Annotated in this window: 37 protein-coding genes and 1 pseudogene; 9 read left to right on the top strand and 29 right to left on the bottom strand. The window is 55.6% G+C overall.

What is annotated here, in order from left to right:
* Positions 1 to 132: 132 nt before the first annotated feature.
* From JK213_RS13570 to JK213_RS13580, 3 genes and pseudogenes are all read right to left on the bottom strand, one after another.
* Entirely contained in the window at positions 133 to 792 is a 660-nt protein-coding gene (locus JK213_RS13570) for a methionine ABC transporter permease (RefSeq protein WP_194263232.1), read from the bottom strand.
* A gap of 109 nt (positions 793 to 901) precedes the next feature.
* A pseudogene (locus JK213_RS13575) lies at positions 902 to 1,549 on the bottom strand (methionine ABC transporter ATP-binding protein); the annotation flags it as partial.
* 44 nt (positions 1,550 to 1,593) lie between these two features.
* The gene (locus JK213_RS13580; protein ID WP_322783064.1) at positions 1,594 to 3,885 is read right to left on the bottom strand and encodes a TonB-dependent receptor domain-containing protein; all 2,292 of its coding nucleotides are present in this window, start codon (positions 3,883 to 3,885) and stop codon (positions 1,594 to 1,596) included.
* Positions 3,886 to 4,250: 365 nt separating this feature from the next.
* Between JK213_RS13580 and JK213_RS13585 the strand changes: the two genes are divergently transcribed.
* A complete protein-coding gene (locus JK213_RS13585; protein WP_194263230.1) occupies positions 4,251 to 5,294 on the top strand; it encodes an isopenicillin N synthase family oxygenase in 1,044 nt (347 codons plus the stop codon).
* Positions 5,287 to 6,129 (top strand): MetQ/NlpA family ABC transporter substrate-binding protein, encoded by an 843-nt coding sequence (locus tag JK213_RS13590; protein WP_194263229.1) that lies wholly within the window; start codon positions 5,287 to 5,289, stop codon positions 6,127 to 6,129. The genes JK213_RS13585 and JK213_RS13590 overlap by 8 nt, the downstream gene beginning before the upstream one ends.
* A gap of 140 nt (positions 6,130 to 6,269) precedes the next feature.
* On the opposite strand, the gene JK213_RS13595 is transcribed toward JK213_RS13590, so the two are convergent.
* The 15 genes from JK213_RS13595 to JK213_RS13665 all read right to left on the bottom strand — a co-directional run bounded on the left by JK213_RS13595 (position 6,270) and on the right by JK213_RS13665 (position 21,493).
* Positions 6,270 to 6,998 (bottom strand): SDR family oxidoreductase, encoded by a 729-nt coding sequence (locus tag JK213_RS13595; RefSeq protein ID WP_194263228.1) that lies wholly within the window; start codon positions 6,996 to 6,998, stop codon positions 6,270 to 6,272.
* 23 nt (positions 6,999 to 7,021) lie between these two features.
* Positions 7,022 to 7,987, bottom strand: coding sequence for an ABC transporter permease (locus JK213_RS13600; RefSeq protein WP_194263227.1), 966 nt, complete (start codon positions 7,985 to 7,987; stop codon positions 7,022 to 7,024).
* Positions 7,971 to 9,518 (bottom strand): sugar ABC transporter ATP-binding protein, encoded by a 1,548-nt coding sequence (locus JK213_RS13605; RefSeq protein WP_194263226.1) that lies wholly within the window; start codon positions 9,516 to 9,518, stop codon positions 7,971 to 7,973. The genes JK213_RS13600 and JK213_RS13605 overlap by 17 nt, the downstream gene beginning before the upstream one ends.
* Before the next feature lie 35 nt (positions 9,519 to 9,553).
* Positions 9,554 to 10,474: a substrate-binding domain-containing protein gene (locus JK213_RS13610; RefSeq protein ID WP_194263225.1), complete on the bottom strand. Its 921-nt coding sequence runs from the start codon at positions 10,472 to 10,474 to the stop codon at positions 9,554 to 9,556.
* Between the two features lie 99 nt (positions 10,475 to 10,573).
* Positions 10,574 to 11,344 (bottom strand): SDR family NAD(P)-dependent oxidoreductase, encoded by a 771-nt coding sequence (locus JK213_RS13615; protein ID WP_194263224.1) that lies wholly within the window; start codon positions 11,342 to 11,344, stop codon positions 10,574 to 10,576.
* 20 nt (positions 11,345 to 11,364) lie between these two features.
* Positions 11,365 to 12,378, bottom strand: coding sequence for an AraC family transcriptional regulator (locus JK213_RS13620; protein WP_194263223.1), 1,014 nt, complete (start codon positions 12,376 to 12,378; stop codon positions 11,365 to 11,367).
* A gap of 14 nt (positions 12,379 to 12,392) precedes the next feature.
* Positions 12,393 to 13,430, bottom strand: coding sequence for an NAD(P)-dependent alcohol dehydrogenase (locus tag JK213_RS13625; protein ID WP_194263222.1), 1,038 nt, complete (start codon positions 13,428 to 13,430; stop codon positions 12,393 to 12,395).
* A gap of 344 nt (positions 13,431 to 13,774) precedes the next feature.
* A complete protein-coding gene (locus tag JK213_RS13630) occupies positions 13,775 to 14,722 on the bottom strand; it encodes an SMP-30/gluconolactonase/LRE family protein (RefSeq protein ID WP_194263221.1) in 948 nt (315 codons plus the stop codon).
* On the bottom strand, positions 14,719 to 15,996 hold the full coding sequence (locus tag JK213_RS13635) for an MFS transporter (protein WP_322783063.1): 1,278 nt from the start codon (positions 15,994 to 15,996) through the stop codon (positions 14,719 to 14,721). Before JK213_RS13635 ends, JK213_RS13630 begins: the two co-directional genes overlap by 4 nt.
* 86 nt (positions 15,997 to 16,082) lie before the next feature.
* Positions 16,083 to 16,856 carry an SDR family NAD(P)-dependent oxidoreductase gene (locus JK213_RS13640; RefSeq protein ID WP_211571746.1) on the bottom strand — a complete coding sequence of 258 codons (774 nt, stop codon included), beginning with the start codon at positions 16,854 to 16,856 and terminating at the stop codon, positions 16,083 to 16,085.
* Between the two features lie 25 nt (positions 16,857 to 16,881).
* On the bottom strand, positions 16,882 to 18,030 hold the full coding sequence (gene dgoD / locus JK213_RS13645; protein WP_194263219.1) for a galactonate dehydratase: 1,149 nt from the start codon (positions 18,028 to 18,030) through the stop codon (positions 16,882 to 16,884).
* A gap of 35 nt (positions 18,031 to 18,065) precedes the next feature.
* Positions 18,066 to 18,698: a 2-dehydro-3-deoxy-6-phosphogalactonate aldolase gene (locus tag JK213_RS13650; protein ID WP_211571747.1), complete on the bottom strand. Its 633-nt coding sequence runs from the start codon at positions 18,696 to 18,698 to the stop codon at positions 18,066 to 18,068.
* The gene (locus JK213_RS13655) at positions 18,695 to 19,672 is read right to left on the bottom strand and encodes a 2-dehydro-3-deoxygalactonokinase (protein ID WP_194263218.1); all 978 of its coding nucleotides are present in this window, start codon (positions 19,670 to 19,672) and stop codon (positions 18,695 to 18,697) included. Before JK213_RS13655 ends, JK213_RS13650 begins: the two co-directional genes overlap by 4 nt.
* Positions 19,669 to 20,436 (bottom strand): IclR family transcriptional regulator, encoded by a 768-nt coding sequence (locus JK213_RS13660; protein ID WP_211571748.1) that lies wholly within the window; start codon positions 20,434 to 20,436, stop codon positions 19,669 to 19,671. Before JK213_RS13660 ends, JK213_RS13655 begins: the two co-directional genes overlap by 4 nt.
* A gap of 130 nt (positions 20,437 to 20,566) precedes the next feature.
* Positions 20,567 to 21,493 carry a LysR family transcriptional regulator gene (locus tag JK213_RS13665; RefSeq protein ID WP_194263216.1) on the bottom strand — a complete coding sequence of 309 codons (927 nt, stop codon included), beginning with the start codon at positions 21,491 to 21,493 and terminating at the stop codon, positions 20,567 to 20,569.
* A gap of 115 nt (positions 21,494 to 21,608) precedes the next feature.
* Between JK213_RS13665 and JK213_RS13670 the strand changes: the two genes are divergently transcribed.
* Entirely contained in the window at positions 21,609 to 22,937 is a 1,329-nt protein-coding gene (locus tag JK213_RS13670; RefSeq protein ID WP_211571750.1) for an MFS transporter, read from the top strand.
* A gap of 36 nt (positions 22,938 to 22,973) precedes the next feature.
* Positions 22,974 to 23,660 (top strand): D-lyxose/D-mannose family sugar isomerase, encoded by a 687-nt coding sequence (locus tag JK213_RS13675; protein ID WP_194263215.1) that lies wholly within the window; start codon positions 22,974 to 22,976, stop codon positions 23,658 to 23,660.
* A gap of 81 nt (positions 23,661 to 23,741) precedes the next feature.
* Here the strand turns inward: JK213_RS13675 and JK213_RS13680 are convergent, their stop codons facing one another.
* The 6 genes from JK213_RS13680 to JK213_RS13705 all read right to left on the bottom strand — a co-directional run bounded on the left by JK213_RS13680 (position 23,742) and on the right by JK213_RS13705 (position 32,072).
* On the bottom strand, positions 23,742 to 24,701 hold the full coding sequence (locus tag JK213_RS13680; protein ID WP_194263214.1) for a GTP-binding protein: 960 nt from the start codon (positions 24,699 to 24,701) through the stop codon (positions 23,742 to 23,744).
* Positions 24,698 to 26,188, bottom strand: coding sequence for an amidohydrolase family protein (locus JK213_RS13685; RefSeq protein ID WP_194263213.1), 1,491 nt, complete (start codon positions 26,186 to 26,188; stop codon positions 24,698 to 24,700). The genes JK213_RS13680 and JK213_RS13685 overlap by 4 nt, the downstream gene beginning before the upstream one ends.
* A gap of 31 nt (positions 26,189 to 26,219) precedes the next feature.
* Positions 26,220 to 27,674 carry a M20/M25/M40 family metallo-hydrolase gene (locus JK213_RS13690; protein ID WP_194263212.1) on the bottom strand — a complete coding sequence of 485 codons (1,455 nt, stop codon included), beginning with the start codon at positions 27,672 to 27,674 and terminating at the stop codon, positions 26,220 to 26,222.
* A 78-nt stretch (positions 27,675 to 27,752) separates the two neighbouring features.
* On the bottom strand, positions 27,753 to 28,286 hold the full coding sequence (locus JK213_RS13695; protein WP_194263233.1) for a Rid family hydrolase: 534 nt from the start codon (positions 28,284 to 28,286) through the stop codon (positions 27,753 to 27,755).
* Positions 28,261 to 29,664, bottom strand: coding sequence for a cytosine permease (locus tag JK213_RS13700; protein WP_194263211.1), 1,404 nt, complete (start codon positions 29,662 to 29,664; stop codon positions 28,261 to 28,263). The genes JK213_RS13695 and JK213_RS13700 overlap by 26 nt, the downstream gene beginning before the upstream one ends.
* Entirely contained in the window at positions 29,664 to 32,072 is a 2,409-nt protein-coding gene (locus JK213_RS13705) for a TonB-dependent receptor domain-containing protein (protein WP_322783062.1), read from the bottom strand. Before JK213_RS13705 ends, JK213_RS13700 begins: the two co-directional genes overlap by 1 nt.
* Positions 32,073 to 32,597: 525 nt before the next feature.
* Between JK213_RS13705 and JK213_RS13710 the strand changes: the two genes are divergently transcribed.
* Genes JK213_RS13710 through JK213_RS13720 form a run of 3 tightly spaced genes read left to right on the top strand, consistent with a single transcriptional unit; the run spans position 32,598 to position 35,702 of the window.
* The gene (locus JK213_RS13710) at positions 32,598 to 33,752 is read left to right on the top strand and encodes a histidinol-phosphate transaminase (RefSeq protein ID WP_194263209.1); all 1,155 of its coding nucleotides are present in this window, start codon (positions 32,598 to 32,600) and stop codon (positions 33,750 to 33,752) included.
* Positions 33,753 to 33,765: 13 nt separating this feature from the next.
* On the top strand, positions 33,766 to 35,172 hold the full coding sequence (locus tag JK213_RS13715; RefSeq protein ID WP_194263208.1) for an FAD-binding oxidoreductase: 1,407 nt from the start codon (positions 33,766 to 33,768) through the stop codon (positions 35,170 to 35,172).
* A complete protein-coding gene (locus JK213_RS13720; protein WP_194263207.1) occupies positions 35,169 to 35,702 on the top strand; it encodes a HutD family protein in 534 nt (177 codons plus the stop codon). The genes JK213_RS13715 and JK213_RS13720 overlap by 4 nt, the downstream gene beginning before the upstream one ends.
* On the opposite strand, the gene JK213_RS13725 is transcribed toward JK213_RS13720, so the two are convergent.
* The 5 genes from JK213_RS13725 to JK213_RS13745 all read right to left on the bottom strand — a co-directional run bounded on the left by JK213_RS13725 (position 35,695) and on the right by JK213_RS13745 (position 42,388).
* Entirely contained in the window at positions 35,695 to 36,840 is a 1,146-nt protein-coding gene (locus tag JK213_RS13725) for an alpha-hydroxy acid oxidase (RefSeq protein WP_194263206.1), read from the bottom strand. The two genes, JK213_RS13720 and JK213_RS13725, sit on opposite strands and share 8 nt — an antisense overlap.
* 22 nt (positions 36,841 to 36,862) lie before the next feature.
* Entirely contained in the window at positions 36,863 to 38,410 is a 1,548-nt protein-coding gene (hutH, locus tag JK213_RS13730) for a histidine ammonia-lyase (RefSeq protein WP_194268948.1), read from the bottom strand.
* 7 nt (positions 38,411 to 38,417) lie between these two features.
* Entirely contained in the window at positions 38,418 to 40,103 is a 1,686-nt protein-coding gene (gene hutU, locus JK213_RS13735) for a urocanate hydratase (RefSeq protein WP_194263204.1), read from the bottom strand.
* A gap of 86 nt (positions 40,104 to 40,189) precedes the next feature.
* Entirely contained in the window at positions 40,190 to 41,005 is an 816-nt protein-coding gene (hutG, locus tag JK213_RS13740) for an N-formylglutamate deformylase (RefSeq protein WP_194263203.1), read from the bottom strand.
* Positions 41,006 to 41,026: 21 nt separating this feature from the next.
* Positions 41,027 to 42,388: a formimidoylglutamate deiminase gene (locus JK213_RS13745; RefSeq protein ID WP_194263202.1), complete on the bottom strand. Its 1,362-nt coding sequence runs from the start codon at positions 42,386 to 42,388 to the stop codon at positions 41,027 to 41,029.
* A gap of 128 nt (positions 42,389 to 42,516) precedes the next feature.
* Here JK213_RS13745 and hutI point away from each other — a divergent pair, with 128 nt between their 5' ends.
* Entirely contained in the window at positions 42,517 to 43,755 is a 1,239-nt protein-coding gene (gene hutI, locus JK213_RS13750; protein ID WP_194263201.1) for an imidazolonepropionase, read from the top strand.
* A 98-nt stretch (positions 43,756 to 43,853) separates the two neighbouring features.
* The coding region (locus JK213_RS13755; protein ID WP_249200648.1) for a GntR family transcriptional regulator at positions 43,854 to 44,376 on the top strand (523 nt) is incomplete at its 3' end.

Below are 44,376 nucleotides of genomic sequence, written 5' to 3' on the forward strand. Positions count from 1 at the left end.
CGCTCATACATTCATGTCCGCAATCCACATCGCAGCAAGCGTCATCTTCTACCTCAAAGAATGAGTCCTGAGCCTAGATTATCCATCATCCGGGCGAAGATTGCGGGTGCGTTTCAGAACCTGTGGGTCATTCTATATGAAATTCTTCCTCAGCCGGGCGGAAATCGCATTCCCAACAATCTGAACAAGAATTGTCAGCACAACAAGAATACTCACCACCCATAACATCATGACTGTATTAAATCGTTGATATCCATAGCGAATTGCAAGATCACCCAGTCCGCCCGCGCCCACGACGCCCGCCATGGCAGAGGCGCTGATGAGTGTGACCAGCGTGACGGTCAGACCAGAGACCAACCCCGGCAGAGCCTCGGGAATAAGAACCGAGCGCACGACTTTCGCCCGTGTCGCACCCATCGCGCGAACCGCGTCAATCAGTTCCGGAGACACCTCTCTCAATGAAACTTCCGCAATCCGCGCGAAATATGGGATCGCGGTAATGGACAGTGGGACGATGGCCGCAGCAGTCCCAAGAGCCGTTCCCATGACAAAGCGCGTAAAAGGGATCAGGACAACAAGAAGAATAATGAACGGCACTGCTCTTGTCAGATCAACCACAACTCCAAGGAGCCGACCGATGAGGCGAACGGGCCATAGTCCTCCCGGCCTCGTGATGGTGAGCAGAACAGCAAGAGGCAGTCCAACGAGAACGGCAATTGCAGCAGACGCAAAAACCATTTCGAGTGTCGCCAGCGTGGCTTTGAAAAACAGATCAAAAACCTGATGATGCATATTCGGCGGCCTCCATTTCCTCTGCATTATCCGACACACGACTGATGAAGGACCGTGTTAAGGCGTGTTTCGCCTCCCCTCTATTCAGTAATTCATTTGAAATATCTTCAACAATACGCCCCTGATCGAGAACAAGCACTCGGTGAGCCAAACGGCGGATAACATCCATTTCATGCGTAATAAGAATAATCGTGACGCCAAGCTCTTGATTAATGGTTTCAAGAAGGGCGAGAATTGACGTCGTCGCTTCAGGGTCTAGCGCCGACGTTGCTTCGTCACACAACAAAATAGCTGGATGACCCGCCAGCGCCCTTGCAATCCCAACCCTCTGCTTTTGCCCGCCAGAAAGCTGCGAAGGGTGCTTTGTCTCATGCCCTTCAAGGCCGACCAGATGGATCAGCTCCTGAATACGATGTTGCCGCTCTTTTTTGGGAACTCCCAAAATTTCCAGACCAAGAGAAATATTGCCGGCCACAGTCCGGGACTGGAGAAGATTGAACCCCTGAAAAACAAGGCCGATCCGTTGTCGAAGAGCAAGCAGTTCACGTTCTTTAAGAACGCTAAGATTTTTTCCTTCAACGAGAACGTGGCCTGAATCCAGGGTTTCTGCGCCATTCAGGCAGCGAAGCAAGGTCGTCTTCCCTGCTCCCGAACGCCCGATGAGCCCCACAATTTCACCGCGATGAACAGAAAAGCTGATATTTTCCAGCGCATAATGGCCGTTGAAGGCCTTGGACAGACCTTCAACTTTCAACATTTCATTCGCTTCAGCCACACCCGTATTCTGCATTACCATCATATTCAAAGAGAAAGATCGGCTCGAAGATAGTAAAAACCACCCTCTTCGGACAACTGCTGACTGAGTGTGTCGTAGAGATTGTTGTTATAATCCGCCGTAAAGGACGGCACACGGCTGGGATGGGCATTTCCGACATTGTTGCCGCCCAGCGCCAGATGAAGTTGGGGAAGAACCTGATAGCCGACTTCAAGATTGGTCACAAAGCGGGGACGGTTGATCTGATGGTAAAAATCCGTTGTCGAAAAAGCATTGCTTCCCGAAACGAATGTCAGGTTGGACGTTGTATGCCCATAACGGATTTCGTGAACAGCGACCGTCCATTTTCCCTGACGCCAGGTTCCTCCAAAAATCAGCTTGTTGGACGGGTTTTCCGTTGACATCAAACTGATCTGCTGAGCGTTCAGAACCGGAGCCCCCTCCCCGGTTCGGGCAATGTTTCTGACATTGGTATGGTTGAAATTGACGGCTGCATCCCAGTCCACTTTGCCATAACGCCCAAAGTCCGAAGAATAATGCGCCGTAATATCAAGGCCGGTTGTCCGGGTACTGGCGCCATTCGTGAAGTAATTTGTGCTGACCGCAGATTCATCGCCAGAAAATCCGGACGTATCCACGCCCGCTGCGGCATAGGCTTCTACAGCCCGGGCACCTGAAGCATACCCTCCGTCAACGATCCGATGCTTGATGTAGATTGTATAACCGTCAACATTGATGTGAAGGCGCGGCAACGGATTCAGGATCATGCCCACACTGAAATTGGTGGATGTTTCCGGTCTGAGGCCAGGCGAGCCCAAAGCGCGCGCAGCGGGTGAGTTGGCCGCAATCTGTCCGGTTGCGTAGTTCGGGCTGGAGATGAAAGCCGCAAAATTCTGTTCCGCAAGGGTCGGAGCACGAAAGCCGGTGCTGGCGGTACCGCGAAATCCAATGAAGCGGTTGATATCATATCGCGTGGAGATTTTTCCCGTCCGCGCATTTCCGACATCGTCATAGTGCTCAAACCGTCCGGCAAGATCCACCCGCCAGCGTTTGACGATCTGCGTCGAGAAATCAACATAGGCGGCTGCGACGTGTCTGGCTGCGTTAACGGCATCCTGAGGCGTTTCGCCCTGATATCCCTGCGCACCGCTCAGATAATACGACAACGGCTCTCCTGAACCGATGGAATAGGTATCACGGCGATATTCACCACCAAAGGCGATATTCAAGGGGCTGTACAGAAACGGAAGATCTACGCCGCGCCGAATATCGAGATTGTTCGTCCATTGCTGGTTGGAATAACTTCCAAGATAGAAACGCGATGGGGAATATCCTGTCTCTTTATAAGCGTCCGCGTTCGCGGAATTATAATCTCCCAGCGTATCGTGATCTCCACCGATCGTGGAACTCAGATCCCAGTCAAAACCGTAAAGTCGTTTTCCTCGAAAACCGAGCGTGAAGCCATAATCATTCTCAGGCATTGTTTCGACGGGTTCAAACCCGTTCGGATACATCCCCAAAAGCCCGTCAGCCGCAGTAGTGCTCGGAGCACGCAGAAAAGCCCAGCGCTCGGCATCGCGGTGCGTGAATGTTCCAAAACCATAAAGCTCTATGGCATCCGTTAAATGATAGCCGAAATTCGTTTCGATGGACTCACGCGTCACCTGAGGCTGACCCGTTGCCAGATCGTTATTTTTGCCCGTCCGGGGGTCAATTCCAGTTCTCTGTGTGCGGTCCTGATGCTTGAATTCTGCACTGAGGTTCAGGAAACCCCGATTGCCCAGCTTGAAACCTGCATTCAGGTTTTCACCAGTCGTAAAGCCATCTCCCGCAGCATAGCCGCCATTGACAGCCTGAAGATGGATACCGTGATTGTTGGATTTCAGAATGACGTTGATTACGCCTGCGATGGCATCCGATCCATACTGCGCAGCCGCACCATCCTGCAGTATCTCGATGTGATCGACCGCAGAAATCGGGATCATATCCAGATCGACTGGTGTGGTTCCCTGCTGTGACGAGGCATCTACCGCGATGGCGGCTGTCGTATGCCGTCTTTTACCATTCACCAGCACCAGAGTCTGATCGGCATTCAATCCCCGCAGGCTCAGCGCATCAATAACCGATCCCTGATCCGAACCGTTGACCTCACGGCTGATGGAAGGAGAAAGCTGGACCAGCGCCTCCCGGATGTCCGTCATGCCCGTTGCCCGAAGCTGGTTGCCCCCGATGATCGTAATGGGGCTGATGCTGCGGGCCGCCGTCTGAGAGGGGTCTCGGGTGCCTGTCACGATGACCTGCTCCGGTTCATCAGCCACAGCCTGTTCTGTCCTGACGGCAGGCACGGTTTTTTTGACAACAGTCTCTTTTCTGGACTGTTTTTTCACGCCGGAACTATCCTGAGCCGATGTGTTTTCGGCCGCAACGGCCCCCGAAAAGGTCCCGGAAAATGAGAGGCCAACAAGAAGTGGCGCCAGGACATAACCACTACGCATAAGAGTTCTTTCAAGGAGATTTGTCTTTTGTTGATTATTTCATAGTGTTTTTTGAGTCAAACAACATATTGATGTGGATTTAATATATATCGCGTTTTATGGAGGACTATATGAGGACACATGCTCCTGAAACCTGTCGCAAAACAGGTCCCAGAGGCAAAAATTCAGAGCCGAAAGTGGTTACGTGTATGACGCAGAGCACTCTTTCTCTCCCGACCATCGACCTGTCCCTGTGGCAGGATCAGCAGACGCCAGACGAGTTTTTCCTTGAATCTCTGCGTAACGCCGCCCACGAATACGGCTTCTTCTACCTGAAAGGACATGGGATTTCGGCGGATCTGAATGCCGACCTCATGACGCAGGCACAGGAATTTTTCTCTCTGCCAATGGAGCATAAAGAACAGATTTCTATGGTGAATTCTCCACATTTCAGAGGGTATAATCACGCCGGTAGAGAAATCACACGCGGCAAGGCGGACTGGCGCGAACAACTCGATATCGGTCCCGAACGAGCCATTGTGGAAGATCTGAGGGGCAAACCGGCTTATATGCGTTTGCAGGGCCCCAACCAGTGGCCAGCAACACTCCCAGAGCTCAAGGCGACTGTTCTGTCATGGCAGGAGCAGGTTCTGGATGTTCTCAGGCGCCTGCTCGAAGCGCTTGCGCTCTCTCTGGGGCAGGCGGCAAATGCCTTTCATCCCGTCGTCAGCAAAACGCCTTACCAGCTTTTGAAACTCATCCATTATCCCGGCCAGCATGGCGGCGGAGAAAGGCAGGGCGTGGGCGCTCATAAAGACAGCGACCTCCTCTCGCTCATCCTTCAGGACAATGAAGGCGGGCTGGAAGTGGAACTGGCAAACGGTGAGTGGCTTCAGGCCCCCCCACAGCCGGAGACGTTCATCGTCAACATCGGCGAATTGCTGGAAGTCGCCACAAGCGGATATTTCAAGGCTGCGATCCATCGTGTCATCAGCCCAAGCTCAGGACGGGACAGGTTGTCCGCAGCCTTTTTCCTCGGCGCACAACTCGACGCCACGATGCCAGTCCTCCCGCTGCCGGACGCCTTGGCAAACTCCAGCGCCGGGATCACGCAGGATCCCGACAACCCCCTCTTTTCCCAGATCGGACAGAACACACTCAAAGGGCGGCTACGCTCTCATCCCGATGTTGCGGCCCGACATCACAGTGATCTTTTCTCTGCCGTTCCCTCGAAAGTCCTGCACCATGCGTAATCGCCCTGTCAGCCAGACACAGCCCATATCCGGTATTTCTCTGGGGCGTCGCAAACTGCTCACGCTCCTCGCTGCCACATCTCTCATTGGAGCATCCGCAAAAGCGCAGTCGAAGCCTGTACGGGTCGGGATCCTGTCCGGTGAAGACGAGGATATCTGGCGTATTGTTCAGGAAAATGCCCGCGCGACGGGCCTGACCATCGAAGTCGTCACTTTTTCTGAAGGCAATCCGATCAACGCGGCCCTTGCGGCAGGAGATCTGGACGCCAACGCATTTCAACACGGTCCGTACCTTCAGGCTCAGAATACTGCACTGGGCTCTCATATCGTGCCTGTTGGAAACACCTACTTCGCACCGATCGGCTTTTATTCGAAAAAATGGAAAACACTTTCCACAATCCCTGATGATGCAACGATTGGCGTTCCCGCCGACCCTACGAACGAAGGACGTGCGCTTAAACTCCTGCAATCTCTTGGGTTACTGAAGATTTCACCTGACGCGGGCGAGATGCCAACCGCACTCGATATCTCCGATAATCCGAAAAACCTGACGATCAAGGAACTGGATGATCCTGTTCTGGCTCGGTCTCTGCCAGATCTGGATGCGGGCGTCGTGATTACGGAATGGGCCTACAAAGCCGGGATCGACCTTAAATCGGAGCGTCTGGCGCGCGAGAGTATGGACAACAATCCCTATATCAATTTTATCGCCGTAAACGAGCCCTACGCCCATGCCACTTGGGTTCAGCCACTGGTGAGCGCTTTTCAAAAACCCAATGTCCGCGCCAAGCTGCTTGAAGCCTATCACGGGGCCATCATTCCTGCGTGGACGTAATGTCCTTCATCCCGTCCTGACTTTAGATGCACACGCTGGCCGACCTGCCCCTTCATCTGACTGGCGATAGAGAACCGTTGATCAGAGCCGTCGTACAAACAGCTCTGGTCAACGGTTTCTTCACTCACCCCTCCTCTATTTCAGGCATCAAAGTTATGTGGCAGGACGACCAGATCCCGCACCATGACACCCTTTGAACGGGTCAGAATAAAAATCAGCGCTTCGGCAACTTCCTTGGCTTCCATTAAGGCCCCAGCCTTGATGTTGGCTTCAAGCCGTGCCTGATCCCAGTCTTTCAGCAAAGGCGTGACAACCGGGCCAGGTTGGATGGCTCCTACACGAATCCCATACTTCGCAACCTGACGGCGCACTGTGTGGACAAAGGCCTGCACAGCATGTTTCGAGGCGGTGTAGATGGGTTCAGCCATAATAGGGATTATGCCCGCAATCGAACTGGTCATGACGATATCGCCACTTTCCTGCTTCATCATCTGCGGCAGAACGGCGCGGACCGAGCGGAAGGCTGCATTAATGTTCAGGTGGAGCATGGGGTCCCAGCTGTCAGGATCGCCTTCCCAGACATTGCCGCCCACATAAGCGCCAGCATTGGCGTGGAAAATATCAATCCTGCCCTGCTCCTGAACGATCTGTGCAATCGCAGCATCTACGGTTTTGTAGTCGAAGAGATCGACGATAATTGCATGAGCCTGGCTGCCGAGTTCTGCCGTTTTATCTTCGAGTGCTGTGGCGTCACGGTCCAGAAGATAGACCACTGCCCCCGCTTCGATGAGATAGCGGGCACATTCGAGACCAATGCCCGAAGCTGCGCCGGTGATGGCGGCAATTTTACCCTGAAGAGACTGTGTCATATGCCCTATCCTGTGATGCTGTCTCAGTGTGCGGACGCTGTGCCGCGCTGACGACTGATGAAAATTGCGAGGAGGATGATGGCGCCTTTGATGACGTTCTGAACGTAAGGGGAGACTTCAAGCAGGTTCAGACCGTTGTTCAGAACACCCAGCAACATGGCGCCAATCAGGGTTCCGATGATGGAACCGCGGCCGCCGGAAATTGAGGTGCCACCCAGCACCACGGCTGCGATGGCATCGAGTTCAAAGCCGACGCCTGCGTTCGGCTGACCGCTCATGAGGCGGGAGGAGAGAACAACACCAGCCAGAGCGGCGGTGAAGCCTCCGATCAGATAAACGATGATTTTATATTTACGGGAATCAATGCCTGAGAGGCGCACAGCCTCTTCATTGCCGCCTATGGCATAAATATAGCGACCGATCGGCATGCGCTGGAGCAACAGATAGGCCAGCGCATAAACCACGAGCATGATGAGAATGGGCGTCTGGATTCCCAAAACCTTCCCGCGCCCGATAAATGCAAACCAGTCCGGAAGGCCCGAGATGGGATAGCCGTTGGTGTAGATCAGCCCCAACCCACGGGCGATGCTCATTGATGCCAGAGTGACGATGATCGGCGGCATTCCAAGACGGGCGATGCAGACTCCGTTTCCTGCCCCGAAAAGCGCCCCCACACCCAGCCCAGCGAGAATGGCCAGCCCGGCGTTCAGGCCAGAAACCAACAGGCCAGCCGTGATGGTTCCCGCCAGCGCCATGACCGCTCCTACGGAGAGGTCAATGCCACCTGTGAGAATGGCAAAAGTCATGCCCACAGAAATGATGGCGTTGATCGAGACCTGTCTGGCAACGTTTTCGAGATTGCCGAAGGACAGGAAGCGGCTGTTGAGCGCGATCATGCAGGCCACGACCACGAACAGCCCAACCGCCGGGAGAAACGCCGTTGACCGTGCGAATTTCGATGCTCTGTAGCGCTCAAGCAGAGAGTGCATCGACTGCGAACTTTTTAACGCTTGCTGTTGCATGACGCATTACCTCTTCCGAACTGATGGCATCCCCTTCTAGAACCGTCGTGATGACGCCATGGCTGAAAACGGCCACGCGGTCACACATGCCGACGATCTCCGGAAGCTCGGATGAGATCATGATGATGGCGTAGCCCTCTGCCGTGAGGTTCCGCATAAGTGTATAGATTTCTGCCTTGGCCCCGACATCGATGCCACGCGTGGGTTCATCGAAGATCAGGATCTTGCTCCGGCGGTTCAGCCAGCGCGCGATTACAACCTTCTGTTGATTGCCACCACTAAGGCTCACCACAGTTGTCTCGTCCGAAGGCGCTTTGATGCGGACGGCAGACATCAGTTCCTGTGTCTTGCGCTTCTCCCGCACAGTGTCGATCGTGCCGATCGGGCGGGTATATTGCGCCAGGTTGTTGATAGAGATGTTGTCCCGGATGCTGAAGCCGAGGATCAGACCCTCGGTTTTTCGGCTTTCGGGCAGAATTCCGATACCGTGACGCAGAGCCTGTGCAGGATTCCCCATGGACACTTCCCTGCCCTCAATCCGCACCGTTTTTCCGGGACATGGCAGTGCGCCGATCAACGCCAGAGCCGTCTCCGTTCGGCCCGAACCGACGAGCCCGGCAAAACCGAGGATTTCACCTTCTCGCAGATAGAAACTGTTGGGGTGTCCGTTACTGACGAAGCGGATATTTTCAGCTTCCAGAATTCGCTCGGCAATATGCAGTGCGGGCTTGGGCGGAAACGTATTTTCAATTTTCCGACCGACCATCCGCTCAACCAGATGGTCCATCGTGCACTCGGACGTTTTCAAAACACCCACACGCGCACCATCGCGCAGCACCGTAATGCGGTCACAGATTTCAAAAATCTCTTCGAGATGATGCGACACGAAGAAAATGCCGATGCCCTGATCCCGAAGCTGCCGCATGACGTTGAAGAGCAGTTCGGCTTCTGTCGGCGTCAGGGTCGCGGTTGGTTCGTCGAGGATGAGAACCTGTACATCCAGTGACAGAGCTTTCGCGATTTCCACAAACTGCTGTTCAGCCACGCTGAGACGCGCGACGGGAACGTCAAACCGTGTTCTGACCCCGAGCCGTTCGAAAATTCCCTGCGCGATGCGTGTCATTTCGTTTTTGCGGGAAAATCCGAGAGCGTTCCGCATTTCGCGTCCGAGGAAAATATTATCCACGGCATCAAGTTCAGGAATCAGGCTGAATTCCTGAAAAACAATCCCGATGCCTGCGCTGATGGCATCCTTGTAGCTGGAGAAATGGCATTCTTTTCCGTTGAGAAAGATTTGCCCTTCATCCTGAGACTGAATCCCGCCCATGATCTTGATGATCGTGGACTTTCCAGCGCCGTTCTCCCCCAGAAGAGCATGGATTTCTCCCTGCTCAAGACTGAGGCTGACATTCCGCAATGCCCTGACTCCCGGAAAGCTCTTGGAGATCCCTTCAAGGGCCAGAAGAGGCTCTGACGCTATCTGACTGGTCTGTGTCATGATGTTCTCTCCGAAATCCAGCGCGCCCCTGGAATTTACCAGCTGAACGTTTTGGCTTTCGTCGCGTCGATCAGTTCGACATCGACTGGCAGAACCTTCGGCACTTCCGCACCCCATTTCTTTGCGAGCGCGAGCGCGAGTGCCAGACGGATTTCCTGCCGGGGGAACTGCGCCGCCGTGGCAATGAAATGGGAACCGGGCTTGCTGATGGCCTTCATGGCTTCCGGATTGCCATCAACGCTAACCAGCTTCACGTCCGATCCATTGGATTCGATGGCTGACAGCACGCCGAGGGACCCATTGTCATTGACGCTGAAAATTCCCTTCAGATCCGGGTTGGCCTGAAGCATGTTCTCCGCCACCGTCAGGGCCTGATCACGCTCCTGCTTGCCGTTCTGGACGCTGACAATCTTGATGTCAGAATGCTTGGCAATGGCGTCCCTGCAGCCTTTGACACGCTCCAGAATTGGCACGACCGGAATGCCGTCAATAATGCCGATATTGCCGGTCTTGATCGTCATGGCGAGATACTCGCAGGCCTTGAAGCCAGCATCGTAATTCTTGGAACCGACGAACGCATCCAACGGACCGCCAGCCTGAGCATCCACCGAGACAATCGGGATATTCTTGTCATGAACGGTCTTTACGACGGACGTAACACCCACGGTATCGGTTGGGTTAATGATGATGATCTGTGCGCCCTGCTGGATCATGTCCTCAATGTCACTCACCTGCTTGGACACGTCATGATGTGCATCGCTGATGATAACGTTGGCGCCGATTGTGGCAGCGGCCTCCTGCAAGGCGTCTTTCATGGTGACGAAGTACGGGTTGTTCATTTCCTGAAAGGAAACACCAATTTTTAGCGGTGTCCCGGCCGCGGCAGCCGGCTGTGACAGGGCTGTCCCGCCAAGAGCGAGAGACAGAATGGTCAGCGGAAGCGTCTTGATCTTCATGTTACACCTGTTGATCTACATGCCCGGTGCTGGCCATTTCCTGCACAGGGCCTTGTCAAAGCCGTAAAGTTATCTGTCTCTATTTGAGGATGTGCCGACCTAAAGGGCCGTGTATCCGCCATCGACAAATATTTCCTGTCCGTTGACCATGTTCGATGCATCGGAGGCGAGATACAGAACTGTATCCGCGACATCTTCCGGTGTTGCGACACGACCAGCGGGGATTTTTCCCAGCAGCTTTTCCAGCTTGTTGCCGACGCTCCAGACGCGTTCACCCATAGGCGTCCAGACGACTGTGGGGCAGATGGCATTGGCCTGGATGTTGTGAGCGGCCCACTCCGCCGTCATGACCTTGGTAAGACCATTCAAGCCGGCTTTTGAGGCGACGTAAGCACCATGGTCGATCAGCGCGACAGAACTGGCCTGGGAACTGATGTTGATGATCTTCCCGCGTTTGCGTTCGATCATGCCTGGCGCAAAAGCACGGGCGAGAAGCCAGGGTGCACGCAGATTGATGGCCTGCACGGTGTCCCACTCCTCGACGGTCTGCTCCACAAGAGGGCGGGGGAAACTGACGCCAGCATTGTTGACGACAATATCCACACCACCCCATGCAGCCCTTACCGTCTGGGCTACAGTATCAGGAGCAATCGGATCCCCAAGATCCGCAACAACCGTAAGACAGCGACGACCATGCCCTTCCACGATCCGGCGTGTTTGAGCCATATCAGCTTCAGACCGTGCAACGGCGATAATATCGGCCCCGGCAGCACTCAGAACCTCGCAGATCGTGACGCCAAGCCCGCGGGACGCACCCGTGACAAGCGCTTTGCGACCATCGAGGGAAAATCGTTGTGGAAGTGTTGGCATGGTCTGTTCTCCCCTGTCGATCAATTCAAAAAATCTGCGGCGCCTGTCGGCGAAAAGGCCGTCATTTCGCGGGCCTGACGCCGGTACTCGCGTGGAGTGCAGCCCCGCAGACGCAGGAAAATACGGTTGAAATTGGAAAGGTTGTTAAAGCCGGAAGCCGCACCGATTTCGGTGATTGAAAGCCTGGAACTGGCCAGCAGATGGCACGCATGACACACCCGCAACCGATGCAAGAAAGACATAAACGTATCTCCTGTTGCGGCCCGGAACTGGCGCGAGAATGTTGAGGCACAAAGTCCCAGATTCTGTGCCAGATGGTCGTGGCGAATTTCGGACGGGTCCATGGCCATGAGGGATGTGATGACGCCGCTCATACGTTGCATTTCCGGACTATCGAGCCCTTTGCTTTCAACTTTGAGCGACAGTGTTCTGAAAGGTGCACACGTCAGTGTGACGAGAAGATCCAGACAGGCAGCCAACCTCCCAGAACCTTGGAAAGTGCCAATCGCCTTAAGCTTCTCTCCCAGACCAAGTGCTTCTGGGCCAGTGAACTCGACACCAAGAGCAGATTCCTGAAGCAAATTTCTCAGTCCACCCAGTTCCGGGCAAAGCGTCATCAGACAGTCAATCCATTTAGCGCTAAACTGAAGGACGACATCGCGTCCTGTGAGCACTTCACCCGGCTTTAAAGGACTGAACCACCCATGCGGCAGATCCGGCCCGACCAGAACAAGCTGGCGTGGTCCGAAACTCCCGATATGGTCTCCGATGATCGCACGACCTTCGCTCTGTGTGATCAGGTGCAGTTCGTATTCCGGATGATGGTTCCAACGGGCCAGCGGGCCGGGATAGTCATGCTGATGCCAGCGAAAACTGGTGTTAGGGTCCGCATGGATCATCTCGTAAACAGGACGCGTATTTCCTTCACTGACAGGCGGTTTTATTGTCAGGGAGCTGATCGTTCCAAGCGCTGATACACGGCTGGAAATCGGAGCCAACGGCCTCTGTCTGGATAATTTCTGTGTTACGGACATGATGGCACCGCTTCTCAGAGAGCAATCTGGAGTTTGACGTCGCTTGGTCGAGCCTCGGCAGCCCGCTCAAACGCGGCAATCCCCTGATCGAAAGGGAATGTTTCCAACACAAGCGGTTTGAGATTGATCTTTCCCGCGCTGATGAGTCGAATGGCGCGCTCATAAACATTCGCGTAGCGGAACACCGTTTCCATGCGGATTTCCTTGGCCTGCGCCGCTACGATGTCGAACGGAACCTTCTGCAGAGGCATACCGACGAAGACAATGCTTCCGCCAGGCCGCACACATGCCAGAGCATCGTCATAAGCGCCGGTAAAACCGCTCGCTTCGAAAACAACATCCACGCCCCAGTCAGATCCACAGATGGCATCCACAACATCACGCGGCTTTTCGTCACGAACGTTGATGGGCCTGATACCGTCATACTGTCCGGCAATAACAAGCTTGGCGGGTGCCAGATCCGTGACGAAAACCTGCCCCGCCCCGGAGGCAAGTGCGGCCAATGCGGTCATGATCCCGATAGGGCCACACCCGGTCACAAGACAGATATCACCAGGTTTAATGGCAGCCTTGACCGACGCCTGTACGCCAACTGCAAGCGGTTCGATCATCGCACCTTCAGCGAAGCTCACATTGTCCGGTAGTTTGAAGGTGAAGGCGGCTGGATGCACGACGGAATGCGTCAGACAGCCGTGAACGGGCGGCGTCGCCCAGAAGCGGACGGCGGGATCTACGTTGTACTGGCCCATCAGCGTTGCGCGGGACTGTGGGTCTGGAATGCCGGGCTCCATGCATACCCGGTCACCAACTTTCAGCGATCTGACATGGCTTCCGACTTCCGTTATCGTCCCAGAAGCCTCATGTCCCAGCACCATGGGTTCACGAACAACGAAAGGTCCGATGGCGCCATGTGTATAGTAATGCACATCGCTGCCGCAGATACCGACCGTATGAATGGCAATCCGGACGTCATTTGCGCCAAGTTCCGATGGAAGGTGAATCTCGCGCAGGGAGAGTTCACCTTTCTTTTCGAGCACCAGTGCCTGAGCCATACCCAACCGTCTCCTGCCACACATTCCAACATCAAATGTGATTAAGAGTAGGGATTATATGTTATATATAACAACGTATAGGGTATTTTTTCCTAAAAAGTGATACTTTTTTGATTGGGATAATTACGAAGGTTAGATCCCCCATCACCAAAATTTTTTATATGATATTGATATAAATATATTTTATTGAAAATTTTCTATGAAAATCAGGGAATATGCCTCTCTGTAGATTGGAATTTTTCATGTTATAGGTAACAGAAATATGAGGTCTGGGATGCTCCAAAAGCTCCAGATAAAAGGCTCAATCAGTGGCTTGCTCAGTGCCGCATTGAGCATTTCATAAATTACCCGATATTCACATACACAGCATAAAGACTGTGCGACGCAGCCATAAAAAGGCGGTTACGGCGCTGGCCGCCAAAACACAGATTGGCACACCGCTCGGGCAGCGGAAGAAAAGCCCGGGCTTCGCCGTTCTTTCCAAAGACCTTGACGCCATTTCCCTCAGTTCCGCCCCACCCACACCAGAGATTTCCAGCGTCATCGCAGCGCAGGCCATCACCCAACCCCTGCGCAGCATCGATCAGAATATGACGATCAGTCACCCGATCCCTGCTCTCATTCAACTGACACGCCCAGATCAGATTTGGAGAGGCTCCAGTATCGATCAGATAGAGAATGCTGCCATCGGGGGAAAATGCCAGCCCGTTGGGATTAAGAAATCCATCCTCAATGAGCTGAATTCCGCCCCTTGGCCCGATCCGGTAAAGGGAGGTCGGCAGTTCCTGCTCGCCCCGCCCTCCCCCTTCATAGGCAGATCTGAGGCCATAATCCGGGTCGGTGAACCAAATGGCACCATCAGCGGCGACCACCACATCATTCGGAGAATTAAGCTGGCACCCGCTGAATCTATCAGCAATGACGGTCATCGTGCCGTCATGCTCTGTCCGCGTGACGCGTCGGGTCTCATGCTCGCAGGTGATCAGTCGCCCCACAAGGTCGCGGGTATTGCCATTGGCAAAGCCAGAGGGGCCACGAAACACCGAAACCTGCCCGGTCTCTTCCGTCCATCGCAGGATACGGTTGTTGGGAATATCGCTCCACAGCAGGAAGCGCCCGTCTCCAAACCAGACAGGCCCCTCCCCCCATGCCATTCCTGTTGCAAGACGTTCCGTATCAGAGTTCGGCAAAAAGCCATCGAACGTCGGGTCGTACAGAACAGGCGCATAGGCCACGCGCGCGAGATAGTCTTTCTGAGCGGGAACCACTCCCGGAAACAGTGACGTATTCATCCGACCACATGCTCCTCTTCGCCTTCCATCTTTGCGCCAGGAAGAACCGCAGGCCGATAGGCCACAATACTCGCCACCAGAACCGTACCAACCAGAACACTTCCGATAATGGCGGCAGGCAACCCGTAGATCACCCCCAGCATTGGCACCAGAAAGCCTGCCACACCCTGCCCCAAAGCCGCGACTGCGTAGCTTGTGCCCATCCCGAGCGACCGCGTCTCGGAAGGGAAGCGCTGTGACAGATAATGCGGAATAAGAGCGAAAATGCTGTTCCCAAACATGCCGACGCCAAACGCCCCAGCCAGCATGACCGTCATGTTATGTGCCGAAATAAACGGCCAGATCCCGAGCGCCGTCAGAGCGAAATACAGCATGAACACCATTCGGTCTCCCAAGCGGGATGCCAGAACTCCGCACAGTGGTTTCCCCAGCAGGGAGCCGATGCAGTACGCCGCGATGAAAGGAAAAACATCAGCCGGAGACATATGACGGTCTGAGCGCAGGAACGTCGGATAAAAGCTGTACATCGCAGCATTCTGGAACTGAACGAAGGCCATGAAAATCAGAGCCTGAAGCGCTGCTCCGTCAAGACGGAAGCCAAACTTCCGCCGCTGGACCTGTTGTTTCGGCATGGACTGGAGCTTGAGCCAGACCGGGCTTTCCGGAACGCCGCGACGAATAAAAATCGCCAGAAGTGCGGGTACGACCCCGATCAGGAACAGCGCCCTCCACCCCCAGATCGGGAGAATAATGGCCTGCGCCGCTGCAGCGGCGAAGAAGCCGCATTCATATCCCGACATCATCAACGACGACGCCAGAGAACGCGCACGCGGTGGCACACTTTCCATGAGAAGGGCTGCAGAAGCAGTCCATTCGCCGCCAAAGCCGATCCCGAACATGAACTGGACCACCAGCATGGCCAGATACGTCCATGTCATGGCCGTTGCGCCGGAAAAGACCGCGAACCAGATCACACCGATCATAAAGGTCAGCTTGCGACCATACCGGTCCGACAGCCAGCCCCAGCCTGTATTGCCCACCACACGCCCGACACTCTGGGCTGTGATGATAATTCCCATTGCCGTCAGGCTGACACCCAGATCCTTTCCGATATCCGGCAGACAAAGCAGAAGCGCCACCTGATCGAAGGCATCAAGAAACCAGCCCAGAAACGCCGCCAGCGTGACCCGCCAGTATGGACGCAGTAGCTGGAACGCACTCACGTTCTGGTCGGACGCCGAAACGGGCTGGGACAGAATGTGCTCATGAGACACGGTATTGGTCCTCTTTCGAAACATGTCGGCCTGTCGGCCGCACATTCTGTGTGTTTAAAAAACGAAAAAAGCAGATGCGAACAGGCTCAGGTCCAGCCGCCATCCACAACAAATTTCTGCCCCGTGCACATCCGGCTGTCATCGGCGGCCAGAAACAGCGCCAGACTGGCGACATCCTCTGGCTGTATCCGGTCAGAAATACACTGGCTGCGGTCAATCGCCGCTTCCCCTTCGGCATCCAGCCAGAGCGCTTTCTGCTTGTCCGTCATGACCCATCCCGGCACCAGAGCATTGACGCGGATACGGGACGGCCCCAGTTCACGCGCCAGCGCGTTGACCAGTCCATGCACAGCGGCCTTGCAGGTCGCATAGATGGGATATCCTGCGTTCTTCTGCATCCAGCCTGTTGAGCCGAGGCAGATGATTGACCCCCGGCCCTTCTGCACCATGACGGGTGCGACTGTCTGGGCCGCAAAGAACTGCGACTTGATGTTGATATCCGTCAGACGCTGCCACAGGGCTTCGTCCACTTCTTCCAGCATGTGCCGACGGTCGTTCGCAGCATTGGCAACCAAAACATCGACCGTTCCAACACGCTCCTGCGCTTCCGCGAAAGCTGATCTTGACCGCTCAACATTCGTAACATCGCATGGCACAAAAACGGGAGGAAACGGCACACCTGCCAGTTCCGCGGTCAGTGCTTCACCAGCGGTTTCATCAATATCGAAGAAAGCGACCTTTGCGCCCTGCCGGGCAAACGCCCTGACCATGGCCGCTCCGATCCCGGTCGCACCGCCCGTAATCAGGACGGCACGGTCGCGCAGGCTGGGATAGATCGCCAGATTGTCTGTGAATGTCATGGCAGCCGCATCCTGCATCATGATTTTACCACTCTGCCACAGAACCGTCGGCATGGCGCCAGACAGGATTTCTCCAGCGATGTCCTTCAGCAGCTTTGGCCTTCACGTACTCCTCGTTGATTTCAATCCCCAGACCGGGGCCGTCAGGAATGGCGACATGTCCATCCACATACGAGAACACTGAAGGATCGACGATATAATCCAGCAGGTCATTGCTCTTGTTGTAATGAATACCGAGGCTCTGTTCCTGAATGAACGCGTTATAACTGATGGCATCCAGCTGAAGATTGGCCGCCAGAGCGATCGGGCCGAGCGGACAATGCAAAGCGACAGCGACGTCATAAGCCTCTGCCATGGCAGCGATTTTCCGCGTTTCCGTAATGCCCCCGGAATGGGAGGGATCAGGCTGGATGATATCGACGCAGCCCTGTTCCAGAATGCGCTTGAAATCCCAACGCGAAAACAGACGCTCACCTAGCGCAATGGGAATGGAGGTCTGGGCGGCAATTTCCCGCAGAGCCTCGAAATTTTCGCTCAGAACAGGCTCTTCAATGAACATCAGGTCGAACGGTTGAAGTTCCCGCGCCAGAACCTTGGCCATCGGCTTATGCACGCGCCCGTGGAAATCCACACCAATCCCGACATACGGCCCCACTGCCTCGCGGATGGCCGCGACCCGGGCAATTGCTTCATCCACTTTCCTATGGCTGTCGATGAACTGGAGCTCTTCCGTGCCATTCATTTTCACAGCCGTAAAACCGCGATCCACGACTTCTTTAGCCGCGCGTGCGGTGTCAGCCGGACGATCTCCACCAATCCATGAATAGACACGGATGCGGTCACGACACTTTCCGCCCAGAAGCTGCCAGACCGGCACATTGAACGCCCGCCCCTTCAGATCCCAAAGCGCTTGGTCAATACCGGCAATGGCGCTCATATGGATCGCGCCACCCCGATAGAAACCCGCACGATACATGACATTCCAGTGGTCTTCGATCAGGAACGGGTCTTTGCCAATCAGGTAATCGGACAGTTCCTCGACCATGGCCGCCACAGTCGCGGCCCGACCTTCGACGACGGGCTCGCCCCAGCCAAAAATACCTTCATCCGTCTCGATTTTCAGAAACAGCCAGCGCGGCGGAACCATATAGGTCTTGAGTGCCGTAATCTTCATGATGATGTCCTGTCGTGAATTCGGAAATGATGGATTCAGTAGCTGGACGATGCGGGAAGCGCATCGATGAAGGCGCGGGCCTTGGCCGCGATTGTGTCCGCGCTGTCGCCCTTGCGATACAGAGCCGATCCCAGTCCAAATCCGGCCGCGCCGACCCTGAAATATTCCTGCATCGTCTCAGGCCGGATACCACCGACAGGAATAAAGGCCGTACCCGCGGGAAACACGCTTTTCCATGCGGCCAGAACATGAGGGCCAAGCTGTTCGGCAGGAAACATTTTCAGCGCATCAGCCCCGGCAGCCAGAGCCGCAAATCCCTCCGTAGGCGTGCAAACTCCCGGCGTGCAGATCAGGCCATGAGCCTTGGCTTCACGAATAACGGCGACGTCTGCATGTGGCATGACAATCAGTTTGCCATTGTGGCGCGCCACATCCCGCACCGCTTCCGGAGATGTGACGGTCCCGGCGCCAATCAGAGCCCGATCGCCAAATGTCTCCTGAAGCAGGGCAATACTGCGAAAAGGATCAGGCGAGTTGAGCGGGACTTCAATAATGGTGAAGCCCGCATCCACCAGAGCCTGCCCTGCCCCAAGCGCCTCTTCCGGACGAAGCCCGCGAAGGATGGCAATCAGGGGGCAGCGCTTCAAAGCATGAGTGAACATATTCATGCACCTACTCCTGAAAATGGCTGGGATCTGGCTCCATCCGGAACCAGTCCCGCCAGATGAGCAATTTTCATCAGTCCCGCTGGCGCTGTATTCCCGAGAACCTCGGGTTCACGCTGACCCAGCAGACGAAAAGCCCTGAGATACCGCGCGCAGAGAGCGTCATCGCCAACCAGAACGGTTCTGTGCGACGCCCCTCTCTTGAGACGGGGGCCGGAATAGACCTCGTTCCCGATCAGCAGGCCCGACAGATAATCGGGCACGGCAGCAGGCGAGAGCCGCCCGGCCAAAACGCGGCTCCGTGCAGAAAACAGCAGGGATGAAACACTGTCTTCAGACGCCCCGATCCGGACACCGTCTTCGAAAGCCATGATGGATTCAGCATCAGACGGCCTTTCTGGAGCGCTAAACCTTCCGAGGATGCTGTGTGCCTTCAGCACAGCATAGAGTTCGCCCGTCATGAACGTCCGAAACCCGACGATCCGCCCCTGATGGATCTGTGCCCATTTCGAATGGGTGCCGGGAAGAACAATCGTCACTTCCTCAGCCAGATCAGGACGAAGGGCGAGAACACCGAGAATCTGCGTCTCTTCACCGCGCATGACGTCGGGAACTGCCCCATCATCGCGAACACCCGGAATGATCGAAAGCACCCCCTGCCCTGTCTGAACCGGCTTCAGGGACGTCGCCAGTGCATCCGGAGAAACAGGACAGGAAAGATAAGGCGCTTCCGCCCATCCATTCGCACTACCAACCATCCCGCAGGCGATTGCCGGGGGCAGAACGGGAAGGCTCCATAAGTCCAGAAGGCCTTCAAGGATCGCGGCAAATCCGTCTTCCGGCAAATTTAGAATTCCGTGTTTGCTTTGATACTCCTTCAGGATCTGACCGCTCTCCGTCATCAGCCAGCCCCGGAGAGAAGACGTGCCCCAGTCCAACGCAAGGAGGGCCGGAAGTCCGGCAGAAGACCCGCTCATATGATGCCATCCTTCCAGCCAAGATGGTGGGACACCGTCTCGGCAGCTTTTTGCACTACCGGAGCGAGTTCCTCCATCCGTTTCAGGGGAAGATAGGGCGTTGCACTGGCCACACTGATGGCCGCAACAATATCTCCCGTGACATCACGAACAGGGACAGCAACACAGTTGATGCCCAGTTCATTATCTTCAAGGTCAAAGACGCAGCGGTTCGCACGGTAGTGCCGCATCCGATCCAGCCAGCTTTTGAACTGAAGCGGATCAGCGCCGGAAACATCGTACAAATGCCTCCACGATGCCTCATCATCATCCATGATAAGGGCGCGGCCAACTCCCGTGAGGGCCAGAGGCATGCTCTGCCCGACGCGGGAGCGCATTTCCAACCCTCTCTGTCCGTCAACCTTGTCAAGATACAGAACACGCTCTCCCATTCTGATCCCGAGATGGACCGTATCCTGTGTTGCAGCTCCGAGAGATTGAAGAATGGGACGCCCCAGAACCAGAACTGGATGTTCCTGCCGGGCCAAAGCCCCAAGTTCCGCAACTTTTGGACCAAGCTGATAAGCGCCCGAATGATCCTGAGAAAGCCAGTGCATCTGAACGAGCGCTGACGCCAGCCGATGTGTCGTGCTGCGCGTACACCCCAGACGATCAACCAGCGCATTCAGCGTATCGCATCCTTCACCGACAGCGCGTAGCAGGGACAGGCCCCGGCCCAAGGCCTGAGTACCTTCAGGCCACTCTGACGCTCCGTCAGGAGACATATCCACTCTGCTGCTGTTGCTATCGGATCTGGTCATACTTTCGCATATACATCCCATAATATGGGATTGAAACCACATATCGGACGATTTGAAACATTTTTATGTGATATTAGATGATTGTGTAACGACACTACGTCCCAAGTGATATCTTGCCACCTTGTCCGCACGGCAAGGCCTCGGACACGAAACGCTCAATAAGAAGGCAGACATTGCGCGCCAGAGGGGGTTTTTTTCCATGACTGGCCATCCCGATTTCCGAAAACGTCTTTCCCAAATCCAGTGGAATTCGAACAATTTCAGACGGCGCGCTGTAAGTGGCATTGGCAGGAACAATCGCAACGCCCAGCCCTGCCAGAGATGCCAGATGAATGGCTGTTGTGAACTCATGAAAATATTTGATTTCAAGCGGGACCAGACCATTCTGATAAAAACTGCTGAGCAAAGCGTCATGAAAACCCGGCGCATTTTCGCGCTCCAACATCAGAAGCGTTTCCGAACTCAGGTCGGACGCAATCAACGAGGCACGCTTTGCCAAGGGATGGTGAGAGGGCAAAACAGCAAAAAACTGTTCTTTCCCAATGGAGCAAATATCAACCTCCAGATGCTGAAGAGGCAGACGTACAAATCCGATATCCAGTCGATGCTCTGCAATCGCCTCAACCTGACGGACCGAATTCATTTCCATCAGATCAAACTGGATAAAGGGGTACCGCTCCGCAAAATGTCGGAAAAGCGTTCCACCAAACATGGGAATAATGGAGGAGACAAAGCCAAGACGGATACTTCCAACAGTCCCGGCAGAAATATGTTTGGTTGATTTCTGTGCTTCATCAAGGATCGAGAGAATACGCCGGGCCTCTGTCAAAAAATTCTGCCCGGCGAGAGTCATAAAAACGTGATTTCGTGACCGATCTACAAGCTGGACACCGATTTCTTCTTCCAGATGTTTGATATGACCACTCAAAGCGGGCTGGACAATGTTCAGCCTTGCCGCTGCACGGCCAAAATGCAGCGTTTCGCCGAGTGTCGAGAATGAACGGAGATGTTTGAGTTCCATGATATGAGTTCCTGATCATGCCCTGTGATCAGTTTCATCGTGAAATAGAATTGGAAGTTTGCCTCGGAACCGGAAAGAACTTCGTGATCACCCGCTCGGTGGAGCAGGAAAACGTGTGACGAGGTCTCTCATGCCCATTGATCTTTCCAGAACACGTCCGTCCGGTCGCTGGTTGCGCATCATGCCGATCGTGTTCGTAACCTACAGCCTTGCTTACCTTGATCGCACAAATTACGGTTTCGGGGCGGCAGCAGGCCTTAACGAGGCTTTGCAGATTTCGCCCAATCGTGCGGCCTGGCTCGCATCGCTTTTCTTTCTGGGATATTTTTCATTTCAGGTTCCCGCTGCGGCTTATGCGCGCCGGCATAGCCCAACAAGAATGATCTTTTTCTGTATTCTGGGTTGGGGCATTCTGGCGTCTCTGACCGGATTGATCAATAATTTCTGGTTATTGGCTCTGGATCGCTTTCTTCTGGGTAGTATGGAAAGCCTGATCATTCCCGCAATGCTGATTCTGCTTACGGAATGGTTCACCCGCAGTGAACGCTCTCGTGCGAACACTTATCTTATTCTTGGCAACCCGGTGACCGTCCTGTGGATGTCCGCGATCACCGGATATCTCATTTCGCAATATGGGTGGAGGAACGTCTTCATCATTGAAGGAATTCCTTCCGTTCTCTGGGCATTTGTCTGGATCCTGACGATGTCTGACCATCCAGCACAGGCAAAATGGCTGACAGTTGAAGAGCGCGAAGCTCTTGCGCAACAACTCGCCATTGAACAGCGCGAAATTCCGGAGCGTCACGCAAGCATATGGTCAGTCCTCACAGACGGACGTGTGCTTAACTTGAGCGCTCAACTTCTTTTATGGAGCGTGACTGCTTATGGTTTCATCATGTGGTTGCCCGATATTATCCATAGTGGTGGCTCAAGCATGGGAAATACCGGACTGCTGGCAGCCGGACCCTATGCAGCCTCCGTAGTTCTGATGATCGTCGTCTCGTATATTTCAGACCACTATCAGATCCGCAAAAATATTGTCTGGCCGCTTCTGGTTGTTTCGGCGCTGTGCTTCTTCGGCAGCTATTGGCTGGCCGAATACAGTTTCACCCTCGCCTATCTCTGCATGGTTCTTGGATGCGCCACGATGCAGGCGCCACTTGGGCCGTTTTTTGCCATCGCCCCGGATATTCTCCCCCGTGAAGCCGCCGGGATTGCGATGGGCGTCATCAACAGCGCAGGTGCGTTGGGCGGCTTTCTCGGTTCCTGGATCATTGGATACATTCAGGCGCGAACCCATAGCGTCAGCCTCAGCTTCGCTTTCATGTCGGCATTCATTCTGGCGGCAGCCATTCTGATGGCTTTTTTCAAAAGCCATCCTACCCAGAAAAATCAACGGTCTCCCGAGCTCTCCGGAGCGCATCCGGGTGTTTCCGCTACCTGAATCTGATTATTTCGTCCTCTTTGTAAGGAAAAGACAATGCTGCTCAAACGCTCACAGATTAATTCGAGCATCGATCTGGCAATCGATACCTTTCGCAAACATGGCATCAGCCTCCCTGACTTTGCCTACTGGTCTGCAAAGGACTGGGCCACGAAGGGCCATGAAGCGAATGAGATCCGTGACTGCATGCTGGGATGGGATGTAACGGATTTTGGACAGGGTGACTTTACCCGGATCGGCCGTACCCTGTTCACTCTTAGAAATGGTTCGCTTCGCCGTCCGGGTTACACGAAGAGTTATGCTGAAAAACTGATCCTCGACCCAGAAGGACAACGCTCGCCCGCACATTTTCATCGTACGAAAATGGAAGACATCATCAATCGTGCAGGCGGCGTTATTTTAGTGCAGCTCACAAAAGCAGGCGCAGACAACAAGCTTGCGCAGGAAAGTTTCCCCATCCATGTTGACGGTATTGTCCGTCAGCTCAATCCGGGTGACCTCGTCCGGCTCGAGCCGGGACAGAGCGTCTGTATTCCTCCCCGCACAATCCATCAGTTCTGGGGCGAAGATGGAAGTGGTCTCACGGTCAGCGGTGAGGTTTCGTCTCTCTGTGACGACCATGAAGACAACTTCTTTCTTGAGCCCTCGGCGCGTTTTCCAGAAATAGATGAAGACGAGGAACGGCGTTACTTTCTCTGCAACGAATATCCTGACATTTCCTGAAATATATCACAGGAGAAACGAAGATTTCTTTTCTCCTGTTCTTCAAGATTGACGATGCAGCGTTTGGCCTAACGCCTGTACTCAGGCGGAAATGGTATCAAGATCGTCTTTCAGCGCGTGTGTGTCCAACATTCCTTGCCGACCGATAAAGACAAGCCGGGTATCTGGATCAGACAGAGCTTTCTCGGGCGCTAATCCAATGGTAATTCGCGCTCCTGTCATCTGCAAAAGCAACGCACGCTGCGGAGCTGTAGCGAGATACAGGATCCCTTTCGCCCGAAGCAAAACCGCAGCATGGCGGTCAATTACAGTGCGGAAGCCTGTCAGGTTCACCGGAGAGTTCCGCCGCCATGCAAGACTGATGAAGTCGTCATTCACGTCATCCTCAGCCCGGAAAAAAGACTTTTCCGTTTTCCCTTCGAGAAGACGAAAAAGAGCCTCATGGGTTAGGAGACTGTTAGCACAAGACAGAACGGGTACCCCGCCATGAAGCGCCTGAAGTTTTGCTTCTGCTTCCTGAATAGCATCCTTCCCAAGGTTGTCCGTATGGGACAGGACGGTCATGTCCGAAGAAAGGATCTGCTCTTTCCACAAAAAATCTCTTGTGATCCCGCTTTGCGTAATCACATCAAGTGCATTGACGACACAGATCACGCCTTCCAGAGCCGCATACTGCCACAAAATAGGATCTGCCAGCGCCCTGCGCATTTCCTGAAGCTTCGAAACCCCACTGCATTCGATAAAAATCGCCTCAGGCACGGGACTGCGAGACAGAAGCATCTTCAGCGTGGAGAACAGATCCGACTGCAAAGAGCAGCAGATGCAGCCGTTCTTCAGCGTCAGAACATCGCTGTCCCGCCGCTCCACCAGTAATCCGTCAATATCAATCGCCCCAAAATCATTGACCAGAATGGCCAGACGACGACGTTTCTGCGTTTTGAGCAGCCGATTGAGCAGAGTGGTTTTCCCCGCACCCAGAAAACCGCCGACCACATATACCGGGACTGCCGCAGCCTGTTCCAGACCAGAGCCCTGCCTCATAGTACCCCGACATGATTACGAACCGGCTGCCCCGGAAAAGCGTCCCGGTTGAGTTCGCCCTCCGAAATCACGCTCTGACCATTGACCAGCAGATGATGTACGCCTTCCGAAGGGCGATTCATGGCTGCGAAATCTGCACGATCCGTTATCGTCCTGAGGTCAAAAACGACAATATCGGCATCACATCCTTCCTGTAAACGCCCCTTCCGCGCCATTTGCGGGCAGACCGTTTCCAGAATCCGTGCTGGCCCTAGCGAACAGCGACGCATGGCCTCACAGAGTGAAACCTTGTGGCGCTCCCGCAGATACTCTCGCAAAAAGCGGGAAAAAGTCCCTGACGAACGGGGATGAGACACGGCCTCCTGCGGAAGAGGCCAGCTTTTACCCTCGTAAACGGAGCCATCCGGGAGCGTCCAGGGCATGGCATCGGATGCGATCACGCCTCCCGGATAGAGAACGGATACATCCAGCAGGTCCTGCGCCGACGAGTCGCTTTGCACGTCAAGAAAGTGCCAGAGCACAAGCGTATCGGGCCGCTCCCGCTGTACGTCCAGAATTTCCTGCCGACTTTTAAACCGATGGCCGTCATCAACTTTCTGGATTGATGTATATGCACTGCCGGTTCGCTCCCTGAACGCGACCTCTCCAAACAGGGGCGATCCTATGACGGTAGAGCCTGTTCCATAAGGATAGGCCTCAACCGTAATGTTCAGTCCCTGCTTCTGTGCAGTGGAAACAAGCTCGGCCGCTCGGCGGATATCCAGCAGACTCGTGCTGTTAAAGTGACAGATATGCATATGCGCACCTGTCGCGCCCGCATATCCGATCAGACGGGTATAGGCCTCGATGGAACTGCGCGGGTCAATGTTCGAAGAATAGGCGATGTGGGTATAGGTCGGAGCCTCATGCCGCTTTGCGAGCGAACACAACTCCACAAGCTCTTTTGCACCGCCTCCGGGCACATAGGCATGCGGGATCCCGATGCCCAGACCGCCTTCCTCCAGTCCCTGTTCGACGAGCGACAGAATAGTCCTCAGTTCCGCAACGCTCGCCGTATTCTCGCTCCATCGGGGGTCGTCATAACATTTCCCCATGAACGAAAGAGACGGTTCTACTGGCCGACCGATCATTGCGCTGATCCGCGCGAAGGCCCACGCAACCGAGGCGCCATAATTCAGAACCCGGCCACGCTCCTGCTGGCGGGCATACCAGTCAGAAACCGGCAGAATACCGACCTCCAGCTCCAGAGAGGTCGTCACTCCGTCAAACGCCTGCATGCGATCGGACGCAATACATTGCCCGTGGGCGTGAAGATCGATGAAGCCAGGGGCCACCACGAGCTCTGTCGCATCGATTTCACGCTTAGCTATGCCGGAAACAGCACCAACATGGTGAATAACGCCGTCCCGCACCGCTACATCCCCGATCTGCTCCAGACCTGTTTCAGGATCAACCAGCAGACCGTTACGGATCACGAGATCGAACAAATACTCAACCTCTCACACGATCCGGCCCCTCTCAGTGAGACAGGTCCGGAATTATGACCAGAAGATCTTCCAGAGCGGGCGCAATGCTGGCCACCGGTGTACGTTCATTCAGACCATGCATGAAGGAATCCGAGTTCTTGATGAAAATCGGGCTGATCCCGTAGCTTGGCACACCGTGAGAGCGGAACCACATGCTATCACTCGCGCCGGACGACAGCGCCGGGAAGACAGCTACTCCCGGGTAGGCAACCTGCATCCCGTGCTCAATAGCCTTGACCACATCCGGACGCATGGGAGAGGCAGCAGTCTGGACCGATCCCTCCGTTGCATCCTCAATCTTCATGGACGGGTCCTGCGCGGCCTTGCGCAGTTCTTCCATAATGGCAGCGCGCGGATGGCCCGGGAAAATCCGGCAGTTGATATTCGCCGTCACTTTCTGTGGCAACGCATTGAGCGCATGACCGCCATCGATCATGGTCACAACGCAGGTCGTCCCGATCCGGCCGATGTAAGATGGATCCGAAGAAAGGGTAAGGATGGCCTTTTCATCCGCAGGATTTTTCGCAAAAGCTTTCATGGCCGCGGCCATTTCAGGCTTCTGCCAGCGGGCGGCATTCTGGAAATAGCTGCGGCTCAGCTCGTTCACCTCTGGCTTGAAACGATGTTGCTGAATGCGCAGAAGGTCTGCCGCAAGTTCATCAATCGCATTCACCGGTCGCGGTTCAGAAGAATGCCCCCCCGGATTGGTCACAGTCAGGCGGAAATCTGCATAATTCTTTTCCGCTCCTTCCCAGGTGAAATAATCCGGCTTGCCCGTTTTCTCGTTGAGTGTCCCGTTTGCGCCATCCATGTTCAGAACCAGCTCGGCATTGGAGAGCTTGTCCGCAATGATGGCGCCCGTCGCCATCGTCGTTTCCTCATCCCCGGAAAACTCAAGGATGATATCCCGTTGCGGCTTGTAACCTTCGCGTTTGAGTTCCAGAAGCGCAGCAATGGCCAGCGTGTCATCCAGCTTCATGTCCGTTGAGCCCCGGCCCAGAAGATAGCCGTTTTCAATCTGTGGCTTGAACGGATCATGCGTCCAGTCCGAGGCCTTGGCTTCGACGACATCCATATGTCCCGAAATCACCAGCGGCTTGAGGGACGGGTCCTGACCCGGCCATCGGGCGATCAGATAGGCCGTATCCTTGTAAGGGGTGATGGTAATGTCCGACGGCGCAAAGCCGCCCTTGATCAGCGCATCACGGAACAATGCGGCCACGTCCGGCGTCTGGTTGCCCGGCCCTGCCACTGAGCGCAAAGCAATGGATTTTTCAGCCAGATCCAGAGCCTGATCGGCTGCGGCCTGATGGATGGCGGTATGATTTTCAGGTGCACCCACCGCCTGCTCGAGCGTCAGATCGCCAGCCAGCAGCAGGAAGCCGCTTTTCAGCACGGCCTTGCCAATCCGCTTCCGGGAAAGCTGCGTCCGTTTGATTACGTTCATGCTCTACTCCTGTTGATTGCCTGAAAATTCAAAGTCGAAACCACAATCCGGCGACATTTTAAAATCGCGCCAGACACATCATTTCGTGGGAAATTTTTTATCTTTTGCATCGCTTCTGGATGCAATTACGTCCACTTCGACAAGCCAGTGAGGATTACTCAGATGCGGAACTTCAATGACGGTCCGTGCAGGAAAAGCGCTTCGGAACCGGGCCCGATAGGCCTGCATCATGCCGTCGAAATCCATATGTCCCAGCCGTGGATCAGCGACCAGATAGACATGCATCTGCACGATATCCTGAAGCGTCATCCCGTAATGTTTCAGCGCCGCCGAGATCTGATCCAATGCGCTTTGCATCTGCTCGGCGGTTGTGGTGCCGGATATCCTGTCCGCCGCAGGACCCAACCCTGAAACATAAACCGTTGCTGATCCGGCCGGGACCTGAACAGCCGTCGAAATCGGAAAATCATCTTTCGGATCAGAATAACGCTGAACGGACTGCGCAGACGCGCCCTGTCCGCATGCAGTGACCCCGGCAACAAGCAGACCGAACTGACCCCATCGGTGCCAGCCGCCTCGTGACATATCAGCAGGAAGACGTACGGGAGACATCACCGACGCTGCTCCTTCGAGACACGAATGCATAAAACAGAGTGGTCACAATCAGACTGACCAGCCAGGAAACATCCACCTTGTGAACATAAGGAACCAAAAACCCAGTAAAGAATTCATTCTTGAGAAAAGGGATTTCAACCAGAACACCCAGAACATAACTTCCAACAGCGGCCCAGTTCACATAACCATAGATGCCGCCGTCTTTCTGAAAGAACGACTCAACATCATAATCGCCATGACGCAAAATATAGTAATCATACAGATTGATCGCAGTCCACGGCACCATGACGGCCATGAGTATATCCAGAAAAGCGGCATAGGACTTCATGAAGCTGTCCGCCATTCCCAGTGCGAAGAAAAGAGACAATCCAAGCAGCGCGCATGTCAGTATCACCCGGCTTTTTAATGCGGCGCGCCATTCGGGCAGAAAAGTCTGAATGATCGTGATACTCGACAGCGCCCCGCAATAGACACTCATCGCATTGGCCAGAGCGATCGATACGGACAGCACGACCAGAACCGGAGCTCCCCACGTTCCCGCCAGATGCCCCAAGGACTGCACAACGCTCTCCCCGGGCCACTGCAGAACCAGAAAGGCCCCCAGAACCATCGGCAAAATCGTCCCCAGGACTGTGCCCCCATAACTCGCCCAGAATGTGTTCCTGACGGACAGGCTATCCTCAGGCAGATACCGTGAAGAGTCTGAAACATAAGGCGCATAGGCGATCTGCCAGAGCGCCGAGATCGAAAACATGCCGAAGAAGCCAGCGATCGAGCCGTGCATTTCCGTCAGAAGTGTGACCGGCATATGCCAGAACCCCACGATCAGACAGTACATGACCGCAATTCCGGACAGCCACGTCACGACCTTCGAACAGGCATGGATGGCACCATATCCCAAAATACACGGGACAAGACTGATAAACGCCAGCAGAAGAACTGCGGGAATGCGCCCGAGCAGAGGGAGTGCGTCGTCCAGCGCTTCGCCGCCAACGACACAGTTCGAGGCCGCAAAGCCGATATACATCAGCACGACCAGAACGATAATGGGCACTGCCCCCCAGACACCAAACTGCCCCCGGCTCTGCACCATCTGCGGCACACCGAGCACCGGCCCCTGCGCGGCATGAAGCGCCATGAAAACCGCGCCAACCAGATTACCCGCTATAACCGCCACAATCGCCCAGATCAGGGACAGATCGAAAATCTTTGGCCCTAACGCCCCTGTCACGATGGTCAGGAGCGTCATGTTCGTACTGAACCAGACCGTAAACAGGTCGCGGACACGTCCATGCCGGTGTTCCGTCGGAATCCGGTAGATCGTATGGACTTCGACGGACGGGTTGAACTCAGCCTTGCGACCCTGTGTTATCATCAGAATTCAGCCTTGAGCGTGCCATAATACTGGCGCGGCGCGCCAACGAGAAACGACTGATAATCACCAGACATCGGAATGCCCGTCTCTCCCATCGTAGAAATATATTTCGTATTCGTCAGGTTATAGACGTTGAACTCGAACGTCAGGTTCTGCACAAAATTCAGGCTTTTGGAATATTTTCCAAGATTGCCGAAGCGATACCGGGCACCCAGCGTTTCGATCCAGTAAGAAGGAATTTTCATATCCCCTGTATAGCTATAATTGCGCGTACCGAGGAACTGGGTATCGAGATGTGCGGAAAAATTCTGCCACTCGTAAGCCAGGCTGGCTTTATACATGAAGCGCGGATAGGCAACGATCTGCTGGCCTTTGATGTGATAGGTCGTTCCGGTTTCCGTAACGTTATTGTCATAGGTCGCATGATTGTAACTGATACTGTTATACAGCGAGAGTCCCTTGACGGGCATCACTGTGAGCCCGGCATCCACACCGTTCATGGTCACGCCGCCGACGTTTGCAACCGTGGAAACGGGATTGACGATCGAACCCGACGTCACCTGCTGCAAACGATTGTGAAAATTCGTTCTATAGGCATATACCGACGCCAGTGCATATTTGTGCGTGAAGCGATACCCGACGGCAAAATTCCAGTCGGTTTCAGGCTTCAGTCCCCCATGCTGCAACAGCTGGTTATAGGCAGACTGCGAGACGGAAAAGGGCGACGCTCCTTCCTTGAACGCCTGAACAGGATAGGATTTTACGTTTTCGGCAATATCGAAAAACAGCTCGTGATGCTTCAGGAAATGCCAGTCCCCGCTGAAATGCGGCAGGAACGCCCGGGCGGTCGTGATGCTGCCACCGGCAATCTGTCCAACGCCCGTATAACTCTCGTCATTGGCGTATTGTCCGCCTCTCACGGTCTGCAGAAGTGACTTGAAACCAAAATGCAGGGAAAGATTGGGAAGGACATGGTAAGTGTCCTGCACAAAAGCCGTAAAGCTGTTCGAATTAAAGTTCTGTCCCCATAGCGTAGCGTATGGATCAGGAAGTTCTCCCACCGAATTAACAGGTTTGGCCTTTCCGGATTCCACATCCGAAAGCAATGGCTCCTCGTAAGCGAAACGCCCGACATCAGTATGAAAGTTTTCGTACCAGACGCCGCCACTGATATCATTATGTGCGATTTCATAATGAAGCGCAGAGGTAAAACCAAAACGCTGAGAGTGGGTTACGGTCGCCTGATCAATCAGCGGCGCGCCATTCGGGGAAGAAACATACGGGTTCGCCCATGTTCCACGCAAATACTGACCATGCCCGTATACGACACTTTCCCACCTCAGACGATCTGTCAGAGCCAGATTGGCCTTCAGGCCCCCAAGATAATCACGTTCGACCAGTGCGCCATCGTAATAGGAGGCGTCCCACGGATCGGACATCTTTGAATAACCTGGCGGCAACGCCCCTCCCGGTAGACCATTTGCCGAAAGCGCGGACAAATACGCTTTCCTGTAAGCATTGGGGGTTCCGTAGAAATTATCGATCCTGTATCCGCCGTTCTTCAGCATATCGAAGGACATATCCTGATACAGGTAACTCTGCGTCAGGTTATAATCGAAGAAAGACGAAATACTGCTCCGCTCACCAATAGGTTGAACGAATTTTGCATTAACCTGCTGTCCAAACTGATCGCCGCCGCCTTTCCATTTGTCCTGCGCGTTCCGCATGTAAGAGACGTAAAATCGCGTTCCGCTCTTGTTCAGATCGCCGCTATCCATTCTCAGGAACGTATGAAAACCGTTATTTGAACCAAATGTCTGGGACGCAAGGCCACCCGCTTTGCGCTTGGGATCGGAGGAAATATATTCGACAGAACCACCCAGATTACTTGTGCTGGCGACGGATTCAGCCCCGGCCCCCATGGAAACATCCAGACGTCCAACATTCTCAGCCGAAATAGCGTTGACGGCATTGAGACCATTAAACGTATGGAACTCCTGATCGCCCAGCGGGATGCCATCCAGCGTCATGCCGATCTGATTTTGCAGAAAACCGTGCATATAAAACTGGGTAGACCAGGTATCCACACCTTGCGGATCGTCAGACTGGAACATTATACCCGGCTGACGTGCCAGAATCTTGAGTGGGTTGGTGCCAGGCACAGCATCTGCCAATGCTGCCGCTGATACCGTTGTAACGGCACCACGAGGAACATGCCGGGCCGTCACCTGCATATTCTCGCTTTCCAGTGCCTCGCGCGCAGTGACGCGACGGGCCCGTACCGTCTTCGGGCGAGCGGGAACCGTCTGCGGTGTCTTGCCTGCATTATGATGGGTCGCAGTATGGGCCTGCGTCTTGGAAACGGCCGCCTGAGCTGAACAACAGGAAAATGCAGTCGTCGCGAGCACCCAGACAAGAAATGAAGATGCTCCCTTTCGTGCCTTGTCCGACTGGAGCCTCACTCCTGAAACGGGAAAACAACAGGTTTCATGGTCCGGTAATGGAATGTTATTTTTAGACATCATCTTCCCGTACTTTCCCAAAGCAGTCGTTGAGGAGACACGATCAGCCGCTGACAGGCCACAAAGAGAACTGAGAGGCATGTCGCCTTTTCAGATTAGACCATGTCATTCCAAAAAAGGGTTGTCTATGTCTATTCTGGTATCGAACCGATTTTTTACTCCCCATACTGTAGCCGACACCATTCAGACAACTTAGACCACCCTCTGAAAAATCCAGTTAAATCGCATTAAATCAATATTTTAATCCTCACATTCCTATTCAGAAGCAGCGCTCCCTCCCCCCTCTGAAAAAGCTATACAAAAGATCAGAAAAACAGCCTTATGATCCTTTCCAGCTCTGGATATCCCAAAGAATCTATGGTTGTCTTTACAAGATAGACAATACCCCCTTTCTTCCCGTGGAGCTATCGCATGACTGCCGCTTCTGACTGCCAGACATCTTCCCTCTGCCTGGCCCGGACTGAAGTCCGTCACCTCCCAGTCTATAATGCCGGCCTATCGGAAGAGGCCGTCAGGGCAAAATACGGGATTTCCCGGATTACCAAGCTGGGGAGCAACGAAAACCCTTATGGGCCGTCACCTGCTGCTCTGGGCCACTGGGCCGAAATTGCATCCAGCCTGTTCCGCTATCCGGATGCTTCCGCGGAGGGACTGCGGGAAGAGCTGTCACGACAGACCGGAATCGACACAAACCGGATTGTTATCGGAAACGGATCCGAACAGATTATCCGTATGATCTGCGAAGCCTTCCTGTCCCCCGCAGATCGCCTCGTCACGGTTCTGCCCTCCTTCGGGTTGCATCTGATCTGGCCGCAGATGATGGGAGCCCGGGCAGAGGCGATCCCAATGACGCCAGAGGCCCGTTTCGATCTTCCTGCCCTGCATCAGGCCGTGACATCTGCTCCCCTCAAAGTCCTGATGTTCTCAAACCCTTCCAATCCCGTCGGCTGCATGATGACAGGCGACGCCATGCAGGCACTGATCGACGCCTGCCCGGCGGACACGCTGATTGTCATTGATGAAGCGTACTGGGAATATGCGCGCTCCAGCCAGGATTATGCTGATAGTCTGTCCATTCTCGAAAAACAGTCCCGCCCATGGATAGTTCTGAGAACCTTCTCGAAGGCTTACGGTCTGGCCGGGCTGCGCGTTGGTTACGCGCTGACGTCTGATCCCGGACTTACGGCCGTCATGACGCGGGTCCGCGATCCGTTCAACAGCAATAGCGCAGCGCTGGAAATGGCCCGGTTGAGCCTGCTCGATCAGGACCACATGCTCAGGACGGTGGATTCAACCCTCACCGAAGGTCGTGCCCTGAAATCGGCTCTGGAAAAGCGCGGCTATTTCGTCGCACAGTCCTTCGCTAACTTCCTGTTCTTCGACGCACGCGAATCTGCTTCAGATCTGGCAGGACGTCTTCTCGAACACGGGATTATCGTCAAACCCTGGAAGGAAACAGGCTACGAGAACTGGATCCGGGTCAGCATTGCGCGTTCCGAAGACAGTCATGCCTTCCTGCAGGCCTTCGACCATGTCCGCAAACCCTTACATTCTTCTGCAGCCTGAAAAGGAAAGCGCCATGATCGGTTCTTCCGCCGCCGAACGCGCCGCGCGGCGTCTCACCCCTCTTTTCGGAGATCGCCTGACGGCCAACGCGACGGTCCGGAAGCATCACGCCCATGGCGAAGGGTGGCGTCACCCGGATCAGACCCTTCTGCCGGCTTATGTTCTGTTCGCCCGCACCACGCAGGACGTGTCGGACGCCTTGAAAATCTGTCATGAGGAAAATGTTCCTGTCATTCCCTTCGGCGGTGGAACCTCTCTTGAAGGACAGCTGACACCTGTTCCGGAGTGCATCAGTCTCGATCTTTCCATGATGACGGACATCCTCGATGTCTCGACCGAAAACCTGACATGTCGCGTTCAGGCTGGCGTGACACGGCAGGATCTGAACCTCCATTTACGGACACAGGGCCTCTTCTTCCCGGTCGATCCCGGCGGAGAGGCAACCTTTGGTGGAATGTGCGCCACCCGGGCCTCCGGAACCGGTGCCATGCGTTATGGCACCATGCGGGCGAATGTCCTGGGCCTGACGGCCGTTCTGGCCGATGGGCGCATCCTTCATACAGGCGGTGCCGTCCGCAAGGCTGCCACGGGCTATGATCTGACCGGCCTGCTCATCGGGTCGGAAGGCACGCTGGCCGTGCTTACGGAAGTGCAGGCGCAACTCCATCCCATCCCCGAAGCCGTAGGCGCTGCGGTCTGCCAGTTTCCAACACTGGCCAGCGCCGTGGAAACGGCCGTTCTTGTCATCCAGTGCGGTCTGACCGTCGGACGGATGGAACTGCTCGACGATATCCAGATGGATGCCTGCATTCAGTATTCCCATCTTGAGGGCTATGAGGCCCTCCCCACCATGTTCTTCGAACTGACAGGTTCACCCGCCAGTGTTGCGGAACAGGAAGCCGTGCTGCGAGATCTTGTGGAAGGTCAGGGCGGACAGTCTTTCCGCTGGGCCACCGCTACTGAAGAACGTAACAGTCTCTGGAAAGCACGCCATGATGCTTTCTGGGCCTGTATGGCGTATCGCCCCGGTTACAAAGGCATCACAACCGACGCCATTGTCCCCATTGCCGCCCTGACGGAACTCATGACAGGCGCCAGATCCGATATTGACGCTTCCGGCCTGCTAGCCCCCATTGTCGGCCATGTCGGTGACGGCAATTTCCACACTGTCATTCTGATCCCGCCCAATGACGCGGATGCCGAAAAACGTGCCCTCGAACTGGACCATAAAATCATCCGCCGCGCCCTCTCACTCGGCGGTTCCGCAAGTGGCGAACACGGAATCGGTCTAGCAAAGCAGCTCTTCATGACAGAAGAGCACGACCCCGCAGCCCTCTCCGTCATGCGCGCCATTAAAACCGCTCTGGACCCGAAGAATATTCTCAACCCCGGAAAACTCGTTCCCGCAGACGCCCCATGACCCTCTGTCACATCCGTCTGAACAGCCTCCCTGGCACCCTCTGGAAGAACGGCGCCGGCATAACCCGACTGCTGATTGAACGGCCTGAATGGAGACTGAGCGTCGCCACCATAAGCCGGGTTGCGCCATTCTCCAGCTTCCCGGGTCTGTTCAGACAAATGGGACTTCTGGCGGGAAATGGCGTTCGTCTTCTTCCCACGTCCGACACACTGCCTCTTGTTTTAGGCCAACTCGGTGACCTCATCCAGTTTGACGGAACCCTGCCTCTGACGGGTATGCCTCTTGACGGTCCAGTCGAGGTTCTGAATCTCATGCGCCCTGTAGACAGAAACGGTCCGAACCTGATCACGATCACACCAGGAAATCCCCCGGCGGGGAGCCTGCGGGGTTTTATCCCCGTCACGGGAGAGTGGAACGTCCTGACGCACCAGCAGCACGACACACTCGCTTATGGCGACGTTTTTCTCAGCGAACTTCCGTTTAAACTGACCATCCTGAAACCGGGTCAGATCGCCTACGGTATCAGCTGACAGGCCGAAGCATCGCCCTGCCCTGAGACCGAAGCGACGCAACATCGACCATCCCGCCCAGACGCAGGACATCGCGGATCTCGTCGCCCAGCCCGTTCACCAGACTGCGAACCCCTCTCTCGCCCCCCGCGGCAAGCGCCCAGGCCCAAGGGCGCCCGATCCCTACGGCCTGAGCACCCAGCGCCAAAGCGGTGACAACATCCCCACCCCAGCGAACACCTCCGTCCAGAATGATCTCCGTCTCGCCCTTAAGGGCTTCGGCAATATCCGGCAGGACGGAAAGCGATGACGGGGCCGGGTCCATCTGCCGCCCCCCATGATTGGAGATGATGACCGTCTGCGCGCCCGCTTTCTGACAGGCCAGCGCATCGCCTGCATCCATGATTCCCTTGACAGCAAGCTGCCCCGGCCAGACAGACCGCAGCCACTCCAGATCCTTCCAGGTCAGGGTTGGATCAATCTGGGACGCTGCATTTCTGGCCTGTTCCATCAGCGTGTTCCCCATGCCGTAGGGCGCCAGATTGCCGATTTTCGGCATCCCGTTCCTCAGCATCCCCGCCGTCCAGCGCGGATGCGTGGCCATGGACAGGATATGCCGCAGGGACGGACGCGTCAGATTGCGAAAACCATTGCGGACGTCGCGCAGCCGGAGCGGCGTGATCGGCGTATCAACCGTCAGGATGATGGTCCGGATGCCGCAGTCCTCCGCCCGACGCAGCATGTCGCGGGTCATCCCCCGGTCGCGAAAGACATAGATCTGTGCCGCGAGCGTTACCCCAGACACCCGGGAGAGCGTCTCCAGCGACTGGATGGCGAATGTAGACACCGCCATCGGCAAACCCGCCGAAGCCGCGACCCGCGCAGCCCGGAGTTCGCCGTCCGGACACATGAGGCCGCCAAACCCCAGCGGTGCGAACATGAAGGGAAGCCGGTGCGTGCTTCCCAGAAAAGGCGCGGACAGATCGCAGGCTGAAACATCAACCAGACATTTCGGAACAACCGCCCAGCGGTCAAAGGCCAGACGATTGGCGCGGACGGTACGCTCCGAATGAGAACCGCCATTTACGTAATCACGAAAAATACGGGGAAGAACCCTATCAGCCCGACGATGCAGCGCCGCGATGCCATGATGGTTCATCCCCGTTATTCTCCCGATCTGATCAGTCTTCAAAAACAGGCAGGGGGACACCCGACCCGACACAGTCTTTCAGAGCGCCGTCGATAATAAGCGTACGGGCCGCTTCCATATCCGGCGTAAACAGGCGGTCCTGCGCAAAGAAAGGCACAGTTTTCCGCAATGTCTTCGCGACGGCAAGCAGTGGCGAAGACGTTTCAAGGGGGGCTAGGAAATCAAGCCCCTGTACGGCCGCCAGATACTCAACCGCAATGATCGTCCGGACATTATCCACGATATCGCCGACACGACGCGCGGCAAACGTCGCCATGGAGACGTGATCCTCCTGATTGGCCGAAGTCGGCAGACTGTCCACGCTCGCCGGATGCGCCAGCGTCTTGTTTTCGGACGCCAGAGCCGCAGCCGTGACCTGTGCGATCATGAAGCCCGAATTCAACCCGCTGTCCTGCACCAGAAATGGCGGAAGGCCACTCATCTGCGCATCGACCAGCAGCGCCAGACGCCGCTCTGCAATCGCGCCCACCTCGGACACGGCAATCGCCATGAGATCCGCAACTATGGCCACAGGCTCGGCATGGAAATTACCACCCGAAATCATTTCGTCCGTATCCGGGAAGTGGATCGGATTGTCCGAAACCGCATTCGCCTCGATCACCAGAACCCGCGCCGCCTGACGCAGATTGTCCAGACACGCTCCCATGACCTGAGGCTGACACCGCAGGCAGTATGGGTCTTGAACGCGCTCGTCATCTTCAAGATGCGACGCGCGGATGGCAGAGCCTTGCATCAGCGAACGATAAACCGCGGCGCACTCGATCTGTCCCCTCTGTCCGCGCAGTTCATGCAAACGTGGATCGAACGGCGCATCCGTGCCGCGCGCCGCATCAAGCGTCAGGCCGCCTGTAATGAGCGCCGCGTGAAACAGACGCTCGGCATCCAGAAGCGCTGCAATCGCCAGCGCGGTAGAGGCCTGCGTGCCATTCAGAAGAGCCAGACCTTCCTTGGCTCCCAGAACCAGAGGTTCCAGTCCGGCAGCTTTCAGAGCCTCGTCACCCTTCAGGCGCTGCCCCTCGTAAAATGCCTCGCCCTCGCCGATCACCACAGCCGACATATGCGCCAGCGGAGCCAGATCGCCCGAAGCCCCGACCGATCCCTTTTCCGGAATGACGGGCACGACCCCCCGGTTCAGCATGTCCAGCAGAAGCTGCACAATCTGCGGACGCACACCCGAATAGCCACGCGCCAGTCCATTGGCCTTGAGCAGCAGGATGAGCCGGACCACACGCTCCGGCATCGGCTGGCCGATCCCCGCAGCATGGCTCAGCACCAGATTGCGCTGAAGATCTCGCAGGCGGTCATCGGGAATGCGGGTTTTCGCGAGTTTTCCGAAACCCGTATTCACCCCATAAACCGGCTCGCCACGCCCGACGATACGCTCCACGGATTCCGCTGCACGTTGCAGAACCTCGAAGGTCGCATCGTCAAGGCGAACATCCATCTGCCCGAAATAGAAGCCCCGCAGATCGCTAAGCGTGATCTTGCCAGGCGTGAGTGTAAAAATGCTGGTCGTCATGATGGTCTCAGGCTCCGCGCGTGATCATGGGAAGGTCGAGGCCCTTCTCGCGGGCGCAATCTGTTGCAATATCGTAACCGGCATCAGCATGCCGCATGACCCCCGTAGCCGGGTCGTTCCACAGCACCCGTTCCAGACGCCGCGCCGCATCGGGCGTACCGTCCGCTACGATCACCATGCCGGAATGCTGGGAGAAGCCCATGCCGACGCCGCCACCATGGTGCAGCGACACCCAGGTCGCGCCCGATGCCGTGTTCAGAAGCGCATTCAGCAGCGGCCAGTCGGATACGGCATCCGAGCCGTCCCGCATGCTCTCGGTCTCACGGTTCGGACTGGCCACCGAACCACTGTCCAGATGATCACGACCGATCACGATCGGGCCCTTGAGTTCGCCACTGGCAACCATTTCGTTGAACGCCAGCCCGAGGCGGTGACGGTCCCCCAGACCAACCCAGCAGATACGCGAGGGCAGCCCCTGAAAGTGGATCTTTTCCCGGGCCATATCGAGCCAGTTGTGAAGATGCTTGTCGTCTGGCAGCAACTCTTTGACCTTCTGGTCCGTCTTGAAAATGTCTTCCGGATCTCCCGAAAGCGCAGCCCAGCGGAACGGACCGATACCCCGACAGAACAGCGGGCGGATATAGGCCGGCACGAAACCCGGGAAGGCGAAAGCGTCTTCCAGACCCTCATCAAAAGCCATCTGACGAATGTTGTTGCCGTAATCGAAGGTCGGAATACCCTGACGGTGGAATGCCACCATGGCCTCAACCTGAAGCCGCATGGACTCCCGCGCTGCCTTCTCGACTGCCGCCGGATTAGTAATCCGCATCTTTTCAGCCTGCTCCAGCGACCACCCCGCCGGCAGATAGCCATTCAGCGGATCATGCGCAGAGGTCTGATCCGTCACGCCATCCGGACGAATGCCGCGCCGCACCAGTTCGGGGAAGACTTCCGCGGCATTTCCGAGAAGCCCCACGGAAACCGCCTCACCTTTCGCACAGGCATCCTGAATGATGGCCAGAGCCTCATCAAGCGTATCGACCTGACGATCCAGATATCCCGTCTCCAGACGCTTGCGGATACGGGACGGTTCACATTCAACCGCCAGCATGGACGCACCGGCCATGACAGCTGCCAGAGGCTGGGCACCACTCATGCCGCCCAGACCGCCCGTCAGGATCCAACGCCCTTTCAGGCTGCCGCCATAATACTGGCGTCCCATTTCCACGAAGGTCTCGTATGTCCCCTGAACGATGCCCTGCGAGCCGATATAGATCCACGACCCCGCCGTCATCTGCCCATACATCATGAGCCCGGCCCGATCGAGTTCGTTGAACTTCTCCCAGGTGGCCCAGTGCGGCACGAGATTGGAGTTCGCGATCAGCACACGCGGGGCATCCGCATGCGTCCGGAACACGCCAACCGGCTTACCGGACTGCACCAGAAGCGTCTGGTCATCTTCCAGATCGCGCAGCGCCTCGACAATCCTGTCGTAGCAGTCCCAGTTTCGGGCAGCCCGACCGATACCACCATAAACAACGAGTTCGGATGGCTTTTCCGCGACCTCGGGATCCAGATTGTTCATCAGCATTCTGAGCGCCGCCTCTGTTTGCCAGCTTTTTGCCGAACGCTCAGGGCCAATCGGGGCGCGGATGACACGATCATTCGAAAGGCGGTTGCCGGGATCACTCATGGGCTTCATCCTGTATGAACTTGTATATACCAATACTCAAATCGCTCTGCGGAATTGTCAATCCATTTATGAAATGACATCGGGATTTATTTTCCCGAATGTGCCGTCTCCGGCCTCCAACACAACGCAGTTTCAAGCAGACTGTCGATCATCCGGGACAGGCGCACCGCTTTCTCCAGATCAATCGGCCACGGCGCCTCTTCGCTCCGCAAATAAGTGGACTGCGCAATTTCGAGCTGGATCGCATGGATTCCATGCTCGGGCTGCCCATAATGTCGCGTCGTGTATCCGCCCTTGAAACGGCCATTGACGACGTGGCTGTACCTCACATTCGCAGCCAACCGTTTTTCCAGAAGCGTCTGGAGTTCCCCGCCACAGGACTGCCCGCTATTGGTCCCCAGATTCAAATCCGGAAGCGCACCCTCAAACAACCGGGGAATCGTGGATTTGATGGAATGCCCGTCCCACAGAACCGCCCATCCCCATTTCTGGCGCAATCTTTCAAGCTCTTGCGCAACCGCATCATGGTAGGGGCGCCAGTACGTTTCCCGGCGCTCGGCGATCTCACTTTCGTCAGGTGCCTGCCCAGCCCTATAAATGGGCTGCCCGTCAAATGTCAGCGATGGCACAAGCCCCGTGCTTGGACGTCCCGGATAAAGTGCCGCATCATCCGCGCCCCGGTTCAGATCCACCACATAACGGGAATGATTGGCCTTCAACACGCCCAGGCCCTTCGACAAGGCGCCTGCATAAAGATGCTCCATATACCAGTCGGTATCGGGCAACTGACGCCCGCGCTCTGTCATACGCCGCTCCATGCCAGGGGCCAGATGAGAGCCGGAATGAGGGAAGGTCACGAGCACCGGCATGGTCCCGCGAACAAAGGAAAAAATATCCGTCATGGTCAGGATTTCCTTATGGAATCAGAGATCGAGAAGAACCCGCACGGTACGTCGGAACGCCGCCGTTACGGCGTCATGGTTCAGGTGTCGTCCATCGCGCACGCACCACTGACCACCACACAGCACATCTTTCACGGGAGGCTGGCGTGATCCAAAAACAGCAGCATCAAGAACGGCATCGTCCTGAAGATACGGCAGCGGCAACAGGTCCTCATCCAGCACGCAGAGATCAGCCCGCGCTCCGACAACCAGCCCCCAGGACTCCAACCCACAGGCACGACGTCCGCCATCCAGCGCCTGCCGATATAGCCATCCCCCCGTAGATCCCAGCGCCTCGGCCGGGAGAGCCGCGCATCGCGTCTGCGTAAAAAGTCTCTGACCGTATTCCAGAGTCCGTAACTCTTCCCAGGGGCTGATCAGCACATTGCTGTCGCTCCCGATTCCGAAACGGCCTCCCGCATTCATATAAGATGCCAGCGGGAACAGACCGTCTCCCAGATTGGCTTCCGTAATCGGACAGAGCCCCGCCACAGCTCCGGAACGCGCCATATCCACAACTTCGGAAGAGGACAAATGGGTCGCATGAACCAGACACCACCGCTCACCCACATCCGCCTGAGACAAAAGATATTCCACAGGCCGCGCGCCGACGGAGGCAATGCACTCCTCCACTTCCTTCTGCTGCTCGGCCACATGGATATGCACCGGCCCTGTCTGCGCAGACAGAAGATCTGCAACCGTCTTCAGATCAACCGCCCGCAGCGAATGCAGTCCCAGCCCTACAGAGAGTAGCGGCGTTTCCGACCAAGCCGACCGGGTCTCGCTGATGATCTTCTCAATGAGTTCAGGCGTAGTCGCGAAACGCTCCTGCGCCTCCTGCAAAGGACGACCATCAAAGCCGCCGCGCTCATAAAGCGTCGGCAAAAGCGTCAGGCCAATCCCAACCGCATGCGCCGCCTCCCCTAACCGCAGAGACATTTCCGCCACCTGCCCATAGGACGCGCCACTCTGCGCATGATGCAGATAGTGAAACTCCGCGACCTGCGTATATCCAGCCGTCAGCATTTCCATATACAGGTAGCTTGCAATATCCTGCATCTGCTCGGGCGAAATGCGATGGGCAAGCTGATACATCAGCCGGCGCCAGGTCCAGAACGTATCCGCCGGATTCTGACGGCTTTCAGCCAACCCTGACATAGCGCGTTGAAACGCATGAGAATGGAGGCTCAGCTGTGACGGAACAACAATCGCTTTGCGTACAGCCCCGTCAGGCACATCGGCGTCCGGGACGATTGCGTCAAACCGTCCGGCAGAAGAAACAGAAATCCTTACATTTCTACGCCAGCCGTCCGGCAGAAGCGCCTGCTCAGCAAACAGTTCCATAACCTCAACATTCCTTCCCTCAGCACACGGAAAGTCTTTGCTTTTTCCATTGGTTGCATGATGATAATGGAATTATAAGACTTGTATATACCACCACAGCGGATTTGATGCCGCAAGGAAGAAAGCGAATGTGGGATACGCTCTGGACAGACATTCATGTCGCAACTGCCGATCCGGCACTGATGTCGGAAAAGGACGGTTATGGCTGCATCCACAACGCGGCCATCGGTATTGAAAACGGACGGATCTGCTGGGTCGGGGCCGCCCGCGACCTTCCTGAAGCTCCACAGGCTCTGGCACATGATATCCGTTCGGGACATGGCCTCTGGATGACGCCCGGCCTTGTGGATGCCCACACCCATGTCATTTACGCTGGCGATCGCAGTCTGGAATTTGCGGAACGTCTCAATGGCGTCTCATACGCAGAAATCGCGCGCAAGGGCGGCGGCATTCTCTCGACGGTCAACGCAACCCGCAGCGTATCTGAAAACGAACTCTTCGACGTAACGGCCCGCCGCGTACGCCGCATGATTACCGAAGGCACGACGACCGTCGAAATGAAGTCTGGCTACGGCCTTACTTTGGAAGACGAACTTAAACAGCTCCGCGTTGCCCGTGCCATCGGGAACGCCCTGCCTATACGCGTTCACGCAACCTTCCTCGGCGCACATGCCCTGCCACCGGAATTCAGGGACCGTCAGGACGATTATGTCTCCCATCTCATCACGGACATTCTCCCTCAGGCCGTGGAAGAAAAGCTGATCGACAGCATTGACGGTTTTTGTGAAAATATTGCTTTCACCACCGATCAGATCGAACGCCTCTTCATGGCGGCACATGAGCTGGGAATTCCCGTCCGTCTCCATTCCGAACAGCTCTCGAACAGTGGGGGAACAAGGCTGGCTGCCCGCTACGGCGCCCTTTCGACCGACCATCTGGAATATGTCGTGGAAGACGATGTTATGGAACTCGCCAAAGCCAGCACGGTCGCCATGCTGCTCCCCGGAGCTTTCTACTTCATTCGGGAAACGCGCATACCGCCCGTGGACCTGTTCCGAAAACACAATGTTCCGATGGGACTTGCTACGGATTGCAATCCCGGAACCTCTCCAAGCGTCAGTCTCACCGGTATCATGAACATGGCCTGCACCCTCTTCCGCATGACCCCGGAAGAGGCGTTTTCCGCCGTGACCCGGATCGGCAGTCAGGCGCTCGGCCTTCAGAACATCACCGGCACGCTCACAACAGGAAAGGCCGCAGATATGCTTCTATGGGATATCGCCGGGCCACACGAACTTTCATACTGGATCGGAGGCAGAAGACCGCTTCATCGAATTTTTGACGGTAAACTGGACCCTGTGATATAAAATTACATCATCTTATCCATACAACCTCTTGTCTTAATTACAGTTTCGCCAGGATGTTTTTGGGATTGCCGCTCTCTAGCTGAAGGACAGCCCGCGACATGAAGATAGACGTCTCCCGGGAACGATCTCCTGCCCGTTACGAGCAGGTCAAAATTTATATTACCGAGCGTATTCAGGACGGAGAATGGAAAGAGGGTCAAAAACTTCCTTCCGAGAGCGAACTGGTCGAACTCCTCGGCGTCTCCCGCATGACGGTCCATCGGGCACTTCGCGAACTCATGACCGAAGGAATCGTGGTCCGCGCGCAGGGTGTGGGAACATTTGTCTCACGCCCTGCCCCGAAGGCCGATCTGTTGGAACTTCACGATATTGCCGATGACATTCTGAGTTCAGGCCATGTCCACACCGCCCAGGTCATCACACTGGAAGCCATCCGTGCTGACATCGACCTCGCATTTTCCTTCGATATGCGGCCAGGGAGCAAGCTGTTTCACTCGGTGATCGTCCATTTCGAAGATGATATCCCGCTGCAGGTAGAAGAGCGTTTCGAGCAGCTTGGCGTAATCGCTCATAAAGGCAGTTTTCGACCGTTTCCTGCGGATTATTCCGACTTCCCGACCC

The sequence above is a fragment of the Gluconobacter sp. Dm-44 genome (genome assembly GCF_018256175.1).
GTDB classification, from domain to species: domain Bacteria; phylum Pseudomonadota; class Alphaproteobacteria; order Acetobacterales; family Acetobacteraceae; genus Gluconobacter; species Gluconobacter cadivus.

Bases quoted from the DNA above. Each gene is read 5' to 3' on its own strand.
- JK213_RS13650 (WP_211571747.1), bottom strand. From the start codon at position 18,698: ATGAATATGTTCACTCATGCTTTGAAGCGCTGCCCCCTGATTGCCATC.
- JK213_RS13715 (WP_194263208.1), top strand. From the start codon at position 33,766: ATGATCGGTTCTTCCGCCGCCGAACGCGCCGCGCGGCGTCTCACCCCT.
- JK213_RS13695 (WP_194263233.1), bottom strand. From the start codon at position 28,286: ATGTCTCCCGTACGTCTTCCTGCTGATATGTCACGAGGCGGCTGGCAC.
- JK213_RS13660 (WP_211571748.1), bottom strand. From the start codon at position 20,436: ATGTCTCCTGACGGAGCGTCAGAGTGGCCTGAAGGTACTCAGGCCTTG.
- hutI (WP_194263201.1), top strand. From the start codon at position 42,517: ATGTGGGATACGCTCTGGACAGACATTCATGTCGCAACTGCCGATCCG.
- hutG (WP_194263203.1), bottom strand. From the start codon at position 41,005: ATGACGGATATTTTTTCCTTTGTTCGCGGGACCATGCCGGTGCTCGTG.
- JK213_RS13640 (WP_211571746.1), bottom strand. From the start codon at position 16,856: ATGACATTCACAGACAATCTGGCGATCTATCCCAGCCTGCGCGACCGT.
- JK213_RS13620 (WP_194263223.1), bottom strand. From the start codon at position 12,378: ATGTCCGTAACACAGAAATTATCCAGACAGAGGCCGTTGGCTCCGATT.
- JK213_RS13630 (WP_194263221.1), bottom strand. From the start codon at position 14,722: ATGAATACGTCACTGTTTCCGGGAGTGGTTCCCGCTCAGAAAGACTAT.
- JK213_RS13590 (WP_194263229.1), top strand. From the start codon at position 5,287: ATGCGTAATCGCCCTGTCAGCCAGACACAGCCCATATCCGGTATTTCT.
- JK213_RS13675 (WP_194263215.1), top strand. From the start codon at position 22,974: ATGCTGCTCAAACGCTCACAGATTAATTCGAGCATCGATCTGGCAATC.
- JK213_RS13655 (WP_194263218.1), bottom strand. From the start codon at position 19,672: ATGAGCGGGTCTTCTGCCGGACTTCCGGCCCTCCTTGCGTTGGACTGG.
- dgoD (WP_194263219.1), bottom strand. From the start codon at position 18,030: ATGAAGATTACGGCACTCAAGACCTATATGGTTCCGCCGCGCTGGCTG.
- JK213_RS13700 (WP_194263211.1), bottom strand. From the start codon at position 29,664: ATGATAACACAGGGTCGCAAGGCTGAGTTCAACCCGTCCGTCGAAGTC.
- JK213_RS13680 (WP_194263214.1), bottom strand. From the start codon at position 24,701: ATGAGGCAGGGCTCTGGTCTGGAACAGGCTGCGGCAGTCCCGGTATAT.
- JK213_RS13720 (WP_194263207.1), top strand. From the start codon at position 35,169: ATGACCCTCTGTCACATCCGTCTGAACAGCCTCCCTGGCACCCTCTGG.
- JK213_RS13570 (WP_194263232.1), bottom strand. From the start codon at position 792: ATGCATCATCAGGTTTTTGATCTGTTTTTCAAAGCCACGCTGGCGACA.
- JK213_RS13725 (WP_194263206.1), bottom strand. From the start codon at position 36,840: ATGAACCATCATGGCATCGCGGCGCTGCATCGTCGGGCTGATAGGGTT.
- JK213_RS13615 (WP_194263224.1), bottom strand. From the start codon at position 11,344: ATGCCAACACTTCCACAACGATTTTCCCTCGATGGTCGCAAAGCGCTT.
- JK213_RS13610 (WP_194263225.1), bottom strand. From the start codon at position 10,474: ATGAAGATCAAGACGCTTCCGCTGACCATTCTGTCTCTCGCTCTTGGC.
- JK213_RS13605 (WP_194263226.1), bottom strand. From the start codon at position 9,518: ATGACACAGACCAGTCAGATAGCGTCAGAGCCTCTTCTGGCCCTTGAA.
- hutH (WP_194268948.1), bottom strand. From the start codon at position 38,410: ATGACGACCAGCATTTTTACACTCACGCCTGGCAAGATCACGCTTAGC.
- JK213_RS13595 (WP_194263228.1), bottom strand. From the start codon at position 6,998: ATGACACAGTCTCTTCAGGGTAAAATTGCCGCCATCACCGGCGCAGCT.
- JK213_RS13585 (WP_194263230.1), top strand. From the start codon at position 4,251: ATGACGCAGAGCACTCTTTCTCTCCCGACCATCGACCTGTCCCTGTGG.
- JK213_RS13690 (WP_194263212.1), bottom strand. From the start codon at position 27,674: ATGAACGTAATCAAACGGACGCAGCTTTCCCGGAAGCGGATTGGCAAG.
- JK213_RS13745 (WP_194263202.1), bottom strand. From the start codon at position 42,388: ATGGAACTGTTTGCTGAGCAGGCGCTTCTGCCGGACGGCTGGCGTAGA.
- JK213_RS13600 (WP_194263227.1), bottom strand. From the start codon at position 7,987: ATGCACTCTCTGCTTGAGCGCTACAGAGCATCGAAATTCGCACGGTCA.
- JK213_RS13710 (WP_194263209.1), top strand. From the start codon at position 32,598: ATGACTGCCGCTTCTGACTGCCAGACATCTTCCCTCTGCCTGGCCCGG.
- hutU (WP_194263204.1), bottom strand. From the start codon at position 40,103: ATGAGTGATCCCGGCAACCGCCTTTCGAATGATCGTGTCATCCGCGCC.
- JK213_RS13625 (WP_194263222.1), bottom strand. From the start codon at position 13,430: ATGGCTCAGGCACTGGTGCTCGAAAAGAAAGGTGAACTCTCCCTGCGC.
- JK213_RS13665 (WP_194263216.1), bottom strand. From the start codon at position 21,493: ATGGAACTCAAACATCTCCGTTCATTCTCGACACTCGGCGAAACGCTG.